Below are 57,671 nucleotides of genomic sequence, written 5' to 3' on the forward strand. Positions count from 1 at the left end.
CTGATAATTTATTTTTTTTCATGCGAATATTTATATAAAGAGTTGTTTTTTTTTTAGAAAAAAAACAACTCTTTCTTAATTAAGATTAATTAGCAACATCTATTTTAAAAATTGTTTTGAACAAAGAGAAATCATTAAGACTTCTCATTCTAAAAGATATTGGTCCACCGTAAGATTGTGCACTAACAGCAGCTCCCGATAATATTGCTTTTTTGAAGTCATCATATCCATTTACTGTAGCAGCAAATGCCTTTCCCGGACCAAATTTCATATATATACTTATAGTAGCCTTATCTAGAATGCTTTTATGCTCAGTTGAGACATGAGCATCTACACCGACAGAAGCAATTTTTACAGCAGCTTTGAATGCTGCATTAAAATCCTCATAGGAAGCATCTGTCTCCGCAGCGAACACCCCCATTCTACCATATGTTACAGAGCTTATATAGGTCGGAGCATATGGCCCAAGTGTATTTACATCACTAACACTTATTAATTCAGTTCTTTTCGGCAGAGACATATCAACAGTGAAATTCTCTTGAGTAAACTTAATTATAACTCCTGTTTTCTTTTTTATTTTATTCCCTCCTCCGAGTACTCCAACACTTATAATTTTTTTTATATCTACATTAGCACCGAAAGTATATTTAAGTTCGTTATAATCAGTAAATTGATTTGAATTATAGGAAAAAGAGTTTATTTGTTCTACATTTCCCGCTCTAGAAATTATTTCGCCAACTCTATCTCTAGTTTCATCTAAACTAGGAAATTGAATAACCCCTGAAACTGATGGTCCTGGAATGGAAAGAGAAATCCTAATAGGTAGAGGATCATAATCTCGAATAGGAATAGCGTTAAATGAATAACTTGTGGCAATATCTTTACTTTTAAAAATTGCACCAGGATAAGTAATATCATAATTTTCGTCAGATACGGTAATATTGTCAGACTCAACAAAATATGTCTTACCCATATTATTAGTCCAAACGCTATCCCTTATTATTTTAGCAATTTTTTTTGTTGAATGGGAATTTATTTTGCTATTAGTAAGGTCAACTATTGGATTTTCGATTTTTTTAGTATTCTTAAAAATACTTAAAAGCGAATCTGTTGTAACTAGAGTATTTTCATGATGTGCTAGTTCTTTATTACACCCAATAAAGAATATACTTGAAGATAAAAGTAAAAGAGATGTTTTTAATCTTTTCATAATTTAATTATTAAAATTTATGTTATAGTCAATATTATGATTTTTATGCTTGTATGAACGTAGTTCATAATATATCGGTTCGCCTATAGATTCATTGCTAAATGTTGCAAGGTGAGAAGATTTAATAGCTAAATCGCCGAAAGAAGCAATTTTTTGAATGTTAGTATTTGATGAATCAACTTGTTCAACATCTTGATGATTATAACCAACAAAATGAAAATAAATGGTTAAGTTATTTATCTTATCTATTTCTGATTGATTAAGATTAGCTGAACCCTCTACTATCAATTTGTTAATAGTTAGTTTTACATTTTCAGGAGCATCAATTATCATATAAGCTATTTTGCCATAATACAGTCTATAAACCCGTGACATTTTATCTTCTGAAAGGCTAGAGATTGGAAAAGAATTTGAGAAATCTGAATCATCAAAGTCAGATCTTATTGAAATTGTCTCTCTACGACTATAATATAATAAGCCAGTATGGGATAATTTTTTATTATTTATTTTAAAGAGTGAAAAAAGATCTACTTTGTTTCCAAAAATTAGTCTTAAATCTTCGTATTTATGAAAAGAAAATACTACATCTTTGTGTCCATATATTTTTTCTGTGGGAATTTTATCTAAATGACTTTTAACCAACTTATCCAGTTCTTTCCAATTTCTCATTGAAAAATCTAAGGGAAGTTCCTTACTCTTACTATAAGAATTAACTATAAATCTTCCAGAAGGCATTGCAGATTGACTCAAGTAATTCTCCCAATTAAATGGAAAGGTGTTTAGTGATACAAATGAATTTATTAGAGGTTCTTTTGTAAAAGTAGCACTATAATAAAAGGGCTGATCAGAGGGGTGCCTAACTTTATAACCTATTATTTCTTTATTATCCCATAAGGTATCTAATATATAGATTCCATTAAGATTTGCTATTTTGTTAAATTCAAAATTATTATAATCTATAAAATTTTTCTTTAAACTATCTTTAATCTCAGGAATTATTGGTTCAATCTTGCTTCCTTTTGAACAACCTAAAATAATAGTTAATAACAGCAGAATAATTGGCTCAATCTTCATAAAAGGAAATTTTTATTAATCAAATATAAATATTTATTTGTTATTTATATATTTTTATAACCAAAACTATACATTTGTGTAGTGGTAATTATTTTATAAAAAATGCAGATAGACGATTTTTTAAATCAAATTAAGTTTTCCGAAAAATATGACGATAATGATTATAGAGAAATTAATCATCTTATTGAATTCACAAAATCTATAAGTTATTTGACATATCAAAGCATTTATTTGATTGACTATTATAAAAAGGGATTTTTATTTGTTTCAAATAATCCTATTTTCTTATGTGGCAAATCTCCAAGTAAAGTTCTTGAGGATGGATATTTCCATTATTTTGAAAATGTACCAGAGGACGATTTGAAAATGTTGCTTGAGATTAATGATGCTAGTCACAAATTTTATGAAAGCTTACCTAATGAGGAGAGATTAAATTACTATATATCATATAACTTTCATTTGAAACAGCCAGTTGGAAAACCTGTGCTAATAAATCATAAGCTAAAACCCTTGTTGTTAGATAAAAATCAAAATATTTGGATTGCTATTTGTTTTGTTTCAATATCATCACAGAAGAGATCTGGAAATGTTACTTTTAAAAGTCATAATTCTATAGTTCAATATAATTATGACTTTAATGATAAAAAATGGGAAGTAATAAAGTTTATTGAATTAAAGAAAAGAGAAAAAGATATTTTGCTCTATTCGGCCCAAGGATATACGATGGAACAAATTGCAGATTGGTTATTTATCTCTGTTGATACAATTAAATATTATAAAAGGTCAATTTTTAATAAGCTAAATGTTAAAAGTATATCTGAAGCACTAATTAGAGCATTGGAATTGGATATGCTTTAGGGTTTTATAAAATAATCTCTTTTTCTAACTTAGTTAGGTCCTTAAAAAAATTAATAATAAAAGTGTTTTCCAAGTTAAGATACATGTTCTTATTTTTTAATATAAAGTTATCTAATCTCTTAAGTATATAATAATAGGAATGATAGTTGAACCAAGTTAAACTATAGGAAAAGACAATATATTGGTTGTAATATCTCATTTATTAATTGTTTTAACAAGATTGAGGTTGTAAAGTAAACTGTGTCAAATAAAAAAATAAATTTTAGACACAGGACATGGAAAAAGAGAAGTTTGATTTTGAACGCTTCAAAGTGGAAGCGATGAAAGGCCCTTTACGAAAGCAAAAAAATGGGTGGTACCAAAAGAGTTTTTGCCCCAATGCTTAAACACCTTCTGGAAAGAATTCTTGAAGGAGACCTGGCCAATCATTTACAGTAGAGTAAAGCTTCAGGCGAGATTAATCGTAAAAATGGCAGGACCAAAAGGACGGTCCAGAGCCTTCAGGCCGTACATTTCGAACTGGAGAGCGGTCGTGACCGAAATGGCACATTCGAGCCCAAGATAGTCCCTAAGCGACTCTTGATGGTTAGAGAAGAACTTAAAAACAATGTTATCTCCATGTATGCAAGAGGCATGAGTACACAGAATATCTCAGGCTATGTGAAGGAGATTTACGCGATTGAAGTTTCCGCTACGGAGATCCCAAATATTATGGACAAAGTTATTCCAGCATTGAACGAATGGCGAAACCGCCATCTGGAATCTCTCTACCTCTTTGTATTTCTGGACTGCATGCATTATAATTGCCAGTATCCAAACGCGTGCGGTGTACAACATACTTGGCGTGAACAGAGATGGCCGCAAGGACCTGCTTGGTATTTATCTATCAGAAAACGAAGATTCCAAGTTCTGGCCGTCTGTATTGATGGATCTGAAACAGCGCGGCGTAGAGGATATCCTGGTCACCTGCGTTGACGGCCTGAAGGGGTACCTTGATGAGATCAAAGCATTTTATCCCAAAACTCAGGTCCAGCTCTGCATCGTTCACCAGATACGTTCGAGCCTGCGGTATGTTCCGGAGAAAGATAAAAAAGCCGTCTTTGAAGACTTAAAGCATTTCTATCAGGCAAACAATCAGGATCAGGGCTATGAAAAGCTACTGGAGTTTGATGAAGAATGGGGCAAGAAATATCCGTTATCGCTAAATGGATGGCTGGATAATTGGGGAAATCTTTCTACTTATTTCGAGTATTCACCAGATATCAGAAGATATATCTATACCACAAATGCTATTGAGGCTATGCACCGTCAGATTAGAAAAGTGACCAAAACGAAAGGTGCATTTACATCTGGCCAGGCACTCTTGAAGTTGGTTTACCTCACGGTTAAAGAAATTTCAAAAAAAATTGACCATGCCAATTCGAAACTGGGGATTGACAATGCAACAATTACATATTAAATTTGGAGAAAGGATTAAAGCCTTCGGCAACTCGCGTTCGAGGCTTACGACCTCTGATCACGAACTCTAAAAGGAGTGATGTGACACAGTTCAGTTAACACTATCAAAGTCCAGGTGAAGAAATTCATTTTGACTTTTTTAAAATTTTTTCAAGGCTTGCTTCACCTCATTCCATGATTTTCCTGAAATTGGATTTGCTTTGTAATCTTCTAAACGCTGATTTAAAATTCTTTTATGTTCTACGGTTAATACTTAGTTTTCTGTTTCTTCAGATGTAATAATTGCATCAATAATAAGAAGTATTATTGCATCTGCATGATCGATTAACTCATGGATTTTTTTTGATATCTAACGTATTATCCATAGTAATCAGTTTTCTTATATTCAAAGTTATAAAGGAATTCTTTTAATCAACACTATTAACCTCTTTTAAGTACTGTCAAAACTTGAAATACTCGTAAATCTATTATTGTTGTCTTATAAGTTGCCTTCCCAGTGAAACTAAGGTGAAAGCATACTGAAAGTATGTAAAATGTATACCAAGCATACTATTTACATACTTTTACATTAGGATTACCATTTTTTCATAAAGAACTTAACCATAATCCAGTTAAAACACTTTTAAACCCAGATTTGAATTTAATTTACATTAATATAAGAGTAAAAAAAGGAGAATTTAATTAATAAATTTTCAACGGTCTAGCAGTTCTAATTGAAAAAAAATAAAGAAAATAGGGATAATACAATTAAAATATAAAAAGTATAAGCGAGCATATATTACAACTTCACCTTTTAACAGAAAAAGAGGTGAAAGATCACCTCTTTTTTAGAGTGCCCGCGGCGGGGGTCGAACCCACATCGTCAGAACCGGAATCTGATATTCTATCCATTGAACTACGCAGGCGGCAGGCCAAAAATACTACTTTTTGGGAGCTTTCAATCAATTTCTTTTCGAAAAAGTAAGTGGTTAAAAGAGAAATTAATTAAGCGGCTCATTTTCAAAACAAAACGAGCTATCTTTTTGGGATAGCTCGTTCTATATGTTTGTACAATAATTAACCGTTGTCTTGGTTTAAAGATTGTTTGTAGATCGCCTTCTTAACTTGGGTACGACGAGTGATCGATTTCTTCTCGAAAGCTTGACGGGAGCGTAGTTCTCTTAACACACCAGTTTTCTCGAATTTCTTCTTGAAACGCTTCAATGCTCTATCTAGAGATTCTCCTTCTTTTACATTTACAATAATCATAGCTTTTAATATACCTCCTTTCGTCGTAATTTTCTTGGTCTGCAAAGGTATCGAAATCAATTGGATTCCACAAGATTTATTTTAGTAAATGAAAGGAACTTTATTAATATTATTTTAATAAGCCAAACTCTTCAACAATAGCTTCCAATGGATGCTCTTTCGTACACAGGGCCGTATGAATGCCCAATTGTTTTGCTCCTTCAAGATGTTGGGGGCTATCATCCACAAAAAGGGTTTCCGATGGCTTGAGGTTGTTTTCTTTAAGCACTAATTCGAAGATCGCAAGATCAGGCTTTCTCAATCCGGCTAAATGGGAATAATAGGTCTTTTCAAAAAACTGCTCATTGTCCTCTACGCCGTATACTTCCTTGATATGGTTCATGCAATAAGTATAATGGATCTCATTGTTATTGCTCAAGAGAAACATTCTGTAACGTTCGTTCAGTTCCTCCATAATTTCATGTTTACCTTCAGGAACGCCAATTAGCAAGGAATTCCAGGCATGATCGATCTGTTCATCGGTTAGATCGGGTTTATTGGCTTTTTCTCTTACACCATTTCGGAATTCAGCAGCCGTAATCTCTCCCCTATCAAAACTATCAAATAGGGAGTCTTGCCCGTGGTGTGCAAAAAAATCATCGACATGTTGAATGCCCAAATCGATAAAGGCCTGACGAACACGCGGAAAGTCGATCATGAATATCACATTTCCATAATCCAGAATTACATTTTTGATATTTTGCATCTAAAAAATTTTGTTTTCTCGTCTCAAATATCGATAATTGCATCGTCAAAAGGCAGGAATAAATGCTGAAATTTTGATGAAATAAAAAAGCTCCTATAGCTCAGTTGGTTAGAGTAGAAGACTCATAATCTCGTGGGCTAAGGCAGTGAAAAAGAGTTTTTTAGTACTGAAAACCTCTCCTAACGGTAGAGGAAATTTCAGAAAGTATAAAACTCAAAAAATTTGAGCATTTTTGTCAAGTTTTGACAAATAAAATAACATAAGCGCCTATAGCTCAGTTGGTTAGAGTAGGAGACTCATAATCTCTTGGTCACAGGTTCGAGCCCTGTTGGGCGCACTAAAAGCCGTTTCAGAAGAAATTTTGAAGCGGTTTTTTTTTTATTTCTTTGAGCCGATTTCGTCGGCGAGACGGTCACGGGTAAATCGCCCCTACGACTGGTTTTACATAGTTTTTTGTTGAACTTCACGCAAAACCGTAACAAATAGGTAACGGAAATTTTTGCGTGCTAATTGAAAAAATTATGGCAACCGTAAGCGCAAAGGTTTATGAACACCACAAGAAAGCAGATGGAACTTACAATGTAAAAATTTGTGTCCATCACAAAAGTGAAAGAAAGTTTATTGACACCAATCACTTTGTTGTCAAAAAGCAACTGACCAAGGATTTTAAGATCAAAGATCCTTTTGTTGCAGACAAGGTCGAACAACAGCTAAGGGATTATCGAAAGATGATTAGCGACCTCGACGACCGACTTGATTATTTTACAGCCACATCACTGCGGGATTACCTGCGTGATAAGGACGAGGACATCGACTTTATTAAGTTTTGTACTCAACACATCGAACGCCTAAAGAAAGAGGGACGCGGTGGATCGGCCAAAAATCAATCGGTAATCCGTAACAGTCTTGTCGATTATTTTAAACGGCCATCCGTTTCCATTAAAGAGGTTAACTCCAATATGCTAATGGCCTATGAGCGTTATCTACGGACAGAACGAACAATGACACGCTACAATCAAGACAACAACCCAGTTGTCACAACCGAAAAAGGATTGTCTGATAGCGGGCTGCACAATCACATGAGGGATTTAAGAACATTATTTAATGCCGCACGAGAAGTTTATAATAATGAAGACCTCGGTATTTACCGCATCAAACACTATCCATTCAAGAAATATAAGGTTGGTTCCCCACCCCTCACCAAAAAAAGGAATAATACACTTGAACAAGTGTTGATTATTCGGGATTGTGTTACTAAACCCGGAAGCCGTGCAGAATTGGCTAAGGAACTTTATATGCTTTCGTTCTATCTCTGCGGAATGAATGCCGTAGACCTGTATCAAATAACGGAACGTGACATTAGAAACGGACGTTTAGATTATAACCGTTCTAAGACAGAGGGTAAACGTAAAGATAATGCTTTTATCAGCATTAAAATTGTCGATGAAGCCAAGACTTTATTAGAAAAATATTTGGGGAAATTGCGTGATCGCTATTCAACTGCTAATGCCCTTAATTGGGCATTATGCAAAGGGATGGAACAGTTACGCAAATTGACAGGAATACCCGAACTAACTTTGTATTGGGCAAGGCACACTTTTGCGAATACGGCTCGTAACGATTGCCGAATGAGCAAGGACGACGTAGCTCTTGCACTCAACCACGTTGACGAGGGCAACCGTACAACAGATATTTACATTGCCAAAGATTGGAAGATTGTGGATGATGTGCAACGAAAAGTCATTTCACAACTTCGTAAAGTCGAAGTCAAAGTGATGAAGAAAAGACAAAAGGAAAACGAAACAGAAAAAATCGCTGCCTAATATAAGAGAATGAATTACATGGGGAAAATTATTCCCATGTAATTCATTTTAAGTATTTAAACACGTAAATTTGAATACCGATGAAAAATGTAATTTGGTTCTTTATTACCTGCATTATTGCAACGGTAGGGTTCTTTGCAGCCTTATCGATGAAAACTCCGTGGATAGGATTTGCCGTCGCTTTTGGTATATGGTTCATATTTTTATGGACTACAACGAAGCCGAGAAGACGTCGGCGTTAATATTTCGGGTGGCATTCTATTTCACCACCCAATTGTTTTCCTTTCTGATATTCTCCACACCATTATTATCTAACCATGCTTTGAAAGCGTGCTCGTTATCAGGAGTAAACTTTACAATATCCCCATTATTCAACATTAGTGTGAAATCTTTAAGAATACATATATACTTAGAAACTTCCGAAGCGGGATATTCAAAATTAGGGAAATATGTTGCGGCTTCCATATTAAAAGAGTTGATTTTAAACCATCATGTCGCCGCTATTAAAAAAGCGCAGGCAACAACTTACCGTACTGTGGTCTTAGGAAACCGGCAACCAATAAGTGCGCCCACGCCAAAGCATGAGCGTTCTACACTTATCATCCCGGTTGCATTGAAAGTTCCTAAGTTTCAGTACAGGACTTAAAGCAAAAACGCTTCAAGAATATCTTTATACAAAGATAATGATTATACTAATAGAAATTCAAAAGTAAAAAAGGTGAATAAATTACATGAACCTAATATTATAGAAAAAAGTGTCATTAGGACTTATTCATCTTTTGACGATATTCCGTAGGTGACACCCCTAAATTTCGCTGTACATATCTGCTGAAATAGGATATAGACGAAAAATTCATTTTTTCAGCAATGTCGGTCAACGTAAGTTCTTTGTTTTTTAGTAAACGGGCTATTTCCGTGATTGTAAACCTGTTTATCCAAAACAACGCCGATTGACCACTAACTTTTTTACAGATTTCCGAAAGGTGCTTGGGTGTAACAAATAATTTTGAGGCGTAGTAAGCAACCTCGCGATTTTCTATGTATTCCCCGCTTTCCACTAAAGCAAGGAAACGCCGTAAAAGGTGGGCATTAGGGTCGGTGGTAGTATATTCTTCATTGATCCGTACATGAATGTCAAACAGGTCGAGTACAAACGCTTCAACCAAACATCCCAATAGCTCTTGGTAGAAATGGTGGGATTTGTCTTCAAACCTACTTTTTAAATTGCGAAGATTGTTGTCGCAAATGGCTTTGTCACGTTCAGATAAGTTCAGAACAGGATTTTGCAACAACAATAAATTTCCCTTTATACCATAATTATTATTCGGAGAGTTCCTACGGAGGAATTTATTGGAAATATAAAGTACCGTTGCTTGAAAATCATTTGAAAGATGGATATGGGAAACCAATTTGCCATGTGTCCAAATAATGAAATTTCCGGCTTTAATTTTAAACGTCTTGTTTGACATCTGAAATTTTCCTTTGCCACGGTAGCAAAGAATATGGATACAGTATTCCTTAAATCTATCCGACCCTATTTCATCAAAATTTTCCGAAAAGACGATGTCTTCTTCCGCAAACCCAAAAACATTTTTGGTTTGCTCATCCTCAAAATTTGTAAATACTTCGCTTTCCATTTTTCCTACAATATTGGTCTACAAATATAAATAAATCAATAATAAACAGTAGAAAGACAAGAATATGCTATACAACAAATTGGCAATCCTCTTGGAAAAATGTGAAAATAAATCCGATTTCTGTGTAACAGTTAAAAGAAGTAGTCATTGTAATTTTGCATTAGAATAAAAATTACAAGAAAATGAAAGTAAAAATCAAATTGAAATTAGCCATAGCTATGTCATTTATAATGGCAACCGGCTATGTTTCTGCCCAAAATAAAGAGAAAACCCCAATAACCATTCAGGCACAGGGAAGTTTTATGGCAGGAGGCACTACTTTGGAAACTGCCGGAACGTTCAAATTTTCGGATTTTTTAAATCCCTCGGGACAAATGGCATACGTTGACCATGCCTATGCTTTCTATCAAATCCCCGCAAATGGGAAGAAACTGCCACTGGTCTTTCTACATGGAGGTGGACAGACAGGAAAAACATGGGAAACAACACCTGATGGACGTGAGGGATTTCAGAACATATTCCTCCGAAAAGGATACAGTGTCTATATCGTTGACCAGCCACGCCGTGGTCGGGCGGGTTCTGCCGGAGGGACAGTGGCACTTAAACCCCATTATCTGGATAAGGCACTTTTCTCTCTATTCCGTATTGGAAATTACCCGAACCTATTTCCGGGAAGCCAGTTCCCAAAAGATGCCGAAAGTCTAAATCAGATTATGAGGTGGGCAACCCCGGATACTGGCCCCTATGACGATAAAGTAACCAGCGATGCAATGGCTGCCGTGTTAGATAAGTCGGGTGCTGCCATTCTCGTAACACATTCCCGTGGTGGCTATCCCGGTTGGCTTACAGCGTTGAAAACTGAAAATGTTAAAGCCATCGTATCTTTTGAGCCGGGCGGTTCCGCATTCGTTTTCCCGGAGGGTGAAGTTCCCGAACCCGTACCCACCGCTTATGGGTTTTTGAAAGGCGACACCGTACCACTTAGCTAGTTTATGAAATACACGAAATTCCCTATTGTGATTTACTATGGTGACTTTTTAGCCGACAAACCAACAGACCATATCGGGCAGGACCAATGGCGGGGCGAGATGCAGATGGCACGTGCCTTTGCAGAGATAGTAAACCGTCACGGCGGTGACGCACAGGTGGTGCATTTGCCGGAAATAGGTATCAAAGGAAATACACACTTTCCGATGTCTGACTTGAACAATGTCGAGATTGCAGATTTGATGGCAAAATGGTTAAAAGAAAAAGGATTAGATAAATAACAAGGTAAATAAAAGCAGTTGGATATGAAAACGATTTTAAAATCAGTATTAGCAAGATTATTTATCAGCCTAACGGTATTCTTAACAGCATGTAATAACACTAAAAATCAAGAACAAATGGAAACAGGAGTGCCAACAATCAGCAGCTTTCCCACGGGAGAAGAAAACAAGGAATTTGGAAAATATTTTTCCGGTAGGACATGGCTTGCACGACTTACCACCAATAAAGACCTGAACGTACCTATAAGCAATGTAACGTTTGAGCCGGGCTGCCGCAACAATTGGCACAGCCATTCCGGCGGACAAATCCTAATTGTTGTCGGTGGTTCAGGCTACTATCAGGAACGTGGCAAACCTGCACGCCGTTTAAGCGAGGGCGACGTTGTAGAAATCGCACCGGACGTAGAGCATTGGCATGGAGCTTCGCCCGATAGCTGGTTTTCGCACCTCGGTATAGGATGCAATCCGCAAACCAACAAGGACACATGGTTAGAGCCTGTGACCGATGAAGAATATAATGAGGCAGTAAAGTAATTTAACACGAAAGACTATGTACAAAAACAAGTTACTGAATTGGATTTTGTTTTTTGCCATAATCCTAAATGTCAAACAAATGAATGCACAAAGTAAAACCGACACGTTGGATGCACGACATCAAAGTATTGTAGCCGTTTCTGCTCTTACTGCAACTGGTGATTTAGAGAACCTGAAAATCCAGTTGAATAACGGGCTGGATGCGGGGCTAACCATAAACGAGATTAAAGAGGCTTTGGTACAGTTGTACGCCTATTGCGGTTTTCCGAGAAGCCTTAACGGTATCAGCACGTTTATGCAGGTCTTGGAAGAAAGAAAGACAAAGGGCATTACCGATTTAACGGGCAGGGATGCGACACCCTTAACTGATAGTACGGATAAATACGAACGTGGAAGAAAAACACTCGAAGCATTGAGCAAAACGCCACAGGCAAAACCCGCACCGGGTTTCGGAGAGTTTGCCCCACGTATTGATGCCTTTCTGAAAGAACACCTGTTCGCCGATATTTTCGATAGTGATGTGCTTTCTTACCAGCAAAGGGAACTGGTAACCATTTCTGCGCTTTCAGCGATGCCCGGCGTAGAAGCGCAGTTAAAATCCCATATCGCAATGGGTACGAATACCGGAATTACGGAAAAGCAGACGGTACAGATTTTTGATTTGATAGAAAAACATATCGGCAAGCAACAAGCTGATAAGGCAAGAAGAGCATTAACAAAGTCTAATTCCGATAACTAATAAAATATCGAACAATGAGGAAACAAATAGCAATTCTTACAATGGCAGTCCTGTCCTTTTTAGGGCAGTCCTGTAATCAGAACGCCAATACAAACAACGAAAATTCAGAAAAAATGAGCGATAAATCACAAGAAGAACATTACACCTTTCAATTAAGCGATAAGGTTACACGCCAAAAGGTAACATTCAAGACCCGTTATGGAATTGAACTGACAGGCGATTTGTATGTTCCAAAGAACACCGATGGCAAACCCTTGCAGGCACTTGCCCTTTGTGGCCCATTCGGAGCGGTAAAGGAGCAAGTATCGGGCTTGTATGCCAATCAAATGGCAGCACGTGGTTTTATTACGCTTGCCTTTGATCCATCTTATACGGGAGAAAGCGGTGGCGAACCACGCAACGTAACATCTCCCGATATCAGTACGGAAGATTTGAGCGCAGCCGTGGATTTTCTCGGATTACAGGAAAATGTGGACAGGAACAAAATAGGCATTATCGGAATATGTGGATTTGCGGGCTTTGCACTGAATGCTACTGCGGTCGATAAACGTGTGAAAGCCGTTGCGACTACCAGCATGTACGATATGTCGAGGGTGATGGCAAAAGGTTATTATGATGCCATGACACCGGAAGAACGTAACAAGACTTTGGAAGACCTAAGCCAACAGCGTTGGGTGGATGCAGAGAACGGTACACCTGCCTTAGCACCAAAAAAAGTTACGCCGGATAAATTGAAAGGAGACGAACCTCAATATGTAAAGAACTACATTGATTACTATACAACAGAAAGAGGTTTTCATCCACGCTCATTAGGTTCCAATTCGGGCTGGACATTGACCAATCCGTTGTCATTTATGAATATGCCGCTTCTGACAAACATAAAAGAGATTTCGCCAAGACCGATACTGCTCATCGCAGGAGAAAAGGCGCATTCCCGTTATTTCAGTGAAGATGCCTATAAATTGGCAGCCGAGCCTAAGGAGTTAATGATTATACCCGATGCCGTTCATACCGACCTGTATGACAAATTAGACGTAATTCCATTTGACAAGTTGCAGGCATTCTTCAAAGAGCATTTGAAATAATCTCCGTTCCGAACATATAGCCCAAGTTATTAACGGATAACCGATAAGCGTTCCCCAAAAGAACGCTGGGGGGAAATCGTTTGCCTAACAGAAAGTAAGATTAAAAATATTGAGATGAATTATTTAACAAAAAATACAGCCCTTGCAGCCCTGTCAACGGTACTTTTTGCTTCCTGCGGAGGGAATGATGCCCCACAGGAAGAAGCACGGCCTTACCCTGTTGTCGAAGTTGATAGCAGGGATGTTCAGGCATACCAAACTTACCCCACTTCTATACAGGGAACCAATAATAACGATGTCCGTGCCAAGATACAGGGCTATATAAGGGATGTGCTGGTGGATGAGGGGCAGCGTGTACGCAGAGGGCAAATTATGTTCCGTTTGGAAACCAATGCCCTTACCCAAAATGCAAATGCGGCGCAATCGGGCGTTGCGGCAGCACGGGCAAGAGTGGAAGCAGCACAGGTGGAGGTGAACAAGCTGCAACCTTTGGTCAATCAGAACATTGTCAGTGGTGTGCTACTGGAAACTGCCAAAGTAAATCTCTTGCAAGCCCAAAGTGAACTGGAGCAAGCGCAGGCAAACCATAAGAGCATTATCGCCAACGTGGACTATTCGGTTATCCGTGCGCCAATAGATGGCGTAGTCGGCAAAATCAATTTAAGGGTGGGTGCTTTGGTCGGGGCATCCGACCAAACACCGATTACAACGGTATCTGATGTCAATGAGCTATACGCCTATTTTTCCATGAATGAAGCAGAATACATCAATTTCCTGTACGAAACAGCGGGCAATTCTTTGGAAGAAAAATTAAAGAACGTTCCACCTGTCGAATTGGTAATGGCAAATGGCAGGTTATACGAAGAAAAAGGGAAAATCAGTGCGGTCACAGGACAGATAAATCCACAGACCGGAAGTATCCAGTTCCGTGTTTCCTTTCCCAACCAGCAACGTGTACTTACCCACGGGAACAGCGGAACAATCCGCATTCCCAAGACATACAAAAATGTACTGGTCATTCCCGAAACAGGAATTTTCGAGCAACAGGGCAAAGTATTCGCCTATACCGTCAAGAACGATACCGTTAAACTGGCAGAGATAAATCAAATCAGCAGGATTGATAAATTGGTACTTGTCGAAAGTGGATTGAAACAAGGCGATATCGTAGTGGCAACTGGTGTGGCAAGTTTGCGTACCAACGATATAATACAGCCAACGAAAACTGTTACGGACAGTATTACCAATAACATCCAGCCAATATTCTAAGCTATGATTAAGAAATTTATAGAGCGACCGGTGTTCTCCACCGTTATCTCGATTATTATAGTCGTGTTGGGCGTACTTGGACTGATGGCACTACCGACAACGCAGTATCCCGATATTGCGCCGCCTACCGTAAAAATTACCGCAAATTTTCCGGGTGCTGATGCAATGACCGTGATGCGTTCAGTCATTACACCCATCGAGGAACAGGTAAACGGTGTGGAGAATATGACTTACGTTTCCTCATCGGCAACCAATGACGGAACGGCAAGCATTGACGTATTTTTTGAATTGGGAACCGACCCCGACATTGCAGCTATGAACGTACAGAACAGGGTAAACAGGGCTTTGCCTTTGTTGCCCCAAGAAGCTACCCGTTCAGGAGTGGTTACGCAAAAGCAGGAAAATTCGGCTTTGATGTTCATTAGGTTTTATGCCACTAATCCATCATTTGATCAACTGTATATCGAGAATTATATAGCCATCAATATCATTCCGGCGATAAAGAGAATTAAAGGAGTGGCAGACGCCCCGATAAACGGTGCAAAAACCTATGCGATGCGTATTTGGTTATTGCCGGAGAAGCTGGCAGCTTATGGACTGGAACCGGAAGATGTGATTGCAAAAATCAATTCGCAAAGCCGTGAAGCAGCGGCAGGTCAGATTGGAAGTAACGCAGGACAAGCCAATGAATACGTTATCCGGTACAAGGGGCGGTTTGAAAGCGAAAATGAATATGAAAATATTATTATCAAGGCATTAGGCAATGGAGAGTTTCTACGACTGAAAGATGTTGCCGATGTGTCGTTTGCCTCGCAGAGCTATTCCGCCGTCGGCGAAACAATGGGCTATGTGAATAGCTCGTTCGGTGTGTTTCAAAGTCCTGGCTCCAATGCGCAGGAAGTCAACAAAGCTGTTTTGGATTACCTTAAAAGTATCGAACCTACCTTGCCAGATGGTTTGCATTGGCTGAACGATTACGACCTCAACACTTTTTTGGAGGGAGCCATTGACCAGGTGGTGGTAACGCTTATCGAAGCATTTATCCTTGTCTTTCTCGTGGTGCTTCTTTTCCTGCAAGATTTCCGGTCTACACTTATTCCGGCTATCGCAGTACCTGTATCCATTGTGGGTAGCTTCTTCTTCCTGAACCTGTTTGGGTTCTCATTGAACCTATTGACACTCTTTGCTCTTGTACTTGCCATAGGTATAGTAGTGGATGATGCGATTGTAGTGGTCGAAGCCGTACACGCCAAACTGGAAAAAGGAAAGCAGGACAGCCGTTCGGCAACAGTGGAGGCTATGGGTGAAATTTCGGGAGCTATTGTTTCCATCACATTGGTATTGGGTGCTGTTTTCGTTCCGGTAACTTTTATCAGTGGCCCCGCAGGTGTCTTCTATCAGCAGTTCGGGATTACCTTGATGGTCGCCATCTTTATTTCAGCAGTCAATGCACTGACATTAACGCCTATGCTCTGCGCATTGTTCCTAAAATATAACCACACGGACAAAGCATACGCAGACAAAAATATGGTGCAGAAGTTCAACCATAAGTTCAATACGGCTTTTCACCTGACGACCAAGCGTTATGCTGGTTTAGTAAAAGGGCTTATCAGGAAAAAATGGATTGTGGGTACAATGTTCATTGCCGCAATAGGTCTGATAATTTGGGCAAACAGTTCTATGCCGAAAGGCTTTGTGCCTTTGGAAGACCGGGGCGTAATCTTCATCAATGTAGAACTTCCGCCGGGTGCTTCAATGGAAAGAACGTATTCCGTAATGAAAGAATTGGAGGGAAAGGTTAAAGATATTCCGGGTGTAGATAGGTTCAGCATAGCCACCGGAGCCAGCATGTTTTCGGGAACAGGCAGTAATAACGCTTCTGCCTACATCCACCTGCCACCTTTTGAACAGCGGAAAGGAGACGAAGAATTGGGCTTGAACACCGTTGTCAGAAAATTGAACGAACGGGCAAAAACTATTCCCGAAGCCAATATTGTATTCTTTGCCCCAGCAAGCGTTCGGGGCTTTGGAAACAGTGCCGGATTTTCGATGGTTCTTCTCGACCGGGGCGGTAACGACATTGCAGATGTGGACAAAGTAGCCCGAAATTTCATTGTGGAGTTAGAGAAAAGACCGGAGATTGATTTCGTGCAGACTTCGTTCAATGTCGGCTATCCGCAATACGAAATGATAGTCAACGCAGAAAGAGCGGAAGAAAGTGGCGTGGAAGTTTCCAACATCCTTTCTGCCATGCAGGGGTATATAGGCGGCTTCTATGCGGCAGACTTCACGAGGTTTGGAAAGCCGTACCGGGTAATGGTGCAGTCCCTACCGGAAAGTCGGATGGACGAAAGGCTTTTGGAACAATTGACGATTAGAACGGCATCGGGAGAAATGGCTCCAATATCCCAATTTGTTTCGCTGGAACGGACGTACGGCCCACAGGTGGTCAAACGTTTCAACCTGTTCACATCGGTACAGCTTGAGGGAGCAAACGCACCGGGTTACAGTACGGGCGATGCCATAGCCGCATTTCAGGAAGTAGCTGCACAAAGTTTGCCAGCCGATTATACGGTGGACTATGCAGGTCTGACAAGAGAGGAAATTGCGGTAGGTAACCAGACTTTGTTTATTTTCCTGCTCTGCGTGATGTTTATTTACCTGTTATTGTCAGCGCAGTACGAAAGTTTCATACAGCCCCTTACGGTCATTTTTTCCCTGCCTTTCGGTATAATGGGTGCTTTTGTAGGACAGCATCTTGCTGGATTGGAAAACAATATCTATTTCCAAGTTGCCCTGATTATGCTTGTAGGTCTTTTGGCGAAGAATGCGATTTTGATTGTCGAGTTTGCACAGCATCGGAGAAACAACGGGGAAACTATCGCCGCCGCTGCCATCAATGCTGCAAAAGCAAGGTTACGCCCTATTCTGATGACCTCGCTGGCGTTTATAGCGGGTATGCTTCCATTGGTGTTTTCCAATGGCATGGGCGAGGTCGGAAACCGTTCAATCGGTACGGGAGCAGCAGCAGGCTTGTTGATAGGTACGGTATGCGGTGTATTGGTCATCCCCGTTCTGTTCGTCATTTTCCAATGGTTGCAGGAAAAGGTAAAACCGATAAGAGCAAAAGAAATTTCGGACGAACAACCGGACAATGTTTAACGATAAAAAGTTTAAGTTTTGAAAAACACAAAAATTGCAAAATGGCTTCCTTTGATTGCCCTGTTGTTTACGTTGCAATCCTGTTTTGTGGCGAAACTATATGAACGCCCGCAGAACGCTTTGCCCACAGTAGATTTATTCCGAAAGGAATACCAGCAGGTGGACAGCACCAATATGGGACTGATCAAAAGAACGGATTTCTTTACAGACCCCATTCTTCAGGCGCATATCGAAACCGCTTTACAGGAAAATCTTGATTTGAATATCGCTTTGGAAAATATAAAGGCGAGCCAGTCCTATTACCTACAATCGAGCAAAGCGTTCCTGCCCTCGGTAAGTGTTGCACCAGCGGTCAATTATACCACGCAATCACAGAATACGCAGTTCGGGCGGTTGATTGGAGAGCGTATGCACATCGTTCAGTACGACCTTACGGCTTCGCTTTCTTGGGAGGCGGATATTTGGGGCAAGCTGACGAGTTCCAAAAGAGCAGCTTTTGCCGATATGCAACGCACCATAGCAGGGCAACAGGCGTTCCAAACAACACTGATTAGCAATGTAGCTTCATTGTATTATCAGTTATTGGTGCTGGACGAACAAAAGAAAGTCACAGAGCATACTATTGAAACAAGAAAAAAATCTTTGGAAACTTCCAAAGCGTTGAAATTGGGTGGAACACTAACCGAAGCGGCAGTTAAGCAGAGCGAAGCACTGATATACAATGCACAGTCGCTTTTGGTACAGCTTAACAATCAGATTGAAATTACCGAAAATGCTTTTAATCTACTGTTAGCAAGCGAACCGAAAACGGTTGAGCGGGGAACATTGGACGGACAGCAGGTAATCACGGATTTGGCAATCGGTGTACCGTATCAGCTATTATCCAACCGCCCCGATGTGCGTGCCACAGAATATGAGTTGATGCGTACTTTTCAAATGGTCAATGTAGCAAAAGCAGATTTTTATCCGAGTTTAAGGCTTACCGCAAGTTCGGGTTTCCAGAGCATAGATATTGACCAACTGTTTAGCCCACGGGCAATATTCGGCAATGTGATTGGGTCATTGACACAGCCCCTATGGAACCAACGCAGACTAAAGACCCGACACGAGGTAAGTCTGGCAAATCAGCAGATTGCTTATCTGAATTACCGTAAATCCATTTTGAATGCAGGTAAAGAGGTAGCTGATGCGTTGAGCAATTTCAAATCAAATAATCAGATTGAGGAATTTAAGGTTAAGGAATACGAAGCCTACCGCACGGCAACCCGGTATTCAGAGCAATTGATGAACCACGGTTTGGCAAATTATCTTGAAGTATTGCGGGCGCAGGAAAATGAGTTGAACACACAGATTAATATTCTTGATGCGAAATATCAAAAGTTAAACTCCATAGTACAATTGTACAGAGCATTAGGGGGTGGCTGGGAGAAAACCGAGTAAACGTTTACTATTTAATCAACAATGCCGTTGGTAATAGCTCATACTATTATCGACGATTTTTGGCTTTATAATTAAAATAACATATAATCTATCTTGACTACAAAGTTTTGTTTGTGACAAAATTAGGGTATAGCGAAAAGGATTTATAAACTTATATACGAATATCTATGGAACACGAAAAATACCCGTTGGAATGGTTAGACTTGTTAGTTATGGTTACATTAAATCCAACTAAAACAGATGTTTCTTCCATAACCCAAAAACAAGCAGAACAAATCGAAAGTCGTTTGAGTGAAGAAACCTTACGCTTGCAGTCACTTATTAAAAGCCAAGTGTTTTCCATCAACAAGGAAGATGAAATAGACCTACTCATAAAACAATATCATGCTTCGCTGATCGCCTTGCTCGACCAGACAATCAGGAACCAGGAACTAACGGAACCCGAAGCAGAACCAATACAAAATTTAAACAAGGTCTTGCTTACAAATCTTGATGAACTGTTCTCTTTTTTAGAAATTCGATTTTCCAAATATGTCAGTCTTGACGAACGGTTACCTGTCACCTATTTTGACGTGACCAAACGAGAACTTAAAATAAAGATAGACAGGTTACAGAAGTGTGCATTGGATAATCCGGTTGTAAAATTGCTGGTCAATAAGATGACGAATTTTATAACATCGCCATCACATCCATACGATCTGACTTTTAGAGTGGTGCTGTACTTTCGGGAGCTTATAAATGGATTGGAAAAGATTGATTGGTCGAATAATGACAATGAAGAATTTTCCCAATTGGAACATCTGCTGATATATTTGAATTTCAACAGCAAAAAATTTATGAATTTGCTTACTGATCGTCTCGCGACCGAAGTTAACCGTTATGAACAGCCTGTCGAAAGAATGGATAAGCTATTGTATTTCTATAAAGCATATAATCAATTGCACCGCAAACCCAATATGAAACTCAATCCAAAATATCGGGATTTGGACGAAGTAATCGGCAATTGGTTTTCGCAGGAAATCGTTTACTTGGAAAAGAAATTGAGATTGGTTGTCTTACCATTACAGGGAGGAACGGGTAATGGTATAGAACAAACACCAAAACAAAAAATCCTTTGCGTCCTTTCTACAGATCAAATGGCATTGATACTTAGAGCAACGGACGATCTAAGAATTATCCAGTCTAAATCACTTAACGAGTTTTTTAGGACAATAGCCCCTTATCTATCTACCCCCTATAAAGAAGATATTTCACCCGGAGCTATGCGAAGCAAAGCTTATAGCCCAGAGGAAAGAGACAGGCAGATTGCCATCGAAACATTGGAACGGATCATAGAGAAGATCAAAGAATATTAGCCTAAGAAAGACCTAAATCTTTTCTAATTTCTGCTTAAATAACCACGGGTACAAAAAGGGAACACCAAAAGTTGTACTTGTAGCCCCTTATACTTTGTCCTATTTTGGGTTTTATTCAAAAACCTTAGTTGTATGTCAGATTATAAGTTTTGTGTTTATGGAAGGAGTATCAATGAATTGGCTGTACACATTGGAAGACAGTTTACATCCCAGTAAACTAAATATCTACGAAGAACACCACAATCTTTATCAATTAATGGCCGATTTAGAGAAAGAGATTAAGCAGTTTCGGCCTTATTTTATTGAACAGCTTGGTAATTCAGAGAAAGTTGCAAGAATTTACCTTATTCAATTAATAGAGGTGAGCAATAAAATCTATGCCTATCTAACCAAAATGTCAGCATTGTGGACGAAAGGCCATTTCCCAAACTACATACGGAATATTTATCAACACGTTCTTTGTTTATTGGGGTCATTAATGGAAATGTGTGGGGGCTTTGACCGAGAAATCCAATTAGGACTTCCTTTAACAAACTATTCATTATCCAATATAAGGATCATGTTAAACCAAAAGTTTGAAGTCGTCCGTAAACAAATCGGAAATTCCAATATAGATAAGCAATTAAGCGAGCTCTTGTTGTCCGGCCTGCAATCCCATATCCGAAAAAAAGAAATGAAGAAATCCGACCTTGATTACGCCTGTCTGATATTGGACAAAGTAAAAGATTCGGAAGGCTATTCAACGACAGAAATGGAAAACCTTTTATATCAATATGATTTTAATACCCCGGCTTTTTTCAATTACTGCATCATTAATTGTAACCGCGTGCTTTTGGACACGCCAAGCCTGCATGAGCAGATGGAAATACTGATAGGATTTGAGGATAGAATAAACGGACTACCCCCAAGAACCGCTTTAAGATGGATGCCGGAAGACATATCCATTAGAGAACAATTGAGCGTATTCCTAAAAGAGAAAAAAGCACATCTTCAACAACGGATGGAGTTGCGCCGATCTGAAATTGAAGATCATAAACTCACCGAGGAAAACGACCGTATGGAGGTAAACGTACCTGTTACCCAATTAGGATTATTAGTGCGGTTATTTATGGAAAGAGGTATTCTACCTAAAGAGGATGTAGGACGGACTTTTGCTCACTATGCACGACACTACCGCACGCCCAAGACATCCTTTATCTCCGCCGAAAGCCTGCAAAAGAAATCTACCAATATCGAGTACTCAACAGCAAATAAAGTTAAGGGGCATCTGATCGGTATGGTCAACTGGCTAAATGAACATCACAATACCAACCGAGATAAAGAGCATACTTCATGAAGATACCCTATACACTCTATATAGACGACGAGCGGTTAAACCACGATGAGCAGCCCCAAGATGTTCCCGATTGGAATAGGTATCAATTACCCTTTGCTAAAGAACGGCTTCTTTTAAAAGTGCCGGAGTTACAATTGTTCACCCAACAGTTGGTTCACGATCCATTCTTTATTGATCTGGTTGAAATTAATGTCAAGGAGCCTGCATATGTTCCTTTCGTTATCCACGATAGGCAACTATATATGTATTTTATGCTAAAAGGTACCCTGCTCTATACGACCGAAAATAAAAGACCAATTGTCAGGACACAGGCCAACACGCTCATGATGTCGTACTATGACAAAGGATCATATTTTGCCTACGCCAAGAAAGGGAAACATATTGCGCTGGTCGTGAGCATAGACACAGAGTGGATCAAGAGCATCGCCCATGACTATCAAAATATCCAATGTATTTTGCAAAGGTTCACGCATAGCACACGTCTTTATGATACGATGTATATACGTCGCATGGATCGAAAAATACAGCGGTGGCTTTATAAAATTTATAGTTACTCACGAGACAATAAAGGAGCATTGGACGGAAACTTACGCAAGTATATTAGTCTTTTACTGGAATACTACGATAAGGCATTAGAAGATCAGGACAATGATATAGCTTTTGAAATAAAAATTTTTGTGGAAGCCAATTATTGCGATGAAAGATTAAGCATTAAGTTTTTGTCCGATCACTTCAATATGACAGAACGAACCTTGACAAACATATTCAAACGAAGATACCACCTTAGCGTACAACAATATTACACCGATCTACGGATGCAGAAAGCGATCAACCTAATGGATCAGGAGAGCATCAGCATCAAGGACGTGTATATGAAAGTTGGATATACCGATGAAAGGACTTTTCGCTATGCCTTAGAGAGCTACCAAAAGCGCAATAAGTAACCATTTTTCCGAAAATTGAAAGATATGGTAAGATTTTAACACAAGTTTGCTCAATTTTTACCGTTTCTTTCTTTCCCACGTTTCCATCTTTGGTGAACTTTATACCAAAGGATGATACAGCATCATTAGCTACTAAAAGCAATGGAAACAACAATTACATATCAAGACCAACGAAAGAAAAAACAGATAGCTTTCAATACAGTAATTGCACTATTGCTACTCCTTTGGGTGCCCGTGAGCATCGATAAGTTGATAGATTTTGCAGCCTTTAAAGATGGCATCTTAAAACAACCTTTTTCTAATGATTTAGGCTATGTTCTTATTTATACCCTGCCAGCTTTGGAGCTGCTGATCGTATTTGCATTAGTATCCGAAAAATTCCGCAGGGTTGGTTTAATCCTATCCACCTTATTAATGGCGGTCTTTACAGGTTATATAGCCGTGGCTCTCCTGGGCGCATGGGAGAAGTTGCCTTGTGGTTGTGGATCAGTCATTAGGGGAATGACTTGGACACAGCATTTTTTCTTTAATCTATTTTTCTTAGTCCTAAGTGTTTTGGGGCTTTACTTATGGTATAAACTACGAGGTAGCACCGTGGGAAATGGAGCTACCGAGGGCGGGTCGGCCAAAAGACGGTTATAAAAATATTTTATAACGTCAAAATTCTAAGACAATGAAAAAGTTAAAAGTAAATGTATTATCGATTGCGGCATTAGCGATCGGAGTATTAACGATGTCGTTTAAGATGGTTAAAAAAATCACTCATGATGAAGAAATGGTATGGCGTTATACCCCTTCGACGCCAGCCGGGCATAACAACCCAGCAAATTATGTCCCTGCCAGTGGAAGCGAAAACTGTCCCAATGAGTCGGATGTTCGCTGTACCTTGGAAGCGCCTGATAATGGAAGCGGACAACCAGATCTTTCACAAGCTACCAACATTACATTTAAAGCGAGGTAGTTAGCCATTAAAAAGCGGAACTTCGCGTTCCGCTTTTTCTTACAACTAACGTGGATTCTGCTGAATCCCGGTCATTTCAATGACGGCAGATGGAATGGGAAATACATACCTATTATCGTTAGGCGATAATACATATTCCTTATCTGCTATCTTCTTCTTCAGAGTCACAGCGAATCTAGGCTCTTTATTCAAGCGCTTTAAATCAGACCATCTCAGTCCCCTAAATACTAATTCTTTTCTTCGCTCATCCAAAATTATTTTTAAGGCATCAACCTCTGTCATTGTGGAATAGGGAATGTAAGATTCTGCTTTCCATCGTTTTGATAGTAGAGCATCCAAATCTTGTAGTCCTTTCTCGGTTTGACCTAGGCGGGCATAACATTCCGCCCTTATCAGAAACAGTTCGTCAGTCGCCAATCCGTTAAACAGTCCATCATCACCATTGTAACCTGATTTGTAACTGAAAGTCCCGTCGCCATTACTAATAAAAAACAAGGTCCTTCGAAGATCATCGTGGTGGTAAGACGCAAACAACTCAGGATCGATTTTAGGCACCGGTGGATAAGGCAAAAAGTTCCAAAGCCGCACATGATAGATTACCTCTTCATTAAATATGGCAAATGGATTTTGGGCTGTCATGTCTAACGTATTATAATTTATGAGCTGACTATGCGAAGCCAGCGCCTCACTTGCAGAAGCTCGCGCTAGTTCATACCGACCTATGTTTAGATAAATCCTGGCTAAAAAAGCGTATGCAGCAGTTTTTGTTGGCCTAGTTTTTAATGTAGTTGTTTCATTCAACAGAACTACTGCCTCTTGCATATCCTTTATGATTTGCTCGTAACATTCCGCAACCGTAGCGCGTTTGACCGGGATATTAAAATCCGAGGATAGCCTTAAAGGGATACCAAGATCAGATTTTGAGGTTGTGTTATCCCATGCTTTAGAGAAAATCTGTAACAGACTGTAAAACGCATAAGACCGAAAAAACAAAGCCTGTCCACGAATATCATCTATCTGATTTTGTGTGCCTTGTTTTATCTCTCCATTGGCAATCGCGTCTAGAATAACGTTAGCGTTGTAAACGGCTACATACGGCAAAGACCAGTCGTTTCGTTCCATATCGTCAAATACATGATCTCCCCAAATATAACTCTGCCGATGCGATTGCCAGCTAAGTGATTGCCAGTCTTCGGTAAGCAAATAAAAATCACCAGCGGCAAACTCACCCGATGTAGGATGGGCCGTTATAAATACACTCGTATTGTTCAATAAAGCCTGAGCGTCTTTTACCGATGACAGGACAACCAATTTCTTATTTGGCTTTTCATCCAAAAATTTTTCACATCTCACGAACAGAACACAGGATATTGCGGCCAGTATGTATAAGATTCTTCTTTTCATATCTTGTAATATTTTTGATTTTAAAATGTCGCTCTACAGCCTAAGGATATAGTTACCGGCAGTGGGTAGCCTCCTGAATAATAATCTGGATCTAAGTCCGCCTTGTTAGCTCGCCATATCATTCCAAGGTTGTTCAGGTAAGCGTAGATCTGTAACTGTTTAATATATTTCCCGGTTTTGTTATCGCCCAAACGATATGACATGTTGATATCTTGCAGCCTCAAATGATCGCCTTTCTCTACAAGTACAGTCGAATTGTTGTAAAAAGCGTCCCTCGCGGAGTTTGCCGGATAAGGTAAAGACGGGACATTTGTACTTTTCTCATCGCCAGGATTCTGCCAACGTTTTAGGTAATCAGCATGGCCGCCCCTCCAGTTTGCGTATAGCGCCAGATAATCAATGCTACTTCTTCGGAAATAATATCCTCCTTTTAACGTCATCGTAAACGAAAGGGAGAAATCCTTGTACGAGAATGTATTGCGTAAGGAACCAAACACGGTAGGCACAGCCGAACCGTGAAAAACTAGTGAGGACGGCGATCCAGATGTTATAGCGTAATAATCCTTGCTTATTTCACCATCAAGATAACCTTGCGGATCGCCATTCTGGGGATCCAGTCCCGCCCAAGGATAACTATAGATGCCGTAAACCGGCTTACCCTTAAAGGGAGAAACCAGAAGTCCATACCCTACATAATTAGCCGCCAGAGATGAACTTGACATTTCATAATTAGTGACCTGGTTGGTGGTATAATTCAAGATCGCATCTGTTCGCCATTTAAACTGGCGCTCTATAATACGTCCATGCAGCACCAAATCTAACCCATTCCCTTTCATTTGCGCTACGTTACCCTTATATAGAAACTCAGCAGTTGGAGATATAACACCTGTGGTAGGATCAATCGGTGCTTGTCCGATCAGATCTATTCCTTTTCTCGCATAATAGTCTATACTACCTGAAAATCGATTGTTTTTAAAGCCGAAGTCAATTCCTAGGTTTAACATTCCTGATTTTTCCCAGCGTAATTCGGGATTTCCGGGGCTGAAAACGTAGGCATAATCAAGCCCTGTAAGATAGGTATTGCTGGCAGACCGCAAGGTTGTAAGCGCCGACAGCGTATTGTCGACATTACCATTGTAACCATACGTCGCTCGGAATTTGAGCACTGGCAACATGTCAAGCCTGTAGAAGTCCTCTTTATGCACTTGCCAGCTTAAACCTGACGACCACAGCGGTACCCCTTTCTGGTTGGTCGCAACACCAAATAAGTTAGAGGCATCTTTGCGCAGACTTGCCGATAACGTGTACCTATCTTTTAACGTATAAGCGGCATTTCCATAATAGGAAGTAAACCTAAATAGAACATCTTCAAAATTAGTATTATTCGGTATGCGCAACATTCCACGCAGATTGTTGTAAGTTGGAAGGAGGTCCGCATAGTTTACACTTCCGAATGTTAGAAGCTCGCCATTGTAACCATAAGTACGGTTTCTATTGGAAGTGGTATGGGTTTGTCGAATCTCCATACCCACGATTGCCGAAAGTTCATGTATTGCATGCCAGGTTTTGTTATAGTTTAGCTGCCCTCTTCCAACATGGGATTTCAAGTTTGATTGCCCTAAATCGAGAAACCCACCTGTGGGAACACGGTAGTTTATTACCGATCCATCCTGATAACTGAAAAGATTAACCCAATTGCGCGCAGGGAAACTATTAGGAACGGCATAGTTTCGGTCGCTCCCCGATTGCTGTTGATACTGATATCGTGCTTCCAGGCCAAATCCATTGGAGAGTTTATATTGGATCCCCGCATTCAAACGGATATCGTTTTGTTGTGACGTATTATCTGCGAGATTCAGTTCTTCCAAAGGTCTGTATTGCCAGTCAAGAAGTTTATCAGAGCCGACCGTATCAATATAAGCCAGACGATATTCATAAGGTATCGCTAATGGGTTTCCATTTGCGTCAGCTAGGGAAGCATATGGGTAAAATCCCTTCGGAGCGGAATTAATCATTTGAAGGCCCAAATTATTATTTTGGCTATTGATTTGGGTGAAAACTATGCCAGCTTGGAGGTATAATCCTTCCAAGGGATTGAAGTTATTTTCCGATCGGAGCGTTAACCTATCCAAGCCATTACGCTTTAGGTTCTCCTGGTTCTTATCCCATCCAGCCGATAGCATGTAGTTGTACTTATTTGAGCCGCCGCTATAACTCAATGCGTACTGTTGATTGAGATTTGACTGATAAAAATATTTACTCAGGTCATTGCGTACATCAACTTTCTTAAATGATTCAATTTGTTCATTCACTTCTTTGGAAGACAATTTCCCGTTTCTTAGCTGCGAAAGAAGTTCAACGACCGGGGAAACCACGGGTTTTCTTACGTTGTTTAAGGTGGCATTGTAGTAGCCCTTATCAAAAAGATACAACTCCAAATCAATAAAATCAGCTGCGTTCAACATCGGAGCATAGAAAAGATTGGGCTTAGCTCCATAGGTTAGATTAGCAGAGAAATCGACGGAAGAGGGCCTATTGTATTTCCCTTTTTTGGTGGTTATTACAATTACGCCATTGGCGGCTCGTACGCCCCAAATGGAAGCTGCCGCTGCATCTTTAAGAAACGTAATATTGTCAACATCATTGGGATTGATATTATCAATGTCCCCCTCGTAGGGGAAATTATCCAATATAATCAGTGGGGATGCATTCCCCATAATGGTGCTCCGCCCCCTTATCGATAAACTTTTACCGCCTGATCTATTGTTGAAATTCAAGCTGCTGTTCCCTTCTAAGCGGCTAAGAATGCCAGTACTGACACTCCGGTTGATTAACTCATTGTTTAGGGTTTCAAAAGATCCCGTGGCTCTCTCCTTAGGGAGACTTTGGTATCCTGTATTAACCACGACTTCTTCCAGCTGTGTGGCTTGCGCTTTTTTAAGAGTGACCACAATAAATAACGGACTCGTATTTTTTATACCGACTCTTTTCTCGTGGTAACCCAGATGACTGACCAGAAGGGTATCAGCATTCGAATTGAGATGAATAGTGAAATTGCCATCACTTTTAGCAATTATAGAGCCTTGCTTACCCATTAGCCGCACACTGCTACTGGCTAATGGTTGATTATCTTCGTTCACGACTGCTAACGAAATAGTGCGCGGCTTGGTGGTTTGCGCAACCCCGAGCGTCGCGTAGATAGTTAATATGGCAACTAGTATATATTTCATAACCATTGTTTCGTTAAATTCTTAATGATCACTGATAATAAAAAACTCAATCTCCCGCTTAGCTTTCTCCAATGAAATACCCTGCTTGCGAAGGGCTTCCTGCAGAGGCGTCAAATCCTTTTGATCTGGTCTTGGAAATTGCAAATCGAGCGTTTTTGAATAATTTGTTTCATCAACGACCAGCAAGGGTAACACTTCATTTAGGTAACCATAGAGTGCATCCATGGTATTGTTTTGGGTGTAAATTTGACCGCTATCTTCATCAAAGAAATTATCCTTTCTTTCACCTCCCTTGGAGGAAGATTTATGGAGATTTGGCAAAGCTTTCAAAACATAGCAATCAGTCTTTCGTTTCTCAAAACGTGCATTTAAGCCAAAAAAATGTTGAAGATCAACCGCCACCCGTCCCCGCACTTTATCAGCTTCGCTTAATGGCGTAATTAGCTCGTAAGTAAACAAATCGCTGGTCGATGGCCGACTGGGATCTTCGGAGCTAACAAAAAGCGCTCGCTTGACAGAATCTATAATTTCGTACTTAATACGCTCTTTGGAGAAGCTCTGAATCTTTTTATAAGCAAGTGAGTATAATGTAAGCGCGCGGCAATTGATGCCATAAATTCGAGAAGTTTTGTTGATAGAATCAGATATAACTGACGAAGTCATTTGGAAAACCCCTGGAATCGCCTCTGAAAACAAGGATCGATATTTTATTGCCGTACCATTGCCGCCATTCCCATCAATAAATAAAGGCTTTTTAGAATCGAAGCTTAGTAAGTCAACTTTATTCGGAACGTTCAAATTCTCACCATTGATTACTGCTTTAATATTCGCTCTGTTCACGGGTTCAATTCCAGTGATTGCCTCGATCCTACCCTCAGGATTCACCCATACATAATGGGGGATATATTTATGGGGGAAGTATTCTTGTAAAATCGAGTTGTTTACGACCGTCGGCAGTTGCCATCTTTGGGCCTTAATAAACGTCTCCGCCTTCTCTAGCTTATCATTGGTTACAGGTATAATAACAACTTCTTTGGTTAACTCTTTTTGAATCGTGTCTAATTTCTGTAAGGATGTAATACATGATGGACACCATGTAGCCCAAAAATCCAAGATAATTAGCTTGCCCTTATATTCACTTAGGGTAATGCTTTCTCTACCCTCTGGGTGATTGACCACTTGTAAGGGTAAATCCCAAAGCGCATCGGGTACCGGATCGCCGATATTGAGGGCTGCAATGTTGTTTGCAGTCCCGACTTCTCGGGACTGCGCTTGGATCGACGATCCACTAAACAACATGAAACATAAGACTGTAAAAAAGTGCCTGCCGGATACGCCCAGTGCTACGTATCCTTTATTGGCAGGCTGAAATATCTGCTTTAGCTTATGCCAAAGCATGGCCACGGCGTGTAATAACGTCATTTTTAGAATTATAAAGTTTATAATGCTGATTAATTAATCCTTTAGTAAAATAAAGGAGGACGTCAAACAGGGGACTTTATTAGGTTTTTGTAGAGTTTCTTTTTCATCTTGTTGTTCCTTAGCTTGATACAGAGGGAACAACAGATAGCAAAAAAGGCTACGAGGGCTATGTTCCGTCTGATAGTAACGAGGCACCGGCTAAGGGCCCAGACAACTACAGCTGATAGGAACACGCCCTCGTAGCCATAAATATGGTACGAGGACAGTGCTTTCATCCTACCACTCGTTGTCTTCGAAATTTTAGCCGGTTTCCGTTACGAGTATGTTTAATGAAAAACTCTGTCACTACTTGATAGTAATGTTTAGAGTTTCAAATTTATTCTTTTTTATTCATATCAAAGTATTAAAATCATTTCAATCCAAACAAATATAGATACTTTTTTTAAAAAACGAAATATATTTCGGAGTAATTTGTTTAGTGGTATTTGTTTGGACTTTTATTTTTCTTTATGAAATCTAATAGTATGTTTTAAATGGATTTCGAAGCGGAAAAAATAAGGATTGGAATAAGGTGTAGGAAAATAAGAAAAAAACTTGGTTATACCAGTCATGAGACGTTCGCTTATGAAAGAGATTTGGACAGATCCCAATATGGCAAAATCGAGAGTGGAGGATATAATTTGACTTTAAAAGTTATGGTTCGCACTCTTAATGCTTTAAATGTGAGTTTTTCTGAATTTTTTAACGAACAATATGATAAAATCGAATTAGACAAAAACATTTAGTGCTTTTATTTTTTTTGGGAATGGACGAAAAGGAATCATTGGGTAAATATATACAACAACGACTAAGAGAAAGAGGTATCGAGGATAAAGCCGTTGCCGATATTCTTAATCTGTCCGTTAAGACCGTTCCCAAAATTTATAAACAATCTGAAATACCCAGCGACCGTATTGCAAAAATCAGCATATTGTTAAATGAGAATGTCTATTTACACTATTACGGTAGTAAAGAACCATTGAAATCTATCTTAAACCAAAACACCCAAGAATTAGAGCAAAAGGTTTCCAAATTAGAAGCGCTAATTGAACAACACACCAAAACGATAGACGATAAGGATCATATCATCGAACTTCAAAATAAACTTATCGCTGAATTGGAGGAAAAACTATCGAAAGATAACTCTTAAAAGACTATATAACGGCAGGGAAAGACGAGTTATAAAAATGCTCGCTTTTTTATATATTGGTACGACCATGTACATATAAGCTATATAAGTATGAGACCAATAATTATCGCTTATATTTTCTTGTTTGTGGTTTGCTTCACTGGATGTTCAAAAGAGAATACCGTCCAAGAAGAACCAGAAACCCAATTCACCTTTAGGGTGAAGAAAAACGGCTTGGAATGGAAAGTTACTACGGCTAAAGGCTTTTATAATAAAGACGACGGCACATGTCACGTATCGGGTGTCGGTGAAAACAACGAACACCTACATTTCACATTTAAAAAATACCCTCAACGTACAGGCAAATTAGATGAATTTCATTCTGGTGTAATTATCCCATCATGCCCAATATGTGCCAGTCTGTCTGCCTCATACACGCTCAATAGTGTCGAAACAAATAAATTGGAAATTATCGGGTTTGACAATATACAAAACCGGATCATCGGACAATTTAATGTCCAACTGAAAAGAGAACGCCTTTATGATAGTGAGGATTTCGACGAAGAATTAAACACTTATGAGGGGTTGTTTAGTGTCCGGTATGAGGACATAGGATTGTAGAAGAAAAAGCCATTTACCCCTGCGGGCAAATGGCTAACTAAACACTTTGAAACAAATTTATTAACAGGATCAGATACTATAAGATTAAAGTTGTTCGAAATCAGAATATTCCAATCTTAAAGGGAAGTACCATCTATCTCCGTAAGTACAAAAACGTCCATTTCTCTTTCTTCTTTTTCGCATATGATTCCATACTTCAGCAAATTAGCCTTTAATTCTTCGATGCCAATTTCTACATCCATTTGAGCAACCGAAGGATTATAACCTTCGGACTCGTTAACAATAAAATGATTACCAACGATATTGTTATACTTATACACAAAAGCTGAGAGTTTATAGCTGTTACCATCGATTTTCCTTTCGGTATCAGTAAATTGATTATTTTTCTTAAGCACAAGGCATTTGATGGTACGCTTTTCCATCCTTCCGTCCAAGCCAAAAAAAAGATCAAGATCATTTTTGATAAATTTCCGAATCTGGTCAATCGGTTTATCCCCCTTCGTAATAAGATCGTAACACCATATTGCATCCTCCTCCGCTTCGGTGTCCATCTGCTTGTCCTGCCGTTTTAAGAAAGCAGGATTCAGGTACATCGTTTTGTCTTTGACTTCAAGGACAATTCTACTTTTGGGAAGACGGGAGAGATCTTTATAGGCCAGTGAGTAGATATTAATGAGCGACACGTTAGTTGCCCGAAACCTGACACTTGAATCGCTCTCCACAAACGGGCCTCCAAACATGGTAGATATACCATCAATTTTAGGTGTTATCACACTTCTCTGCAAAAAGAAGGATTCATCAGCTCCATTATTACCAATCAATAAAGGTAGGTTGTGATCGTAATCCAATACATCTTTTTTTTCCTTTAATGCAACGTCCCCCTTTAAAACAGCTTTAATATTATCTTCATTTACTTCTCCCGATCCGGTAATGGCCTTGACAATACCATCTCCATCAATCCATACCACGTGGGGTACCATCTTATGAGGGAAAAGTTGGGAGAGCGTACTATCTTCTACGGCAGAATAGAAATCCAACTGAGATAGCACAGGATTCTTTTCGGAAAACGATTTAATATCCACTTCTTTCCCTGCTGTTACAGGTAGAATAATAATATCATCTCCAAACTCCTCTTGCAACTTGTGCATTTTCGGCATAGCCGCTATACATGTGCCACACCAAATGTCCCAGAAGTCAAGGATCAGCAACTTGTTTTTAAAGTCTGAAATTTTTACGGAAGGGGTTTTATAATTAAGCATCTTAATGACCTGTTCAGTATTTACCCTATCACCAATTTTCAACCTTTTAATAGTCTGATCTTGCGCCGAAAGAACAGTACAAAAAACTGTCAAGAAAAATATAAGCACGAATTTCCTGGGTATAATCTCTATGTAACTCATAAGCTTACCTTGGGTTTTGTTGCATACTATTGTTCAATATAACACTATTAGGTATTGGCAAAACATATTTAGGACTATTCGGCTCTAATGTGTAAATCTTTCCATCAATATTTCTTGTTATCGTTTTTGAAAAACGGCTGTCCTTGTTCAATCGTCTTAAATCCGACCACCGTAATCCCCGCCATATTAATTCCTTTCTTCGCTCATCCAAGATAAACCTTAATACAGTTTCATCATTGTCCGAACTGAATGGAATAAATGTACTGTTATAGCGATTTTTTAATAGTTCGTTTACGGTCTGTAAAGCCGTGGTAATATTTCCTGCTCTTGCTTCACATTCAGCTTTTATCAGATAGATTTCGTTGGTAGAAATTCCGGCAAACCACATTCCTGAATTGCCATCGTAATTTCCCCTAAAGGAATAATAGCCCGCTCTGTTTCTAAAGAAAGCTGTTTTTCTAATATCGTTCGATTCATAAGACTTATATAGGTTGCTATCAATTCTTCCATAGGTAATGCTCATCACCATACGCCCAAAATCGTTAGCATGAAAACTTATTTCTTCCTTATAGCGAGGTATCGGGAATGAGGTTGCCGACCCCATTGTTAATGTATTGTAATCAAGTAAAGCATCTGAATAGCTTAAACAAGTGTCTGCGTAAGATAGTGCTTTATCATAGTCTTCCATTGATAAGTATATGCGGGCTAACAGTCCATAGACAGCCTGCTTCGTTGGTGTTGTTTTATATGGGCTATTGACGGATAAAAGTATAACAGCCCTGTTCAAGTCATTGGTAATTTTAGTATAAGTTTCTTCAACCGATGACCTTATAGATTTCTCACCAATATCAGATTTTAACCTTAGTGGAATACCTAAGTCTGTTTGTGCCGTATTTTTCTCATAAGGTTTTGCCCAAAGCTGGGCAACATTGTAAAATGCAAAGGAGCGGAAAAACAAAGCCTCTCCCTCAATTTGGTTTTTTTCTACCGGAACAGGTTCAATTTTCTCCAACTGCTCCAAAATCAAATTGCATGAGTAGATTGCTGCATACATCATCGACCATTCGTTGGTTTCATCATCGTTAAATACATCATCATTCCATGTATAGATGTTTTTTGCTGTTAATGAAGTGAATCTATTCAAATTTTCTGTTTGTACAAATTGATTATCCGTAGCACCATCCTGAATTGAGGGATACCAGCTATTCATTCTCGATGTGTTATACAATAATGCTCTAAGGTCTGCAACCGTGGTCGGTACGACAAGCGATTTATCCGGTTTAACGTCCAAATATTTTTCACATCCTGAAAATGTGATTATTGTAATCAGTAATATTATTATATATCGTGTCATAGTTTCTAAATTTTAAAAGCCTGCTCTTAAACCAAATGAAAAAGTTCTTAGTGGTGATAAATCTCCAAATTCCGGGTCGACGTTATGTTTATCCGCTTTCCATATCGTCCCTAAATTGGTAGCGTACATCAATACCTCCAATCTTTTCAGTTTCCATTTGTTTTCCAATGATTTAATTTGGTAACTAAGGTTGATGTCCTGTAAGCGTATATTGTCTCCCTTTGAAATCAGCACTTCGGCACGTGGATAAAAATAGCCATCCCGATTGTTATTATTCGGATAGACCATTGACGGAATCTGTGTGGTGACTTCATCACCCGGCTTTTGCCATCTTAGACTAAAATCCGAATGCGAACCTGTGCCATTGAATATTGCGTTATAGAACACGCTGTTTCTCCTGAAATAGAACCCTAATTTATAGCTGATATTGAATGAAAGACTTAACCCTTTCCATGAGAACGTATTTCTTAAAGCACCGAAATGTGTAGGAGTGGCGGAGCCATAATAAATCAGTTCTTCTGGTGTGGTTTCGTTGCGGATGGCTGCATAATCTTTGCTTACTTCGCCATGAAGGTAGCCCATAGGGTCGCCTGTTTCGGGGTCAAGACCAGCCCATCGAAATGCAAAAATAGAATAGGCGGGTTTTCCAATGATGGGCGAAATAACCAATCCGCTATTAAGATAATTATTGAGGTCTCTTGTCTCGGCAAGATATTCCGTTATTTTAGTTTTTACGGTACTGTACAGCAAGTCTGTCCGCCATTCAAATGCTTTACGGATATTGACACTATGCAATTGTATATCTATTCCGTTTCCGGTCATGGAAGCCGAATTTCCAAGATAAGTGAACCCTCGGCTACTTAAGGAACCTATTGCACCTGTGGTTTGGTCGATAGGCATATAACCAATAAGGTCGGTATTTTTCTTGTGATAGTATTCAAATGTACCGCTTAAACGTTGTTTTAAAACAGCAAAGTCAAACCCTACATTGAACTGCCCGTTCTTTTCCCAACGAAGATTTTCGTTCGGTGGATTAACTAATACACCATAAGGCGTATTTATTAAATTTCCACCATTGTAATAACGCATTGTGGGCAGAGCCGAAACATTGCGATTGAGGTTACCGCTATAACCGAAAGTCGTCCTTAGCTTCAACAGGTCAAGCCATGTAATATTGATAAACCGTTCATTCGTCAGATGCCAGCTACCACCAACCGACCAAAGTGGGGTAAACCGTTGATTGCTCCTTACTCCAAACAGATTTGAGCCATCTTGTCTTGCACTAATGTTAAGATTATAGCGGTTATCAAACGTATAAGCCCAATTGGTAAAAAAGGATATAAACCTATCGTTAGTTTCGGATGTAAAATATGGATTTGGAATTTTTGCAATTCCACCTGTGGGACTGTACAAAGTATAATCAGTATCGTAATTAACTGCGATAGTCGTCAAAATATGGGGATTATAACCATATTGTGTAGACTGTGTTAGAGTGGTGTTTGCCTGACGAGCCTCTGCTCCAGCAAGACCTGTTAGCTGGTGTTTATCCCAAGTTTTGGAGTAATTCAGTTGTAAACGGAGAGATTGCGACGTGAAGCTGTTTGTTGATTCATTTAAGATATCGCCCAAAGGTATTGGGCGGAATAACGCTCCATCCGTACCAACCTGTGTATAGGTATTTATCCTATCACGGGTATAATAGGATGCCATGCTCCGTATATCTTTTCCTGCTCCCTGTGCGTTTTCATATTGGTATTTGATTTCTACAATCAGCCCTTTGCCAATGTCATAATTCAGCCCTGTATTCAATATCAGGCTGTTTGTTTTCTGCTTATTGTTGATGAGGTTTATTTCGTCCAATGGACGATACGTCCAATCTAATAATCCATTTTGTTTTGTTTCCTGAATATAGTTTGACCGATAATATCGGTCTATTGGTAAAGCGTTTCCATTTTCGTCCGCAATACGGGCATAAGGTAACGAAGAAAAATTGGTAGGTCTTCCTGCGTTTGTGAAGGTATGGGTAAAAAACAAGGCGGCATCCCAACTCAATTTTTTGGAAAGTCGAAACGTATTGTCAGAACGTAGATTATACCGTTTATAACCTCCATCGGTGGTGCTGGTATTGTCATCATAGCCACCAGAAAGATAATAGCTTACATTTTCGCTCTGCCCACTCACGTTTAGGGAATATTGCTGGTTTAGCCCTTTCCTGTAAACGTATTTATTCAATTCCCGACGTATATCGTATTGCGCTAATTCGTTCAGCCCTTGTTGCAATGCGGCATCGGTTAGTAACCCGTGTTTATTTTTATACATTAATTCCACTGCGGGGGATAATGGCACGTAGCCTAACTGCTCATTGGCATCGTAAAAGTTATTGTCAAAAAGCATTTTTTCGACACCTATATAATCCGCAGAAGACATATAAGGCAGTTGCATCATATCCGGCTTTTGAATAAGAGTCATATTGCTGTTAAACGATATGGCAGGCGGCTGGTTCCGTTTGGCTTTCTTGGTCGTTATAACGATTACACCGTTTCCGGCTCTTACGCCCCATATAGAGGCTGCCGTAGCATCCTTTAGAATGGTAATATCTTCTACATCGTTTGGATTGATGCTATTAATATCTCCCTCATAGGGGAAGTTGTTCAATATAATTAGTGGTTGCCTATCAGAAAATATGGTGCTTAAACCCCGGATGCTTATTTCACGATTGCCTCCAAGTTGTCTGTTATCAAACATTACTGAACTGGCGATACCATCCAATCGGCTCAATACATCGGTAGAGATTTGACGATTAAACAATTCGTTGTCGATATGGTCAAATGACCCTGTGGCTCTTTCTTTAGGTATTTTTTGAATACCCGTAGAGAGCGATACACTTACTTCACCCATCTCAGCAGTGAAAGGAGAAAGGGCAATACGCCCCATCTGATATCTTGCGATCAGCCTCCGCGATGTATAACCCAGATACGTGACTTCCAATTGGGTTCCTTCCGACACGTTGCTTAATTGAAAATCGCCATTTTCATCGGCTATTGTCTGTACCGATGTCCGCCTGCCATTGCCGTCTAAAACAAAAATGGTGGCACCCGCGAGAGGTTCACCTTTATCGTTGATAACGCGTCCTCGGATAGGCTCTTGCTCAGTAAGCTGTATTTCAACGGAAGCACTTTCAGTTGCTACGTGCCTATCCTTAATTACAATTGAATTATCTTGTAAAGTGTAATCCAATCCTCGTGGAAGAAGTATCTTATCCAATGCATCTTTTAAAGTCGCCTTGTTCAGCTGTATAGTCACAGGCGTGGCCCGGCTGACCAATTGGTAATCCAGCACAAGGAAATCATAACCGGATTGCTTCCGGATATTGTCGATCACCTTCTGTAAGGAAGTATTCTTTTCATTGAGACTCACCTGCTGGGCCAGTACACCGGCCTGCACCTGTAAGAGCAGTATTGTCATCATGACCATGATCAATTTCATAATCAACAGTATTTTAAACGGTACGCGCCGAAACTGCACACCTTTGTAATAAGCGTTTATTTGCATATTTTTGCTTTGGTTTGAGTTTTACAGAATGATTGTCACAAATTGTTTTTCCCGTTTTGCGGGATAGGTTGGCTCAAACTCCGGCCGGTCGTGCTTCCAACACTTCCGGCTTTTGTCTTTTAGCCCTACCTATTGGTTTCTTAGCCTGTGTTGGGTAGTATCTCTTTATTCATACATAGCGTTTTTAAGTTAAAGATTGATTATTAAATTTCTTGTTTCACTGTTGAAGATTTGCATGGATGGGCTTACATGACAGTGATCACATCACCCGATACCTTAAACCTAACCTTTCCCGTTGTTTCCATAAGATCGAGTACCGCACGGATACTTCGTGAGCGGGAAACAGTACCACCTACCGTAATGGCTTTAGCTTCTTTGCGTTCATAGTGAACCTCGACATTGTACCATCGCGCAACGGAACGGAAGACTTCTTCCAACGTTTCACCCCGAAAGACAAAATCACCTTGTTGCCATGCCAGTACCTGATCAATGTCAGCATCCAATATATGCATATCACCCCCAGAGGAAAGAACGCTCTGCTGTCCGGGCATCAGCGACCTTCCGTTGACCATTACCGCACCTTCTACCAGTGTAGTTTTTAAGCTGGACTCTCCAGAATAGGCTTGTATATTGAATGTCGTACCAAGATCCTCTACCAATTGTCCCTTGCTCTCGACGAAGAATGATCTTTTGGGATCGTCGTGGACGATGAAATATCCCTCTCCTTCGAGGTTAACGCGGCGATCCGAATGCACAAAGCGAGATGGAAAGGTCAGTCTTGAATCGGCATTGAGCCATACCTTTGTACCATCGGGAAGGGTGAAGGCATATACCTGTCCTTTAGCTGTGGTAGCGACAATATCAACGACATCATCCAATGGCAATCCGTCAGCGCCCAAGATCGGGCTTCCGTCATCGTATGTCAAAGATTGCCCCATGATAGCACCTTGTCTGGCACTATCCAACTTGATTGTTCGCCCATCTGCTAATACCAATGTCGCACCATAACCACCCGGCGCAACGTCTTCTGTTTGTGATGTTGTTTGGTTTACATCATCCTGATCCGATTGGTAAACAAATCGCCAAGTCAAAAAAATAAGAGCCAGAACCGCTGCTATAGACGTGTACTTGGCTATGGTACGATAGATATTCCGTGAGGGGTTGGGAGTTATGTTTTTCCAGACACGTCTTTTACGCTTTGACAGATCCCTTGCAGGACTCTGCTCGGGAGCCTTCTCCGCCATTTTGTTGAAATAACTGTTGACTATACGAGCTTCGTCTTTCGTACACTCTCCACGAAGATAGCGGTCAATCAGTTGTTGCATTTTGTCTTGGTTACTTTCCATAAAGTGATCCCATTGATATATAGTGTAGTCGTACAGGACAGGGTATTGTTATAGATAGCCTGTAAAATAATTTATCAGCTATGGCCAATCCACGATAGGAGACCGGTTATTTGCAGGAGCAAGAAGCAGGTTAGACGAGAACGCAGGCGCACAAGCGCATTGTGTATCTGTTGCCGGACAGTACCTTCGGACAGGTTGAGATTGTCCGCTATTTCCTTATTGCTTAGGTAATGTTTTCGGCTCAATTCGAATATAGCCCGCATCTTGGAAGGAAGCTTATCGATTTCACTTTCGATCAGTTGCTGTAGATCACGCTCGATCACGGTATCATCTGTGGACCAAACGCCTTTTTGATAATAATCCTGTAGACCGGCCAAATAGTCGTATCGGCTTTTTTGTTTTCGTGCATGATCTATCAGTGCATAGCGTGCGCTCTGGTAAAGATATGAGCGCACAGAACTTATGGAAGTCTGTGTAGCACTTTCGTACAAAGCCATAAAAATCTCCTGCGTAAGATCCTCTGCCTGGTCGTCATCGTGCAACATCCTGCGATTAAAGGAATAGATAACGGCGAAATAGCGGTCGTACAATTCTGCATAGGCATTCCCGTCTCCCTGAAACATAAGTTCAGCAAGTTCATTGTCGGTATATACCCTGTACTTTGACTTCTTCAACAATATAGCTTTCCGTTATTAATGCGCTCTTTAAACTTAAATAAATTTGAGGGTATACGCAATTGATTCCGTTGGAACTGATCCGTCCAGTTTGTCGATTTTTCCTCTTTAATATGGGGATATTATGATCCCGTTAAAATAAGTAGACGGATACGGAATAGAAATGTTATAGATGGGAATTACTTTTTATTTTCTTTGGTTTTTTTAAGAGCATCTAACTGTGATGTGTATTTCTTTTTTAGATTTTTTAATGACGAATATGACAGCATCAAAATAGATGAGTAATACGAGTTTTTAAATGTATTACAACAATACAGGACAAGGGCGAGTTTATCAAAATTCGCCTTTTTCTTTTTTTTACCACCTACCAGATAGCACAAAACTCAAAGCTGTCTCCGTTCAAATTCTTCGAGAAATCCCTGTTCATCCAGCATCGCCAACATATCGGCATACCATAGATAGGTGAAATCTTTTTTCTTTCGCAAGTCGGGCAGCTTAATCTCCATAATGTCGCCCACGGTTTCCAACCCCATACGTTTAGCACGCTGTATAAACTCAACATCGCTCTGGATGTGGGTTAAGAATATGTCTGTTGATGTCATTTTTTAAATTAGATTATGTGGTGTAAATTAAAAATAAATATCCTATCATCACAAATTTTTCAGCTCAAACATGAAAGATGACGTTTCTATTTCTTAACGGCAGAATGATAAGTTATATTACATTCTCTCCCATGCCAGACCATCGCCAAAGGTCTCCACATTTCTACCACTTTTCCAGTCAATTCAGAACCTCTCTCTATAAAATACCGCACTTTTGAAAATCACCAAAAATCCATTTTAATACTATTTAAACCCACTTTTTGACCAAAGGGTGAAACGTTTCTTTCACCCCCTTACACTGTTTTTGCGTTGGCTCGTTTTCGTGCTTTGTACCCGAATGGAAGAATAAATCCATCGGGAAGAATGAAGTACACGGAACTGGCAACGCTGCTAAAAAATGCAGCCGAACAAGGAACAGCAAACGCAATCAAAGAAGAACAACCTGTTCCCGATCAGTTGACCAAAGCCGACGCTTACCGCCTGTACGGTCGTAGCAATGTGGATAGATGGCTCCGTGAGGGGCTGATCTCCAAACAACAACCTACCGACACTTCCCAAATCTTTTTTGACAGATCGGAACTCGAAGCCGTCGCGGCTTCGAGCAATCGGATCACCTACCTGCCCGCAAGGGACAGGTAAGCGCATCCGCTGCGATAGCGGAGCAAGAACGGTCTTTGACATCGAGGAGTGAAGCATTATCCCGTGAGGAACGGGAAATTTTGCGAAAGTGAGGTAAGCCTAATACTTGGCGGTACCAATATACTGAAAGCGCATTGGCAGGCGATAGCCCGGTCTGTACGGACTGACGTGGGTAGCTCCGACAACTTAACCATAACCGGCAAGAGCGGATCATTTCGGGTTCGTTGCCCGTTGCCGGTTCCAATATGGGAAGACCCAACTTCCCCTTATCAGTAAACCATCAAACCCCAAGAAGCCATGAACATACTATTGACACCGCTGCAATTGCAGACATTGCTTTCCTATGCTGCCGAAATGGGCGCAAAACTGGCCCTGTCCAAAACCGGACACATTCGGCCATACCTCAAAAAATCAGAAGCATTCAAGCGGTACGGACGAAAGAACGTTGAGCATTGGATTGCGCTCGGTATCGTCACCCCCCGAAAGGACGGCGACCACTCCGCAGCGTGGAGGATCGACCGCATGGAGATCGAAGCCGTGAGCAAATCCCGCGAAGCCATGCGTTACCTATAAAACCATCCATCACATCAAAATAAATCCTTATGACATCTTACAAAAACAACACACCATCCAACGGACTCCCCGACCTCGTTTCCCTGCTCAAAGCATTAGGGCATGAACCTGTAGCTATCAATGGCGATGAATTTGGATACGCCAGCGTGTTCGGAAAACGAACCAACAACAAAATAGTCCTGACAGTCAACCAACAATTTAAAAGCTGGTTTGACAGCTCACTCGGCAAGGGGGGCAACCTCATGGATTTTGCCTGTACCTATTGGCCACTTCTTTCCTCTGGACGGATCGAAGAAAAACTGCGGGAAATACAAGCCCAATCAGCTAAAAAAGATAGACGACTGCGAAAACGGAAAGCAACCAAGATACCCCATTATCAGATCGATCGCGCCCGCCCTTTGGGATACAACCATGAGGTTACCGATTTTCTAATGGAAAGCGGGCTCTGGGAACTCGCCGATCTGAATATCCGGGAAGTCTATTATTATGTAACCGACCAAAAAGGCAACCGCAAGGACTTTTGTGCCGCAGGCTGGATGAACGAAAATGGCGGTTGGGAAGTGCGCGCCCAAAACTATACGGGCTGTATCGGTACAAAGGGAATGACCTTTATTTCGGCAAGTGAAACCGCGCTTGCCATATTCCCCGAATATGTGGACTATCTGAAAAGACGGAACGACCAGCACCTGCACTACGCATCGGTACTGATACTGAACCATCCCGAATTTGTGTCCGCAGCGCTGAAACGTGCCAGCCATTTTGAAAAGGTACTGCTCTATATCGATGAAACGAGAGACGGATACCAATTGGCGACCGAAGCATTCACCCAAAAACTACCGCATGCCGAAGTTATACCCCTTTAATTATCCAATCCCTGCTTATGTCAAAATATGTAAACGTGGACGACCTGCGGGAAATCCCAATTTCGGACTTTCTGGCCCGGCTCGGCCACCATCCGGTACGGAAAACGGGCAAGGAACTCTTTTACCACAGCATGCTACGGGAAACCAAGCAAGACACCCCATCGCTGACCGTTTGGGATGAGGGCGGAAAATGGATCGACCGGGGTGGCCCGAACTCGACAGGCATCCAGGGCGGTAGTATCGTCCAGCTTGGCCTTGCCTATTGGCCCCAGCTTTCCTTTGTCGAGGTACTGAACAAGATAAAGGATACCTGCGATATGCAGGCATCCATGATACCAGCTTATAAACCCGTGAAATCCCCCACAGAAAAAGAACAAAAAGGCTATACCTTTGAACTCGTGCGGACACAGCCAGTCGGCAGAAACTTTGTCCTGACCAAATATCTTGAAGAACGTGGGATATTGGACGTTGCACATGGACACCTGCACGAAATCTATTACAGAAACCGTCTTGACAACGAAAATAAAAGCATTTTCTACGCCATTGGCTGGAAGAACGATCAGGATAATTGGGAGTTTACCAATGCCAAAGGTTTCAAGAGCAGTATCGGCAAGAAAGGTATATCCGTGATCCCCGGCAATCCAGACCATGCCGTTCTCTTTGAGGGTTATATGGACTATCTAAGTTGGCTTAAAGTGAACCGCCCTGATCCTGCACCGACCGCCATCGTCCTAAATTCCATTGTCCAGTTAAAGAATGCCATCGAGCGAGTGAAAGGCATACCCACCGTAGACGTGTATTTCGACAATGACGATCCCGGTCGCAACTGTACACAAAGGCTGATCGAAGCCGTGCCACAGGCCAAAGATCGTTCGGGTGTTTATGGGGCTTACAAGGATTACAACGATATGCTAAGAGCTGCCCTAAATGAGCATGAATTACAGCACCAACGGGCGGGGCCCAAGCGTTGATTTTTGGAGGGGTCGAAATCAGTTATTCAGCTATATAGATAACTGGATATTGGTATATATCGATAGCTATCTATATAGCCATCCCGATATACAGATATTCATATATCCCGATATTTCGATAGACAGCTATGCAGATAGCAATACATATAGATATACATATATCCCGATATAGGTATATCCTGATAGGTAGCGATATGGATATATGTATATCCACATATCCATATATACAGATATTCAGATAACTGCACATCCCGATATACAGCTATCCATATATACATCTATCCCGATAGCTGTATATATGGATATATGACCGATTTAAACGTGGTTTATCAATCGGTCATCCCCAACCCTATATGCGAAAAACACCCCCCAAACCCACTTTTTTGCCCCTTGCGGTATAACCCCACTTTTTTGTTTTGTGGTGTGCAAGTTGTGTTTTTGTACGTACGGCTCTCGTACCTCGATGCCGTACCCACAAAAACCAACTTGCCCCGGAACAGACCAACTCCGATGGAGCAGGTCTGCACCAGGGTAGGAAAAAGGTCGCAACTCCATTTTTCTCCTGCCAAGCGCACCACATCCGCCGACAACGGCGAAACATCCATAAACCCTTAAAACCATTACCATGCTAAGACACGGTAGCCTTTTTTCAGGCATCGGCGGTTTTGACATCGCCGCTTCATGGATGGGTTGGCAAAACATTTTCTCCTGCGAGAAAGACCCGTTCTGCCGAACCATTCTCAAACACTACCCCGCCAAATACTACACACTATGAAGACATCTACGATTTTAGGGCAACTCACTATCGAGGGCACATCGACATCATCAGCGGCGGGTTCCCCTGCCAGCCGTTCAGCCAAGCCGGACGGAGAAAGGGGGCGAAAGATAACCGTTACCTCTTCCCGGAGACTATCCGAATTATTAAGGAAGCACGACCGGAGTGGATCGTTCTTGAAAACGTTATTGGTCTGTTCACCATTCTCGAACCCGATAGTCTATCTGAAATGGAGATCAAAGCGATTGAGCTTTTTTGTCAGGACGGTGAACAACCTGCAACAAGCACCATCATCCGACTCCAACGACGAGTTATCGGAAGCATCATTTCAGAAATCGGAGCAGCAGGATATGTACTTCCGACACTAGAAGACGGCACGCCAGTCATTTTGTGTATTCCGGCTGCTGCCGTTGGCGCTCCACACCAACGGGATCGGGTTTGGTTTGTTGCCCACGCCAACCGCCACGGAGATAAGCAACATAAAAACGACAATCGAACAGGCAGAGGAAAGGCGACGGCTAAAGGACAGGAAGAACGAGAGAGGCAACGGTGGTCAGGTCTCCTTGACGGATTTTCTGGTGTACCACGCCCTGATCTCCCTGTGGAGCCCGGCAGAGGACTTAGCCGAGAGGATGCCCCAAGAAATACAGAAGCGTTTGCTGAAAGTACTACCAACAGCGGAGCAGATCGATGGCACGAAATTCCCCTATTGACGGGATGGCCAACTGAATCCCCGTTTTGTGGCCGAGATGATGGGCTTTCCGAAAGACTGGACAGAGTTACCTTTCCGACATGGCGTGCCGAAAGCATAAAAGCCTACGGAAATGCCATCGTTCCGCAGGTCGCCCTTGAAATATTCAGGGCGATACAGTCCGTCACCCTCAACCAAAAAGCACCATGAAGAACAGCATAAAAAAGAGGAAGCCCGCATCCCATGAACAACGATCCCGACGTTTTGAACTTCGGTTGAGCGAAGCAGAACGCACGCAGTTTCTTGATCTTGAAAAAGCACTTGGTCTAAGCCGTGCGGACATCGTGCGTATCCGGGTACTCCAACATTCCAAAAAGATGCTGGTCAATACCGCCGAAATCATGAAACTACTGGACAGTATCGGTACAGAGATCGGCCGATCCGGCAACAACATCAACCAATTGGCAAAACACGCCAATACCCTGCAACAACAGGGAATGTTACACTCCGCGCTGATCCGTGACCTTGCGCCATTGCTAACAGAATATATCAGATTGCAACGGAGGTTGGAACAGTCCATTCGGCAGCTCATCAGGCTTATAAGGGGGCAGACATGATCGTCAAGATACTCGACCCGTCCACTACGTTCAAAGGGGTGCGCTACAATACGAACAAAGTGGACAAGGATAAGGGCGAACTGATGAAAGTGGCAAATTTCGGTGCTTTGCAAGCCCTGCAAAATCTCCGTCCAAAAGATTACGTCAATTATCTGGAAGCCCAATCCGCAGCCAGTAGCCGCACGAAATACCCACAGCTCCACGCGGTCATTTCCTGCAAAGGGCGTTCGCATAGCAAAGAAGAACTAACCACCATCGCAGAGCAATGGTTGAGCGGTATGGGCTACGGTGAACAACCCTATCTCTTGGTATTCCATAAGGATACGGCAAACAATCACATTCATATCGTCTCCACACGGGTAGGCCGAGACGGCAAAAAGATAAACGACAGTTTTGAGAAAATCCGTGCCTACGAAGTGTTAAACCGTGTCGTTGGCGTGGACGAAAAGCAACAAGCCAATAAGGACATCGAAAAGGCTCTGCATTATAGTTTCTCTACACGGGCGCAATTCATGATGGTGCTTGAAGCGCAGGGTTATTCCCTCAAACTGTCAGATGGGAAATATCAGATCAGCCGTTACGGCAAAAGACAAGGCACGGTTTCTTTGGAACAAGTGGACACCAAAATTGGTACTTTCAGCAAAGACATTAATCGGTTGGCACAGCTCCAGGCTGTCTTTGCTAAGTATCAAAGCCAATACGATCCGGCGGTGGTTCACACTCCGGCTCCACTTCCCGGCAATAGGTCATCCGCACCATCGGGCTATACGTCAGCAATGGCACAAATGCTATCGGACAAATTCGGAGTACAGATCATATTCCACGGTAAGGACGGGAAACCGCCATACGGCTACACCGTGATAGACCATTCGAGGAAGATGGTCTACAAGGGCAAAGACCTCATGCCATTGGCTGAATTTATCGCACCATCGGAAGATAGACCCAAAATATCGCCTAAAGCGGATATAACGAAACCTACTCTAAAGGGGCGTGTATTCCGGCCCGAAGAAACAATCACCGAAAACGGTTATGTGCAATCAGCCAAAGACGACTTCGCAGAACCGAACGAAAAAGAACGGAAATCGACATCCGAAGAAACCACCATAGTTGCCGATTATGTACATGGAACAGCCGAGCAATGGATACCGAATATCCAGATCGATATTTCCGACGACATCGACGACGAGGCGATCCACGGGCGCAACCGTAGACGTAAGCGCAAAGCCCGGACGAATACCCGTTGACGCCCCCTTATCAACAACACCATTAAACCCCACGCACTATGCTCATACTTATAGGAAACCAAAAAGGCGGAGCGGGAAAAAGCACGCTCACCCTGCTGCTCGCCAACTACCTGACCCAGCAACGAGAACGGCGGGTTACGGTGCTCGATATGGACTATCAGCAATCACTTTCCGCTAAAGCCGAGAAAGCAAAGATTCTGGAAAATGAACCGCTGTACGAAATCGTTCCAGCCGACCTCAGCCATTTTCCGGCAATGCAACGGAAATTGGGAAAAGCACGGAATGAAATTGTACTGATAGACCTGCCGGGCAAGATGGACGACGACGGGTTGATACCCATATTCGCCGCCGCCGATGCGGTGCTCTGTCCGTTTGCCTTTGACGAATTTTCCGTGGATTCGACATTGCTGTTTGCAATGGTCATCAGCAAGATCAACAAGAGAGCGCCCCTCATTTTTGTACCGAACCGTATCAAGAACACCGTCAAATACGAAACCCGGACGGAAGTCGAAAAGGTACTGCGAGGATTTGGCACGGTCGCCCTCGGTCTGCCAGATCGCATAGACTTCCAGCGGATAAATACGTTCCAGACACCGATCATCCTGTATCCCGTTGTGCTACCGCTCTTAGACCTAATCTATGAACAATACATTGCTAAGGAGGAACCATCATGAGCGGAATAAAAAGCCTTGCCGATGAGCTTCGGGATTCCATGCGGAAAGGGAAACCGCCACAGGCAAAAGAAATCCCCACGGAACAGCCCCCAAAGGATACGCCAAAGAAAAAAGCGGAAACGTTGGAACACTTATTTGACAGTATCCTAAACCATGAACTGACCGGACGGGAAAGATTATTGATCCGTTTGGACGACAAGACCCTTTTCCTGCTCAAACAACTGAAAGTTGCCAAAGGCATCGATATGAACAAGATCATCGCCTACAGCCTGCACCTGTTTCTAAAAACCCATCCCGAAATTTCCCGATACATCAAAGAACACATTAAAACCCTTGATCTATGAACTGGACACAATTCCTGCTCGGCGTTATCGCCGTCTATGGCATCTACTATGCCCTAAACGTACTGTATGATCTGTTTATCCATCGCCGTGCTCCGACTACGAGCGATGGAGGAAACGAATTGGTATTCGATGAAGATTCATCGCCCGAAAGGGTTATTTCCGAACCATCCAAAGTAGCACGAGAACCGATAGTAAAAGACGGAAAATCCGTTATCTCGTCAGGCCCCCTGCAATCCACGGGAGGCATAACCATAAAGGAACTTGTTTCGCTCGCACAAAATAACGTAATCGAGTACACCAAAGCCATCCCTTACTAAATCCAATTATGCGATCCATCCGTTTTTTGACAGTATTCCTTACTGTCATTTTTTTTGCACTGTACGCCACCGCCCAGCCCGGCCTTGCCGAGTTTCGGGAAGTGCGTAAGGAAGTCAATACTTGGTATTACAACTTCTCTGACCTTGCCTTTGTCATCGGTGCTGTATGCGGACTGCTCGGAGGACTACGGGTGTACAGCAATTGGCAATCCGGCAAGCATCACATCGATGCGCAGGTCATGGGGTGGTTCTTTTCCTGCCTGTTCCTGTCGCTCGTCGGCGCCGCACTAAAAGCCTTGTTCGGGGTGAACTAATAGCCCAATCATTTTTCATTCACTTTTTATCCATTATCTCTATGACAGTAAACACTAAAAAACTGTTTGCCGTGGCCGCGCTTTCATTGTCAGCGGTCCAATCAACATTCGCACAAGGCGGTACAGTAGGTATCGATGCCGCCACATCATCGCTTACCAGCTACGTCGATCCGATTTCAACCCTCATTCTCGCCATTGGCGCGGTCGTCGGTTTGATAGGGGGGATACGGGTGTACATCAAGTGGAACAGCGGAGATCAGGACATCAATAAAGAGTTGATGTCGTGGGGCGGTTCCTGCCTATTCTTGGTACTCGTGTCAGTAGTCATCAAAGCGTTTTTCGGCGTATGACACACGGGCGTTATCCTATTTATAAGGGGCTTCAAAAGCCCCTTATCTACCGAGGTTTCAAGGGAAAATTTATCTATTGGGGCATAGGTTCCCTTATCGGCGGTCTGGCTATCGGCGGACTTATCGGCGCACTAACCAATCTCTTTCTCGGTGGTTTCGCAACCCTTGCCCTGATGGGTGCAGGACTTGCCTATACATTCATGAAACAAAGTGACGGTCTCCATGACAAAACCCGCCACCGAGGTGCATTTATCCATCCTGCCCATTTATCGATCAGCTATGAAAACAGAGAGAAAGACAACCTTTGAAATGCCCTATGTGGGTATTGACCATTATCAAGGAATGTCGGTACTGTACGGCGACCGTGGTGATTTTTCAGTCGTTATGCGATTGACCAATCCCGTCTTACAGTATGGCGCCGATCCCGAAGCCTATACCGTTTTCCAACAAGTCTTGCTGAACGTCATCAAGATACTTGGCGAGGGGCATATCATCCAAAAACACGACGTATTTATCAAACGGAAATACCGCCCCAAACCCGCATCCGAATTTTTGGAACAGAAATACCAGGAACATTTTGAGGATCGGGAATACACCGAAATCAGAACCTACCTGACCGTGACCCGTCAGGTCAAAAAAGGGGCGTTCTATACCTATGACAAAAAAGTGCTGGTCACTTTTGGACAGAATATGGCCAAAGTCCATGACCTGCTTTTGGGCGCTGCCCTTAACCCCTCATATCTTACGGAAGCCGAAATAAACCGCTTTGTAAACAGGGTGCTCGGAATGGAGTTTGAGCAACCCCACATCACATTGGACAATCTCCGCTGCGAAGACCGTCAATTGCAAATAGGTGACCGAGCCGTTCGCTGTATCAGTATGGTCAACACCGATTCGGTTGACCTGCCCGAAAAGGTCGGATCGTTCACCGCCAGAACCGAAACAAACGGTATGCGTGATTTTCCGGTAGACAACCTTTTTTTCCTGCACCATGTTCCGGGTTACCGCACCATTATCTATAACCAGCTATTGGAGATACCCAGCCAACAGATCACGCTCGGTAAACTTGAAGTAAAGCGTAAAAGGCATTCGAGTGTACCCGATCCGGCCAACCTCATGTGCGTAGAAGACATTGATCGATTGCTTGTAGACGTGGCCCGTGATAATCAACTATTGGTACACGCGCATTACTCCATGATCGTATGTGCCGATACGGACAAGATCGACAAGACGGCCAATTTTATTGAAGCCGCACTTTTCCAACAGGGGATCATTCCCTCACGCAATGCTTACAACCAATTGGAGCTGTTCCGTTGTGCCTTACCGGGTGTTGGCGTGGAGCTGAAAAAATACGATTGGTTCCTAACGACCGCCGATGCCGCCCTTTGTTTCTTTTTCAAGGAACGGCTACCGACCGACGAACCATCGGAATTTCTGTTAAGGTTTACCGACCGTCAAGGTGTGCCCGTGGCGATAGACCCGTCGGACCTCGTTATGAGGACAGGCCGTATAAAAAATCGCAATCGCTTCGTTTTAGGGGCATCGGGTACGGGTAAAAGTTATGCCATAAATACGATCTGTCAGCAATACCTGCAATACAACATGGACGTGGTGATTGTGGACGTGGGGCATTCCTATTCCGGTCTTTGCAGTACCTATGGTGGCAAGTACATTACCTATTCGGAAGAAAAGCCCATTACGATGAACCCCTTTGCGATCAGCGAGGAAGAATACAACATTGAGAAAAAGGATTTTTTGATAACGTTGATCTGCCTACTCTGGAAAGGTGCAGAGGGTACGGTTACCACCGTGGAGCGAGATGTAATCTCCAATGTTATTTCAGCCTATTACGCCCATTATTTTGATAAGGCCACCGAAAACCGTATAGACAAACTGGACTTTAATTCCTTTTATGAATTTGCCGTTCGGAAAATCCCCGATATAAGAAATGAAGAAAGCATAGCTTTTGACGTAGAGGAATTTCGGTTTGTACTAAAGAAGTTTTATCGAGGGGGTGAATATGAAGCCATACTGAACGAAGATGCTGACCAATCACTGTTCAACGAGCAATTCATAGTCTATGAAATTGACAATATACAGAATAATAAAACGCTCCTGCCGATTGTCACGCTCATAATCATGGATCTGTTCGTACAAAAGATGCGCCACCGGAAGAACCGCCGAAAAACGCTGATCTTGGAGGAAGCATGGCGGGCCATTTCGTCGCCCATGATGGCGAATTTCCTTTTATACCTAAACAAAACCGTACGGAAGTTCTGGGGCGAAATCATCGAAGTGACACAGGAGATCAACGACATCATCGGCAACCCCATCATCAAAGACAGCATCATAAACAATTCGGACACCATCATCCTGTTGCAACAGAACGAAGCCGATTTTAGAAAGGTCGCCGAATTGCTTTCCATCAACGAAGCAGAACAGAAGAAGATTTTCACGATCAACCGTCTGGACAATAAAGACGGACGTGCCCGTTTCAACGAGTTCTATATCCGGCGTGGAAACGTCGGGGAAGTTTACGGCGTAGAAGTCAGCATTTACCACCACTTGGCGTTCACGACCGAAAAGCCCGAAAAAAGTGCCGTAGAGATTTACGCCAAACATCATGGCAGCTACCCAGCCGCCTTAACGGCGTTCGTGTCCGACATGGAAAAAAGCGGTCTTGCATTGGGCGATTTTGTGCAAAAGGTAAACCAAAATAATGCACCTGTTGAAACATCAAGAGAATACTTTAAACCCGATTTTACATGAGACGATTTATTGCAATAACGATCCTGTCCTTTGCTGTTTTCTATGCAAGAGGTCAGATTTACATAGACCCCGCCGTGGCAGCCGCAACGGGTGTCCATGCAGGGATCATGAACAGCCAGCTCAACAATGTGAACGACAACCTCACGCTTATCCAACGCGGACAGATGGCGGTAACAGGCCAGCTCCTGATCGTGAACGATTTACAGGATAAGATTTACAAGGGATTGAGCGAAGTATCCGGCGTTGTCCGTTCCCTGCTGACCGTAAAGGACATTGCCAATATTTCCCTTGACATCGTTAACGACGTGGAAAAAGCAATGAACATAGCAAGGGGAAATCCAGTACTCCTGCTATTTGCCGAAGCGGGCGCACGGGAATTTAAGACACGGGCGACCAATCTGTCTGCCGAAGTCAGCGCCTTTGTACTGAAAGGCGGAAAGGACAACCTAATGGATTCGGGGGAAAGGGCAAAACTGCTCAACCGGATACGTACGGAATTGACCATCCTGCGAGGCGTAGCCTTTGGGATGCACCGAAGTATGTATTGGGCAAAACAACGCGGTATCCTTAACTCCCTTAATCCATACGCAGGTTTTATCAATATCGACAAACAGATTGCCGATGACATTATCCGTAATTCAAGATTGCTCAAACGATGAGATACATTATCCCAACCCTATTGCTTTTGGTCATCACTTTGACCAGAGCAAATGCACAGCTCAACGTTGAATTGCTCCATCAATTGGTCGAACACAGCAAAGATGAATACGACCGCCAGATCACCGCAAGAAACCGCCAGGCCATTACTTCGGCTAACGAGGAAGTAAACAGAGAAGAAACCTCAAAACTCAAAACCCGTTATCGGCAGTTGCACAGCCGTTTCCAGACCCTCGGTATGGCATTGCAGGGGCTTAGCATGGGGCTTGAATCCGCACCTATCGTTACCGAGATCATAAACCAACAAAAAAGGATTATAGGCATTGTTTCCGCACATCCCGAATTTCTATTGCTCGCCATCGATGCAGAAAAGGATATGGCAGAAAAAGCCGTGCAATTGGCACGCTACCTCACCGGGCTTTTTATCAGTATCGGCGACCTCAACCAGATGAAAGCAAGTGACAGGAGAATACTGTACGGACACGTCCTGCAGGAGCTTCGGGCAATAGCCGGAGCATCACGGGGGCTTGCGGTTACCATGTACTATTCAACACGCAAAAAGCTACTTGATTCCCTAAATCCGTTTTCGGGCTACATCAATGAGGACAAGCGCATAGTTGATAATATTTTAAGGCAATTGGAGGAATTTAAGCCATGAAAAAACAACTCATAATCCTGTTTTTTATCTGTCTTTCAACGTTGACTTTCGGACAAAGCTATGTGACCATTATCTATGATGCCAAGCATCTTGCCATCGTAAACGAGAACGGTGCGATCAGATTGGCTTCTGAACAGACCCATAACAATATGCTGGGTAATATCCGAGGACGGATCGACGACATCAATGTTAACCTTTCTTCCGTGGTGCTGGTCCAAAACATGATTCACCGATCATTGACCGAAGTGGATCGGGCTTTGAAGTCCGGCCGCTCTGCGCTCCATATTTCAAGGCTCGTTCAGGACATTGCCACGCACAGCACAAAAATGCTGGAAACCGCCAAAGGAGAACCGTGGTTGTTGCTCTTTGCCGAAGATGTTGCCCGACAGCTCAAAGACAGGGGAATAAACCTTGCTGCCGAAGTCTCCGATTTTGTTCTCCAAGAGGGAAAAAACGTATTGATGGACTACGAAAAAAGAGATCACCTCATGCGGAAAATCATTTTGGAACTAAAAGTTATACGGGCATTGGTATTCAGTATGGAAAGATCAATGTATTGGGCAAAAATCAACGGTGTACTGAAAACGGCAAACCCTTACCGCAATTTCATCAACATGGACAAACGCAAAGCGGACGAGATCATACGAAACTATTATCTACTAAAGGACTGAACATGAAAAAAATATTTATCACCGGCTTACTGCTGTACCTGTTTTCCATCACCGGAACGATGGCACAGAATGTGAAGCGACAGACCGACAAACATATCGTGCATCAACAGGAGCGCATGGTTCATAAGCAATGGGATCGAAAGAAGTTTACACCGACAAGTGGTTTTCTTGGCCTAAACTATCAATATTGGCTCACCTGGGCGTGGCATCCCAATTACCCCAAGACCGACCACCGTCCGTTGAGCGGTACAGGTCCGCAAACCCTGCGCATGGGTATGGTAATGGCCATGCAACAGACAGACGAAGCGTATAAAAAACATGCGGATACCATCCGAAACGTAGCGGTGACCGAAGCCCTCAATTATTCCGGTATGGTCACGGATGCAGACCCTTTATGGCTTCTTTATTACCGCAGGGAATTTGGAAATCTGATCGATGATACGGACACCGATCCGCTCGCCGGACTTTCACCGGACGTCGGTGATTATTTGAGGAACAAAGGTTTATTGGAATGGTACAACGAAGAACGTGCAGAATTGAAAGAACGGTTGGAAGCGACCCGAACGACCACGCTTGACCGTGGTAGCCGCATCATGGTTTATCATCGTTTACTTGCGGAACACCGGAAACTACTGTCCGCATGGGAAGCAAAAAAGAACTATGCCAACAAATTCCTTTTATTGAGCAAAAGCCGTGACCGTCTGCAAAGTGAGAACCCCGATCTGCCGGAGTTTGCAACGGATCGTTCCGATGTACAGATTGCAGAGGACATCCTAAAAAGAACCAAATAACGAAAAAGAAAATCACGATATGGACTTTATAAACATGACGGGGCTAATGCCCCGTTTTTTATTGCAGGGAAATCCTGTAAATGTGCCGGACTCTTTTAAAGACACGTTCAACTTTTTGCAAGGGAACGGTGTCTATGAGGAGGGTGTAATGCACTTTCTCAAAGGCATGAAAAACACGATATGGACACACTTCGACACGTTCATAACCGATGCACAGGCCCTTGCTGCCATTTTCATGCTCATATTCTTTGCCATCAAATCCTACGAAATGATGGCGGGCGACAAGAAAATGGAAATCATGCCGTTATTGCGCCCGTTCGGGCTGGTGATGGTCATCATCTGGTGGGGAACATTTACCCGCGTACTTGCGTATCCGACGGACATTGTGGCCGCCAAGACAGAAAGCCTGTTTGACAGCGGACAGATCGAAGTAAACAACCTGCGCCTACAACGGGCAAAACTCATGGTCGATGTTGCCGATCAGCTGACCACGATACAGGCCGAGACCGAGGTTGCCGAAAAAGAAGCGGATACGTGGTACGGACAGGCTTGGGATGCGGTCACTTCAACCGTAAAGGAGGGGTTTTCGACCGTATGGAATACGGTTACCCAGATCAGGAACAGGATGCAGGTAGGTTTTCAGCTACTGATGACCTATACATTGGAAACGTTGGCGGTTTGGATACTGCGTATTTGCGTTTACATTATATTCATTATCCAGATCATCTATTCGACCGTCCTAATCATATTGGGCCCCTTTTCCGTCGCCGTAAGTATCCTGCCCGCCTTTAGGGATTCCTTTGGTACATGGATAGCCCGGTTTATCAGCGTAAACCTGTATTCGGGGATTGCCTACCTCGTCATGCACATAGCGAGCCTGTTTCAACAATATGCGATGGAAGCCGAGATTACCCGGTATCAACAGCTCCTTGACAGCACGGGCGACACGATGGAGAAAATGGGCTGGTTTGCGGGCAACGGACTTTTAAGTTTTGGCATCGTCATCGTGACGTTTCTGATCGGAGGATTGACCATGCTCACCGTGCCGAGTATCAGCACATGGATCGTATCGACAAGTGGCATCACTTCGGCCGCAAGCACAATGGGGCGTGGAGCATCCAATATGGGCCGTGCCGCAAGAAAGATAATCGCCAAGTTCTAACCCCTCTAAACACGTAATGCTATGATAATAAAAAATATTGAAGCCAAGATCAGGCTTGCCACCGTTATTGCCGGGGCAAGTCTGATTGCCGCCGTGCTCATGGTGATGACAGTATCTTTTTTTGCCTACAAACAGGTAGGTAATGCACGTAAATCCGTGTATATACTTGACGCTAACAACGTTCCCATGTCCGCAAGTCAAACCGATGTTGAAGTAAACAGACCCATCGAGTACCGTACACATATCAGCCTTTTCCATTCACTATTTTTTACGCTCGCACCGGACGATAAATTCATCGAATACCAGATGCGAAAAGCCATGTACTTAATCGATGAATCCGGTGCATTGCAGTACAACAACCTGCGGGAAAAGGGATTTTTCAATTCCATACTGTCATCCAGTTCCGTCCTCACCATCCAGACCGATTCCATCCATGTCGATCCGGTGAAAAAGTATTTCCGCTACTATGGTAAACAGACCATAGATCGGCGTAGCTCGACGGTGATACGCACATTGGTCACGGAGGGCTATTTGCGAGACCTTGATGTGCGTACGGAGAACAATGGTCACGGTATATTGATAACCCGATGGAAAACGCTCGAAAACAAAGACATCAGCTATGTTCAAAAAAATAACTTCTAACCGCCCGCCCGACACAACGGTGTGGACAGCATTTTACAGGGAGTTTGGCAAGTATATCGATGGAAGCATCGCACGTTCCAAACGGTTCCTTGAAGCCCGGCCACGTACGGTATTTTTTGCAATGGTGGTAAGCATCCTCGTTTCCGTTGGATGCTTTCTTTTTCTCCCAAAAGAAATACCGCAAAAAGACACCGCACAGCTTTCCGTACAACAACCCTTAATGGACGGAATGGGCGGTATTGTCACGACCGTTTCAGCTCTAAAGGAACTGCTGGAAATCCGTACCATCCTCGACAGTCTGATGGAAAAAGAAAACTTGGACAGCTCCGACAGCCTGCTAATGGAAAGAGCCATCGACAGGATGCAAATCCTCGAAAAAAGATTGGCCGAAGCAAACAAACACCACAATTCACCTTAATACAATCCAAATATGAAGATTAATTTCAGACAACCGCGCTATGTGCTACCCCTCATAGTGTTGCCCTTTCTATGCCTGTTCTTCTATGTCTATCGGACAGGTTTTGCAAAGGATGAAGCTCCCCAGCAAGAGGGCGATCCTTTGCAGGGACAGATTGCCGATGTATCGGAGGACGTCAAGAACCGTGCGCTATCCGACAAACTTGCCGCCTATCGTGAGCAGTACCGCCGTGGTGACGGCTATACGGCAATAGGCCAGTTACAGGAAGAAAGAGCCGAACAATTCCGTTTTGATGAACTGTACAACGAAGAAGAAAAGCGAAGACTTGATTCCATCGAGCGGGCGCTCAAAAACGGGCGACCTGTTTCCACTAATGGAGATTCGGGAAACGACGACGGAGACAGGGCCTTGCAACAGGCCCTTTCGTCATTACAGCGAAAACCCGAACCAATCAGAGAGACGCCGGATAAAACTGATCCGATGGAACTTTTCCGTAGGCAGATGGCTTATGCGGACAGTATGGCAAGAGCGAACGACCCCGAGCAGCAGGCTGCCCGCAAGGAACGTGAACGCATGGAAGAGGCAAAAAGAGAAATCGAAAATCAGCCCCGCTTG

57 protein-coding genes, 2 tRNA genes and 2 pseudogenes (1 of these 61 only partly in view) are annotated in these 57,671 nt (G+C 42.1%); 44 read left to right on the forward strand and 17 right to left on the reverse strand.

The annotated features are described in order from the left end of the window. Positions 1–85: 85 nt before the first annotated feature. Together E3D81_RS04980 and E3D81_RS04985 are read right to left on the reverse strand one after the other, a co-directional pair. Complete coding sequence (locus tag E3D81_RS04980) at positions 86–1,210, reverse strand: thiol-activated cytolysin family protein (protein WP_134776647.1); 1,125 nt, start codon at positions 1,208–1,210, stop codon at positions 86–88. A 3-nt stretch (positions 1,211–1,213) separates the two neighbouring features. Continuing rightward, positions 1,214–2,284: a hypothetical protein gene (locus E3D81_RS04985; protein WP_134776648.1), complete on the reverse strand. Its 1,071-nt coding sequence runs from the start codon at positions 2,282–2,284 to the stop codon at positions 1,214–1,216. Positions 2,285–2,386: 102 nt separating this feature from the next. On the opposite strand from E3D81_RS04985, the gene E3D81_RS04990 reads away from it, so the two are divergent. From E3D81_RS04990 to E3D81_RS17570, 3 genes and pseudogenes are all read left to right on the forward strand, one after another. After that, positions 2,387–3,142, forward strand: a complete 756-nt coding sequence (locus E3D81_RS04990; RefSeq protein WP_134776649.1) for a response regulator transcription factor — start codon at positions 2,387–2,389, stop codon at positions 3,140–3,142. A 456-nt stretch (positions 3,143–3,598) separates the two neighbouring features. Further along, positions 3,599–3,883 (forward strand): annotated as a pseudogene (locus E3D81_RS17625) (transposase); the annotation flags it as partial. Between the two features lie 85 nt (positions 3,884–3,968). Then, positions 3,969–4,601 (forward strand): IS256 family transposase, encoded by a 633-nt coding sequence (locus tag E3D81_RS17570; RefSeq protein WP_209023105.1) that lies wholly within the window; start codon positions 3,969–3,971, stop codon positions 4,599–4,601. A 138-nt stretch (positions 4,602–4,739) separates the two neighbouring features. Here the strand turns inward: E3D81_RS17570 and E3D81_RS17630 are convergent, their stop codons facing one another. The 4 genes from E3D81_RS17630 to E3D81_RS05015 all read right to left on the reverse strand — a co-directional run bounded on the left by E3D81_RS17630 (position 4,740) and on the right by E3D81_RS05015 (position 6,593). Then, positions 4,740–4,829: a hypothetical protein gene (locus E3D81_RS17630; protein ID WP_209023130.1), complete on the reverse strand. Its 90-nt coding sequence runs from the start codon at positions 4,827–4,829 to the stop codon at positions 4,740–4,742. Positions 4,830–5,433: 604 nt separating this feature from the next. Next, positions 5,434–5,505, reverse strand: a tRNA-Arg gene (locus E3D81_RS05005). A gap of 151 nt (positions 5,506–5,656) precedes the next feature. Continuing rightward, positions 5,657–5,848, reverse strand: coding sequence for a 30S ribosomal protein S21 (gene rpsU / locus E3D81_RS05010; RefSeq protein ID WP_099367180.1), 192 nt, complete (start codon positions 5,846–5,848; stop codon positions 5,657–5,659). Between the two features lie 109 nt (positions 5,849–5,957). Next, positions 5,958–6,593 carry an HAD family hydrolase gene (locus tag E3D81_RS05015; RefSeq protein ID WP_134776650.1) on the reverse strand — a complete coding sequence of 212 codons (636 nt, stop codon included), beginning with the start codon at positions 6,591–6,593 and terminating at the stop codon, positions 5,958–5,960. A 263-nt stretch (positions 6,594–6,856) separates the two neighbouring features. Here E3D81_RS05015 and E3D81_RS05020 point away from each other — a divergent pair. Beyond that, positions 6,857–6,930 (forward strand) — tRNA-Ile (locus tag E3D81_RS05020). A 184-nt stretch (positions 6,931–7,114) separates the two neighbouring features. Beyond that, on the forward strand, positions 7,115–8,416 hold the full coding sequence (locus E3D81_RS05025; protein WP_245153285.1) for a site-specific integrase: 1,302 nt from the start codon (positions 7,115–7,117) through the stop codon (positions 8,414–8,416). Between the two features lie 258 nt (positions 8,417–8,674). Here the strand turns inward: E3D81_RS05025 and E3D81_RS05030 are convergent, their stop codons facing one another. Further along, entirely contained in the window at positions 8,675–8,881 is a 207-nt protein-coding gene (locus E3D81_RS05030; protein WP_134776652.1) for a hypothetical protein, read from the reverse strand. Between the two features lie 296 nt (positions 8,882–9,177). Further along, positions 9,178–10,053, reverse strand: coding sequence for an AraC family transcriptional regulator (locus tag E3D81_RS05035; RefSeq protein ID WP_134776653.1), 876 nt, complete (start codon positions 10,051–10,053; stop codon positions 9,178–9,180). Positions 10,054–10,235: 182 nt separating this feature from the next. Here E3D81_RS05035 and E3D81_RS05040 point away from each other — a divergent pair, with 182 nt between their 5' ends. From E3D81_RS05040 to E3D81_RS05095, 13 genes are all read left to right on the forward strand, one after another. After that, positions 10,236–11,042 (forward strand): alpha/beta hydrolase, encoded by an 807-nt coding sequence (locus E3D81_RS05040; protein ID WP_209023106.1) that lies wholly within the window; start codon positions 10,236–10,238, stop codon positions 11,040–11,042. Between the two features lie 3 nt (positions 11,043–11,045). Then, positions 11,046–11,321, forward strand: coding sequence for a hypothetical protein (locus tag E3D81_RS17365; protein WP_209023107.1), 276 nt, complete (start codon positions 11,046–11,048; stop codon positions 11,319–11,321). A gap of 24 nt (positions 11,322–11,345) precedes the next feature. Beyond that, positions 11,346–11,855, forward strand: a complete 510-nt coding sequence (locus E3D81_RS05045; protein WP_134776654.1) for a cupin domain-containing protein — start codon at positions 11,346–11,348, stop codon at positions 11,853–11,855. A 79-nt stretch (positions 11,856–11,934) separates the two neighbouring features. Further along, entirely contained in the window at positions 11,935–12,594 is a 660-nt protein-coding gene (locus tag E3D81_RS05050; RefSeq protein ID WP_209023108.1) for a carboxymuconolactone decarboxylase family protein, read from the forward strand. 14 nt (positions 12,595–12,608) lie between these two features. Next, a complete protein-coding gene (locus E3D81_RS05055; RefSeq protein ID WP_134776656.1) occupies positions 12,609–13,679 on the forward strand; it encodes an alpha/beta hydrolase in 1,071 nt (356 codons plus the stop codon). 114 nt (positions 13,680–13,793) lie between these two features. After that, positions 13,794–14,945, forward strand: a complete 1,152-nt coding sequence (locus tag E3D81_RS05060; RefSeq protein WP_134776657.1) for an efflux RND transporter periplasmic adaptor subunit — start codon at positions 13,794–13,796, stop codon at positions 14,943–14,945. A gap of 3 nt (positions 14,946–14,948) precedes the next feature. After that, positions 14,949–18,107: an efflux RND transporter permease subunit gene (locus tag E3D81_RS05065; RefSeq protein WP_134776658.1), complete on the forward strand. Its 3,159-nt coding sequence runs from the start codon at positions 14,949–14,951 to the stop codon at positions 18,105–18,107. 18 nt (positions 18,108–18,125) lie between these two features. Then, complete coding sequence (locus E3D81_RS05070) at positions 18,126–19,547, forward strand: efflux transporter outer membrane subunit (protein WP_134776659.1); 1,422 nt, start codon at positions 18,126–18,128, stop codon at positions 19,545–19,547. A 167-nt stretch (positions 19,548–19,714) separates the two neighbouring features. Beyond that, the gene (locus E3D81_RS05075; RefSeq protein ID WP_134776660.1) at positions 19,715–20,902 is read left to right on the forward strand and encodes a hypothetical protein; all 1,188 of its coding nucleotides are present in this window, start codon (positions 19,715–19,717) and stop codon (positions 20,900–20,902) included. A gap of 157 nt (positions 20,903–21,059) precedes the next feature. Next, positions 21,060–22,238 carry a hypothetical protein gene (locus E3D81_RS05080; RefSeq protein ID WP_134776661.1) on the forward strand — a complete coding sequence of 393 codons (1,179 nt, stop codon included), beginning with the start codon at positions 21,060–21,062 and terminating at the stop codon, positions 22,236–22,238. Continuing rightward, a complete protein-coding gene (locus E3D81_RS05085; RefSeq protein ID WP_134776662.1) occupies positions 22,235–23,182 on the forward strand; it encodes a helix-turn-helix domain-containing protein in 948 nt (315 codons plus the stop codon). Before E3D81_RS05080 ends, E3D81_RS05085 begins: the two co-directional genes overlap by 4 nt. 141 nt (positions 23,183–23,323) lie before the next feature. Continuing rightward, the gene (locus E3D81_RS05090; protein WP_134776663.1) at positions 23,324–23,824 is read left to right on the forward strand and encodes a MauE/DoxX family redox-associated membrane protein; all 501 of its coding nucleotides are present in this window, start codon (positions 23,324–23,326) and stop codon (positions 23,822–23,824) included. A 31-nt stretch (positions 23,825–23,855) separates the two neighbouring features. After that, positions 23,856–24,143 carry a hypothetical protein gene (locus tag E3D81_RS05095; RefSeq protein WP_134776664.1) on the forward strand — a complete coding sequence of 96 codons (288 nt, stop codon included), beginning with the start codon at positions 23,856–23,858 and terminating at the stop codon, positions 24,141–24,143. A gap of 45 nt (positions 24,144–24,188) precedes the next feature. Here the strand turns inward: E3D81_RS05095 and E3D81_RS05100 are convergent, their stop codons facing one another. The 3 genes from E3D81_RS05100 to E3D81_RS05110 are packed head-to-tail and all read right to left on the reverse strand — an operon-like array spanning position 24,189 to position 30,199. After that, entirely contained in the window at positions 24,189–25,547 is a 1,359-nt protein-coding gene (locus E3D81_RS05100; protein WP_134776665.1) for a RagB/SusD family nutrient uptake outer membrane protein, read from the reverse strand. 20 nt (positions 25,548–25,567) lie between these two features. After that, a complete protein-coding gene (locus E3D81_RS05105; RefSeq protein WP_134776666.1) occupies positions 25,568–28,783 on the reverse strand; it encodes a SusC/RagA family TonB-linked outer membrane protein in 3,216 nt (1,071 codons plus the stop codon). Positions 28,784–28,798: 15 nt separating this feature from the next. Further along, positions 28,799–30,199, reverse strand: coding sequence for a redoxin domain-containing protein (locus E3D81_RS05110; protein WP_134776667.1), 1,401 nt, complete (start codon positions 30,197–30,199; stop codon positions 28,799–28,801). A 533-nt stretch (positions 30,200–30,732) separates the two neighbouring features. Between E3D81_RS05110 and E3D81_RS05115 the strand changes: the two genes are divergently transcribed. From E3D81_RS05115 to E3D81_RS05125, 3 genes are all read left to right on the forward strand, one after another. Further along, the gene (locus E3D81_RS05115) at positions 30,733–30,984 is read left to right on the forward strand and encodes a helix-turn-helix domain-containing protein (protein ID WP_134776668.1); all 252 of its coding nucleotides are present in this window, start codon (positions 30,733–30,735) and stop codon (positions 30,982–30,984) included. A gap of 20 nt (positions 30,985–31,004) precedes the next feature. Continuing rightward, positions 31,005–31,388, forward strand: coding sequence for a hypothetical protein (locus E3D81_RS05120; RefSeq protein WP_134776669.1), 384 nt, complete (start codon positions 31,005–31,007; stop codon positions 31,386–31,388). Between the two features lie 90 nt (positions 31,389–31,478). Beyond that, positions 31,479–31,988: a hypothetical protein gene (locus E3D81_RS05125; protein WP_134776670.1), complete on the forward strand. Its 510-nt coding sequence runs from the start codon at positions 31,479–31,481 to the stop codon at positions 31,986–31,988. Between the two features lie 116 nt (positions 31,989–32,104). Here E3D81_RS05125 and E3D81_RS05130 read toward each other — a convergent pair whose 3' ends face one another. From E3D81_RS05130 to E3D81_RS05155, 6 genes are all read right to left on the reverse strand, one after another. After that, positions 32,105–33,247 carry a TlpA family protein disulfide reductase gene (locus E3D81_RS05130; protein ID WP_167554237.1) on the reverse strand — a complete coding sequence of 381 codons (1,143 nt, stop codon included), beginning with the start codon at positions 33,245–33,247 and terminating at the stop codon, positions 32,105–32,107. Between the two features lie 145 nt (positions 33,248–33,392). Beyond that, complete coding sequence (locus tag E3D81_RS05135) at positions 33,393–34,742, reverse strand: RagB/SusD family nutrient uptake outer membrane protein (protein ID WP_134776672.1); 1,350 nt, start codon at positions 34,740–34,742, stop codon at positions 33,393–33,395. Between the two features lie 12 nt (positions 34,743–34,754). Next, positions 34,755–38,228 carry a SusC/RagA family TonB-linked outer membrane protein gene (locus tag E3D81_RS05140; RefSeq protein WP_167554238.1) on the reverse strand — a complete coding sequence of 1,158 codons (3,474 nt, stop codon included), beginning with the start codon at positions 38,226–38,228 and terminating at the stop codon, positions 34,755–34,757. Between the two features lie 311 nt (positions 38,229–38,539). Then, complete coding sequence (locus E3D81_RS05145) at positions 38,540–39,619, reverse strand: FecR family protein (protein WP_167554239.1); 1,080 nt, start codon at positions 39,617–39,619, stop codon at positions 38,540–38,542. Positions 39,620–39,714: 95 nt separating this feature from the next. Beyond that, positions 39,715–40,317: an RNA polymerase sigma factor gene (locus E3D81_RS05150; RefSeq protein ID WP_167554240.1), complete on the reverse strand. Its 603-nt coding sequence runs from the start codon at positions 40,315–40,317 to the stop codon at positions 39,715–39,717. 380 nt (positions 40,318–40,697) lie between these two features. Beyond that, the gene (locus E3D81_RS05155) at positions 40,698–40,916 is read right to left on the reverse strand and encodes a hypothetical protein (protein ID WP_134776676.1); all 219 of its coding nucleotides are present in this window, start codon (positions 40,914–40,916) and stop codon (positions 40,698–40,700) included. A gap of 309 nt (positions 40,917–41,225) precedes the next feature. Between E3D81_RS05155 and E3D81_RS05160 the strand changes: the two genes are divergently transcribed. The 23 genes and pseudogenes from E3D81_RS05160 to traM form a co-directional block, all read left to right on the forward strand. Further along, positions 41,226–41,555, forward strand: a complete 330-nt coding sequence (locus tag E3D81_RS05160) for a hypothetical protein (RefSeq protein ID WP_134776677.1) — start codon at positions 41,226–41,228, stop codon at positions 41,553–41,555. A gap of 297 nt (positions 41,556–41,852) precedes the next feature. After that, on the forward strand, positions 41,853–42,128 hold the full coding sequence (locus E3D81_RS05165) for a hypothetical protein (RefSeq protein ID WP_134776678.1): 276 nt from the start codon (positions 41,853–41,855) through the stop codon (positions 42,126–42,128). 29 nt (positions 42,129–42,157) lie between these two features. Further along, positions 42,158–42,991: a hypothetical protein gene (locus E3D81_RS05170; protein WP_134776679.1), complete on the forward strand. Its 834-nt coding sequence runs from the start codon at positions 42,158–42,160 to the stop codon at positions 42,989–42,991. Positions 42,992–43,008: 17 nt separating this feature from the next. Further along, positions 43,009–43,962 carry a toprim domain-containing protein gene (locus E3D81_RS05175; protein WP_134776680.1) on the forward strand — a complete coding sequence of 318 codons (954 nt, stop codon included), beginning with the start codon at positions 43,009–43,011 and terminating at the stop codon, positions 43,960–43,962. 665 nt (positions 43,963–44,627) lie between these two features. After that, a pseudogene (locus E3D81_RS17635) lies at positions 44,628–44,879 on the forward strand (DNA cytosine methyltransferase); the annotation flags it as partial. 459 nt (positions 44,880–45,338) lie between these two features. Next, positions 45,339–45,638 carry a hypothetical protein gene (locus E3D81_RS17475; RefSeq protein ID WP_245153287.1) on the forward strand — a complete coding sequence of 100 codons (300 nt, stop codon included), beginning with the start codon at positions 45,339–45,341 and terminating at the stop codon, positions 45,636–45,638. Then, positions 45,635–46,045: a plasmid mobilization relaxosome protein MobC gene (locus tag E3D81_RS05190; protein WP_134776682.1), complete on the forward strand. Its 411-nt coding sequence runs from the start codon at positions 45,635–45,637 to the stop codon at positions 46,043–46,045. Before E3D81_RS17475 ends, E3D81_RS05190 begins: the two co-directional genes overlap by 4 nt. Continuing rightward, entirely contained in the window at positions 46,042–47,289 is a 1,248-nt protein-coding gene (locus E3D81_RS05195; RefSeq protein WP_134776683.1) for a relaxase/mobilization nuclease domain-containing protein, read from the forward strand. Before E3D81_RS05190 ends, E3D81_RS05195 begins: the two co-directional genes overlap by 4 nt. A gap of 38 nt (positions 47,290–47,327) precedes the next feature. Continuing rightward, positions 47,328–47,963, forward strand: a complete 636-nt coding sequence (locus E3D81_RS05200; protein ID WP_134776684.1) for a ParA family protein — start codon at positions 47,328–47,330, stop codon at positions 47,961–47,963. Next, a complete protein-coding gene (locus tag E3D81_RS05205; RefSeq protein ID WP_134776685.1) occupies positions 47,960–48,307 on the forward strand; it encodes a hypothetical protein in 348 nt (115 codons plus the stop codon). The genes E3D81_RS05200 and E3D81_RS05205 overlap by 4 nt, the downstream gene beginning before the upstream one ends. Continuing rightward, entirely contained in the window at positions 48,304–48,624 is a 321-nt protein-coding gene (locus E3D81_RS05210) for a hypothetical protein (RefSeq protein ID WP_134776686.1), read from the forward strand. The genes E3D81_RS05205 and E3D81_RS05210 overlap by 4 nt, the downstream gene beginning before the upstream one ends. Positions 48,625–48,632: 8 nt before the next feature. Next, positions 48,633–48,938, forward strand: a complete 306-nt coding sequence (locus E3D81_RS05215) for a DUF4134 domain-containing protein (RefSeq protein ID WP_134776687.1) — start codon at positions 48,633–48,635, stop codon at positions 48,936–48,938. A gap of 41 nt (positions 48,939–48,979) precedes the next feature. Continuing rightward, complete coding sequence (locus E3D81_RS05220) at positions 48,980–49,288, forward strand: DUF4134 domain-containing protein (RefSeq protein WP_003005532.1); 309 nt, start codon at positions 48,980–48,982, stop codon at positions 49,286–49,288. Further along, positions 49,285–49,596 (forward strand): DUF4133 domain-containing protein, encoded by a 312-nt coding sequence (locus E3D81_RS05225; RefSeq protein ID WP_134776688.1) that lies wholly within the window; start codon positions 49,285–49,287, stop codon positions 49,594–49,596. The genes E3D81_RS05220 and E3D81_RS05225 overlap by 4 nt, the downstream gene beginning before the upstream one ends. Then, complete coding sequence (locus E3D81_RS05230; protein WP_134776689.1) at positions 49,568–52,057, forward strand: TraG family conjugative transposon ATPase; 2,490 nt, start codon at positions 49,568–49,570, stop codon at positions 52,055–52,057. The genes E3D81_RS05225 and E3D81_RS05230 overlap by 29 nt, the downstream gene beginning before the upstream one ends. Next, positions 52,054–52,716 (forward strand): hypothetical protein, encoded by a 663-nt coding sequence (locus E3D81_RS05235; protein ID WP_094256617.1) that lies wholly within the window; start codon positions 52,054–52,056, stop codon positions 52,714–52,716. Before E3D81_RS05230 ends, E3D81_RS05235 begins: the two co-directional genes overlap by 4 nt. Continuing rightward, on the forward strand, positions 52,713–53,372 hold the full coding sequence (locus E3D81_RS05240) for a hypothetical protein (protein ID WP_094256618.1): 660 nt from the start codon (positions 52,713–52,715) through the stop codon (positions 53,370–53,372). The genes E3D81_RS05235 and E3D81_RS05240 overlap by 4 nt, the downstream gene beginning before the upstream one ends. Further along, complete coding sequence (locus tag E3D81_RS05245; protein ID WP_134776690.1) at positions 53,369–54,043, forward strand: hypothetical protein; 675 nt, start codon at positions 53,369–53,371, stop codon at positions 54,041–54,043. Before E3D81_RS05240 ends, E3D81_RS05245 begins: the two co-directional genes overlap by 4 nt. A gap of 2 nt (positions 54,044–54,045) precedes the next feature. Next, complete coding sequence (locus E3D81_RS05250) at positions 54,046–54,834, forward strand: hypothetical protein (protein ID WP_134776691.1); 789 nt, start codon at positions 54,046–54,048, stop codon at positions 54,832–54,834. Positions 54,835–54,853: 19 nt separating this feature from the next. Further along, positions 54,854–55,996, forward strand: coding sequence for a plasmid transfer protein (locus E3D81_RS05255; RefSeq protein ID WP_245153288.1), 1,143 nt, complete (start codon positions 54,854–54,856; stop codon positions 55,994–55,996). Positions 55,997–56,017: 21 nt separating this feature from the next. Beyond that, complete coding sequence (gene traK, locus E3D81_RS05260; protein ID WP_134776692.1) at positions 56,018–56,638, forward strand: conjugative transposon protein TraK; 621 nt, start codon at positions 56,018–56,020, stop codon at positions 56,636–56,638. Continuing rightward, positions 56,616–57,056 carry a hypothetical protein gene (locus E3D81_RS05265; RefSeq protein ID WP_094256622.1) on the forward strand — a complete coding sequence of 147 codons (441 nt, stop codon included), beginning with the start codon at positions 56,616–56,618 and terminating at the stop codon, positions 57,054–57,056. The genes traK and E3D81_RS05265 overlap by 23 nt, the downstream gene beginning before the upstream one ends. Positions 57,057–57,068: 12 nt before the next feature. Beyond that, positions 57,069–57,671 carry the 5' portion of a conjugative transposon protein TraM gene (gene traM / locus E3D81_RS05270; protein ID WP_134776693.1) on the forward strand. It continues 558 nt past the right edge of the window, so 603 of the gene's 1,161 nt are visible here — the first part of the coding sequence; it begins with the start codon at positions 57,069–57,071; its stop codon lies beyond the right edge, outside the window.

This window comes from Sphingobacterium sp. CZ-2, assembly GCF_004526235.1.
Classification (GTDB): Bacteria; Bacteroidota; Bacteroidia; order Sphingobacteriales; family Sphingobacteriaceae; genus Sphingobacterium; species Sphingobacterium tenebrionis.

Excerpts from the sequence above, each read along its gene's own strand:
- E3D81_RS05045 (WP_134776654.1), top strand. The coding sequence starts at position 11,346 with ATGAAAACGATTTTAAAATCAGTATTAGCAAGATTATTTATCAGCCTA.
- E3D81_RS05250 (WP_134776691.1), top strand. The coding sequence starts at position 54,046 with ATGAAAAAAATATTTATCACCGGCTTACTGCTGTACCTGTTTTCCATC.
- E3D81_RS05140 (WP_167554238.1), bottom strand. The coding sequence starts at position 38,228 with ATGAAATTGATCATGGTCATGATGACAATACTGCTCTTACAGGTGCAG.
- E3D81_RS05240 (WP_094256618.1), top strand. The coding sequence starts at position 52,713 with ATGAGATACATTATCCCAACCCTATTGCTTTTGGTCATCACTTTGACC.
- E3D81_RS05220 (WP_003005532.1), top strand. The coding sequence starts at position 48,980 with ATGACAGTAAACACTAAAAAACTGTTTGCCGTGGCCGCGCTTTCATTG.
- E3D81_RS05135 (WP_134776672.1), bottom strand. The coding sequence starts at position 34,742 with ATGACACGATATATAATAATATTACTGATTACAATAATCACATTTTCA.
- E3D81_RS05190 (WP_134776682.1), top strand. The coding sequence starts at position 45,635 with ATGAAGAACAGCATAAAAAAGAGGAAGCCCGCATCCCATGAACAACGA.
- E3D81_RS05155 (WP_134776676.1), bottom strand. The coding sequence starts at position 40,916 with ATGACATCAACAGACATATTCTTAACCCACATCCAGAGCGATGTTGAG.
- E3D81_RS05165 (WP_134776678.1), top strand. The coding sequence starts at position 41,853 with ATGAACATACTATTGACACCGCTGCAATTGCAGACATTGCTTTCCTAT.
- E3D81_RS05130 (WP_167554237.1), bottom strand. The coding sequence starts at position 33,247 with ATGCTTAATTATAAAACCCCTTCCGTAAAAATTTCAGACTTTAAAAAC.
- E3D81_RS04990 (WP_134776649.1), top strand. The coding sequence starts at position 2,387 with ATGCAGATAGACGATTTTTTAAATCAAATTAAGTTTTCCGAAAAATAT.
- E3D81_RS05115 (WP_134776668.1), top strand. The coding sequence starts at position 30,733 with ATGGATTTCGAAGCGGAAAAAATAAGGATTGGAATAAGGTGTAGGAAA.
- E3D81_RS05090 (WP_134776663.1), top strand. The coding sequence starts at position 23,324 with ATGGAAACAACAATTACATATCAAGACCAACGAAAGAAAAAACAGATA.
- E3D81_RS05030 (WP_134776652.1), bottom strand. The coding sequence starts at position 8,881 with ATGGAAGCCGCAACATATTTCCCTAATTTTGAATATCCCGCTTCGGAA.
- E3D81_RS05025 (WP_245153285.1), top strand. The coding sequence starts at position 7,115 with ATGGCAACCGTAAGCGCAAAGGTTTATGAACACCACAAGAAAGCAGAT.
- E3D81_RS05175 (WP_134776680.1), top strand. The coding sequence starts at position 43,009 with ATGTCAAAATATGTAAACGTGGACGACCTGCGGGAAATCCCAATTTCG.
- E3D81_RS05245 (WP_134776690.1), top strand. The coding sequence starts at position 53,369 with ATGAAAAAACAACTCATAATCCTGTTTTTTATCTGTCTTTCAACGTTG.
- rpsU (WP_099367180.1), bottom strand. The coding sequence starts at position 5,848 with ATGATTATTGTAAATGTAAAAGAAGGAGAATCTCTAGATAGAGCATTG.
- E3D81_RS05235 (WP_094256617.1), top strand. The coding sequence starts at position 52,054 with ATGAGACGATTTATTGCAATAACGATCCTGTCCTTTGCTGTTTTCTAT.
- E3D81_RS05055 (WP_134776656.1), top strand. The coding sequence starts at position 12,609 with ATGAGGAAACAAATAGCAATTCTTACAATGGCAGTCCTGTCCTTTTTA.
- E3D81_RS17365 (WP_209023107.1), top strand. The coding sequence starts at position 11,046 with ATGAAATACACGAAATTCCCTATTGTGATTTACTATGGTGACTTTTTA.
- E3D81_RS05265 (WP_094256622.1), top strand. The coding sequence starts at position 56,616 with ATGTTCAAAAAAATAACTTCTAACCGCCCGCCCGACACAACGGTGTGG.
- E3D81_RS05210 (WP_134776686.1), top strand. The coding sequence starts at position 48,304 with ATGAACTGGACACAATTCCTGCTCGGCGTTATCGCCGTCTATGGCATC.
- E3D81_RS05225 (WP_134776688.1), top strand. The coding sequence starts at position 49,285 with ATGACACACGGGCGTTATCCTATTTATAAGGGGCTTCAAAAGCCCCTT.
- E3D81_RS04985 (WP_134776648.1), bottom strand. The coding sequence starts at position 2,284 with ATGAAGATTGAGCCAATTATTCTGCTGTTATTAACTATTATTTTAGGT.
- E3D81_RS05120 (WP_134776669.1), top strand. The coding sequence starts at position 31,005 with ATGGACGAAAAGGAATCATTGGGTAAATATATACAACAACGACTAAGA.
- E3D81_RS05105 (WP_134776666.1), bottom strand. The coding sequence starts at position 28,783 with ATGGTTATGAAATATATACTAGTTGCCATATTAACTATCTACGCGACG.
- E3D81_RS05255 (WP_245153288.1), top strand. The coding sequence starts at position 54,854 with ATGGACTTTATAAACATGACGGGGCTAATGCCCCGTTTTTTATTGCAG.
- E3D81_RS05200 (WP_134776684.1), top strand. The coding sequence starts at position 47,328 with ATGCTCATACTTATAGGAAACCAAAAAGGCGGAGCGGGAAAAAGCACG.
- E3D81_RS05085 (WP_134776662.1), top strand. The coding sequence starts at position 22,235 with ATGAAGATACCCTATACACTCTATATAGACGACGAGCGGTTAAACCAC.
- E3D81_RS05170 (WP_134776679.1), top strand. The coding sequence starts at position 42,158 with ATGACATCTTACAAAAACAACACACCATCCAACGGACTCCCCGACCTC.
- E3D81_RS05050 (WP_209023108.1), top strand. The coding sequence starts at position 11,935 with ATGAATGCACAAAGTAAAACCGACACGTTGGATGCACGACATCAAAGT.
- E3D81_RS05035 (WP_134776653.1), bottom strand. The coding sequence starts at position 10,053 with ATGGAAAGCGAAGTATTTACAAATTTTGAGGATGAGCAAACCAAAAAT.
- E3D81_RS05125 (WP_134776670.1), top strand. The coding sequence starts at position 31,479 with ATGAGACCAATAATTATCGCTTATATTTTCTTGTTTGTGGTTTGCTTC.
- E3D81_RS05205 (WP_134776685.1), top strand. The coding sequence starts at position 47,960 with ATGAGCGGAATAAAAAGCCTTGCCGATGAGCTTCGGGATTCCATGCGG.
- E3D81_RS05060 (WP_134776657.1), top strand. The coding sequence starts at position 13,794 with ATGAATTATTTAACAAAAAATACAGCCCTTGCAGCCCTGTCAACGGTA.
- E3D81_RS05100 (WP_134776665.1), bottom strand. The coding sequence starts at position 25,547 with ATGAAAAGAAGAATCTTATACATACTGGCCGCAATATCCTGTGTTCTG.
- E3D81_RS05065 (WP_134776658.1), top strand. The coding sequence starts at position 14,949 with ATGATTAAGAAATTTATAGAGCGACCGGTGTTCTCCACCGTTATCTCG.
- E3D81_RS05040 (WP_209023106.1), top strand. The coding sequence starts at position 10,236 with ATGAAAGTAAAAATCAAATTGAAATTAGCCATAGCTATGTCATTTATA.
- E3D81_RS05195 (WP_134776683.1), top strand. The coding sequence starts at position 46,042 with ATGATCGTCAAGATACTCGACCCGTCCACTACGTTCAAAGGGGTGCGC.
- E3D81_RS05110 (WP_134776667.1), bottom strand. The coding sequence starts at position 30,199 with ATGACGTTATTACACGCCGTGGCCATGCTTTGGCATAAGCTAAAGCAG.
- E3D81_RS05215 (WP_134776687.1), top strand. The coding sequence starts at position 48,633 with ATGCGATCCATCCGTTTTTTGACAGTATTCCTTACTGTCATTTTTTTT.
- E3D81_RS05075 (WP_134776660.1), top strand. The coding sequence starts at position 19,715 with ATGGAACACGAAAAATACCCGTTGGAATGGTTAGACTTGTTAGTTATG.
- E3D81_RS05095 (WP_134776664.1), top strand. The coding sequence starts at position 23,856 with ATGAAAAAGTTAAAAGTAAATGTATTATCGATTGCGGCATTAGCGATC.
- E3D81_RS05230 (WP_134776689.1), top strand. The coding sequence starts at position 49,568 with ATGAAAACAGAGAGAAAGACAACCTTTGAAATGCCCTATGTGGGTATT.
- E3D81_RS05015 (WP_134776650.1), bottom strand. The coding sequence starts at position 6,593 with ATGCAAAATATCAAAAATGTAATTCTGGATTATGGAAATGTGATATTC.
- traK (WP_134776692.1), top strand. The coding sequence starts at position 56,018 with ATGATAATAAAAAATATTGAAGCCAAGATCAGGCTTGCCACCGTTATT.
- E3D81_RS04980 (WP_134776647.1), bottom strand. The coding sequence starts at position 1,210 with ATGAAAAGATTAAAAACATCTCTTTTACTTTTATCTTCAAGTATATTC.
- E3D81_RS05080 (WP_134776661.1), top strand. The coding sequence starts at position 21,060 with ATGGAAGGAGTATCAATGAATTGGCTGTACACATTGGAAGACAGTTTA.
- E3D81_RS05145 (WP_167554239.1), bottom strand. The coding sequence starts at position 39,619 with ATGCAACAACTGATTGACCGCTATCTTCGTGGAGAGTGTACGAAAGAC.